This is a genomic window from Bacillus sp. FSL R5-0439, assembly GCF_038008805.1.
GTDB lineage: Bacteria > Bacillota > Bacilli > Bacillales > Bacillaceae > Bacillus > Bacillus safensis.
In genome coordinates, this window is sequence record NZ_JBBOZW010000001.1 from 3396426 (window position 1) to 3454096 (window position 57671).

Genomic DNA, 57671 nt, shown 5'->3' on the forward strand with positions numbered 1-57671 from the left:
GGTGTCAAAGCGGTGAAAACTCAGCCTGTCACCACTTTAGCTGATTTCCAGCAAGCTATTGAACATATCGGGACACCGCTTATTTTAAAGCCTACATATTTAGCAAGCTCGATTGGCGTGACCCTTTTTCATGACAGAGCCGGCAGTGATGATCTCTTTTTAAACGTACAGTCCTATTTGCAAACCATTCCCGTCCCAAACGCTGTGACATATGAAGCACCATTTGTCGCTGAAACGTACTTAGAGGGGGCTTACGAGGATTGGTATCAAGAGGGTGGCTATTCTGATTATGTCAGTGTAGAAGGGTTCGTAGTGGAGGGAGAATATATCCCTTTTGTCATACATGACAAGACCCCTCAAATCGGTTTTACAGAAACGGCTCATATTACTCCCTCGATCCTAGACAATGAAGCACAGCAAATCATCATTGAGGCAGCTAAGAAGGCAAATGAAGGGCTGGGACTTGAAAACTGTGCGACCCATACAGAGATCAAGCTCATGAAAAATCGAGAAACAGGACTGATCGAATCCGCAGCTAGATTTGCTGGCTGGAATATGATTCCGAATATCAAAAAAGTGTTTGGTGTGGATATGGCCAAGCTGCTGATCGATGTATTAGTCGATGGAAAAAAAGCGAATCTGCCAAAAGAGCTGCTTTCTGGACATACGCATTATATAGCAGACTGCCATTTATACCCTCAGCATTTCAAAGAAAGCGGACACATACCGGCAGAGGCCACACATATCACCATTGATCATGTCCATATTCCGCAGGATGCTTTAGTTGGAGATACTGTGATCGTCAGTGAATCCGTCCCATCTAAAGGCACCTTTGTGGATCTCTCTTTATTTGAAGCCTTTAATGGCATCGTGTCGCTTGAATTAAAAGGGTCATCCTCACAGGATGTTGCCGCATCCATCCGCAACTTACAGAAGCAAGCTGCCATTCAGTTAATGGATGAATTAGTGAAGGGATAGAAAGAGAGGGTAATGTGGTGAAGATCTTACCATCTAACGTGATTGAACGGCTGCCAGAACAGAAATTTGGAACCGTCTTTGAGAAAATTGCGCATAAAGCACAAAACGGGGCGAACATCATCAACCTTGGGCAGGGAAATCCTGATCTTCCGACTCCTGCACATATCGTAAGCGCGCTTCAAGAGGCAGCAGGCACTTTAGAGTTTCAGCAGTATGCACCTTTTAGAGGCTTCGACTTTTTCAAGCAAGCCATTGCAGATTTCTACAAAAAAGAATTCGAGACTGAGATAGACCCACAGAAAGAAGTGGCCCTTTTCAATGGGGGGAAAACAGGCCTTTATGTCATGAGTCAGTGTCTGCTTGACCCAGGGGACATTGCCATCGTCCCCGATCCAGGATACCCAGAATATCATTCTGGGATCTTGATGGCAGACGCAAAGCCCTACTGCATCAAACTTGAAACGAAAAATGGCTATTTGCCGAATCTCTCTTCAATTGATCCGGAGGTGCTCAAAAAGGCAAAGGTTCTTTTCTTAAATTATCCGAATAACCCAACAGGTGCTGTGGCAAATGATGCATTTTTTGAAGAGGCTGCTGATTTTGCATCAGCTCACGGACTGCATGTCATTCATGATTTTGCCTATGGTTCATTTCATTATGAGCAAAAACCAGTAAGCTTTCTGAATGCTCCTCTTGGAAAAAGTGTAGGAGTAGAATTATATTCTCTATCCAAAACATTTAATATGGCAGGGTGGAGAGTCGCTTTTGCTGTAGGTAATGAGGACATCATCCAAGCCATTAACGCCTTCCAAGATCATGTGTTTGTTAGTATGTATGGCGGATTTCAACAAGCCGCAACCGTCGCCTTGCAAAGTGATGACCGTCACATTCAATCATTAAAAGAGGTCTACCTTGAACGAATTCACTTCTTCATCCGTCAGGCAGAAAAGCAGCTAGGATGGTCCATCGAACGTCCAGCTGGCGCCTTTTATTTATGGGCTCCAATCCCTGATGAGTTTGAACATTCTCATGCATTTGCAGACTATTTACTCGAACATACCGATGTCGTTGTCACGCCCGGGGGGGTGTTTGGAGCACATGGAAAACGTCATGTCCGCATCTCAATGGTTGCTCCAATTGAACAGCTTGCCCTGTTTATCGACCGGCTTCGCATCCTTCCGATTCGCTTTAATCAAAAAACCCGCATCTAGCGGGTTTTTTTGACAAATGGCTAAAATGGGTCTTGATTTTAGCCATTTGTCTTCTTTTCAGCGTGATAGAAAACCTTTGCAGCCCTAGGAAGGACGAGTATCGGAGCGGAGCGAATTTGACATTCGTGAGCACCGGCACGCAGACCTGACACCGAATGCGAGGGTTTGTCTACACGCTGGATCAAAAAACCCGCATCTAGCGGGTTTTTTGATGCTATATACTTTTCATTGCTCCACCATCGACAGATATTTGTTGTCCTGTAAGATAGGAGGCTTCCTCTGATGCGATAAAAGCGGCCAATGAAGCCATTTCACTCGCTGAGCCCACTCGTTGCATTGGAATTCCTGATGCTACAGCCTGTACAGCTTCTTCCCGCGATAATGCCTGTTTACGCATCATGTTTCCGATAAATTGTTCATACCGATCTGTAGCAATAAATCCCGGGTTTAAACAATTCACTGTGATCCCTGAAGGTGCAAGCTGTGTGGCAGCATTTTTACTAGCATTGATAATCGCTGCATTCATCATGCTGTTCGTAAACATTTGGTCACCAGGTTCCTTCCATAGGTTCCCGACAATTTGAATGATCCGGCCATATTCATGTCGTTTCATCATCGCTGCTGCACGCTTCATCGTATCAATGTACGCAATGGCTTTTTGAGAAAATGCTGCCATCATCTGCTCGCTCTCACATGAATCAAAGGTATCTGGCTTTCCCCCCGGAATGTTATTAATCAACACATCCAGTCTGCCAAACTCTTTTTCTATTTCCTCAAAAGCCTCAGCCCGCACCCCTTCATCTGACATGTCGCCACAGAAAAGAGCCACCGGCTCCTTTGTTTCTGCCATACGCCCAATGTCCTGCTGCGCTTCTTCTAGTGAGGATTGATTTCTAGAATTGATGATGATCTTTACATTGTCTTGAGCGGCAAGCTTAATGGCGATGGCCTTTCCAATCCCTGTACTTGCTCCTGTTACAAATGCAATTCTTTTAGACAAACTCATCCACATCCCTTTTCTTATCAGCTTCGTACATATACATAAAATGACACATATAGAATGTATTTCAACAAAAAAAGACCTTTCTCCTGCGAAAGGCCCCTCGTTCTCTATTTAAATGTCGTTTCCCAATCAAACCCGATCATTTCGTCATTCCAGGCGATTCGCTTTTCATCTGGGTTTTTCGGGTCATACGATTCTGTTGTGAAATACACAATTTGCAGTGGCGTCTCACCTAATACACGGTAGCCATGCGCGACACCCTTTGGTATGAGAAGCAGCATCGGATTGTCTTCCCCCATATAATACACATCGGTTTGCCCCTTTGTGGGAGAGTCCTCACGCAAATCATATAACACGACCTGTGCATGACCTGCGGGGAAGAACCAAACGTCGTCTTGTTTTTCATGATAATGAAAGGCTTTGATCACGCCTGGAAAGCTTTTCGACCATGACGCCTGACCAAAGCGTTTCAGCATCGGTTCATCATCTCGAATGAGCTCTGCAAAAAAGCCGCGGTCATCACAATGTTTCATGAGTTTTTTCGTTTGAACACCATCAATCATGCTGATGCCATCTCCCTTCTTTCTGCAAGTATTCGTGAAGTGCATCCTTCCAATGCCTCGGCTGCCAGCCTGTGGCTTCAATCGCTTGAAGATCTAAGACAGAATAGGCCGGGCGTGGCGTTTGGAAGCCATACTCTTCCGTGGAAATCGGCTCAATTGTGGCGGACAAGCCGCTTTTCATCACAATTTCTGACGCAAAATCAAACCAGGAACAGCTTTCTCGGTTACTGACATGGTACACGCCTGCCTTCTGATCAAACAAATGAATCAGAGCCTCGGCTACATCCTTTGTATAAGTAGGAGACCCTATCTGATCGTTCACAATGCGTAAATGATCCTTCGTTTCAGCAAGCCGAAGAATGGTATTCACAAAATTATGCCCCTCATGTCCGTAAAGCCACGAGGTACGAATGATTTTCACTTCGTCTGATACAAGCTGAATCAATTCCTCACCAAGCTTTTTACTCTTTCCATAAATGGTTTGAGGATCTGCTTGTGCATCGACTTGGTAAGGGGTGTCCGCCTGCCCGTCAAACACATAATCTGTACTGACATGTAACACATCAGCCCCTGCGCGCTTTGCTTCTAATGCTGTATAGTAGGCGCCAATCCCATTCACAAGATACGCCTTTTCGGTTTCTGTTTCACATTGATCAACAGAAGTATAGGCTGCTGCACTGACAACAATATCAGGCTGATAGTGTCTCATCGCATGTCTGACTGCTTGCTGGTCTGCGATATTGAGCATGTTCCTCGTTAAGGCAATGACGGTCATGTCTTTTTCCTTGAGCTGCCTGCTCAATTCTTTCCCCAATTGGCCGCCTGCACCGGTGATTAAAACTTTCATCCGTCACCCTTCTTCGCTCTGATCGTATTTGGCTCGATACCAATTGATCGTTTTTTCGATACCTTCTTCAAATGACGTCTCCTGCGTCCAGCCGAGCTCGCCTTTTAGCTTACTGGCATCAATGGCATACCGTCTGTCATGTCCTTTTCGATCTTGAATAAACGCAATTTGATCATGACTGATTCCGAGCTGCGATAAAATCGTTTTGGTCAAATCGAGATTTGTTTTCTCATTGCCGCCGCCAATATTGTATACCTGCCCCGTTGTGCCATTTTCGAGCACCTGCTTCACAGCTCTCGCATGGTCCTCTACATACAGCCAATCGCGAATTTGCTGGCCGTCTCCATAAATCGGGATGTTCTCTCCATTGACTGCTTTTCTAATAATGGTCGGGATTAATTTTTCCTCATGCTGATACGGTCCGTAATTGTTGCTGCATCGTGTAATCATCGCGGGTAATTGGTGAGTGTGGATATAGGATTTCACAAGCAGGTCTGAACTCGCCTTGCTTGCTGAATAAGGATTATTCGGTGAAAGTGGTGTTTGTTCTGTGAAAGCAGGATCATCTGGCTCCAAATCTCCATATACTTCGTCTGTTGAAATATGAATGAGCTTTTTCGCCTTTCCTTTTAAGACCGCTTCAAGCATACGATACGTTCCGAGGACATTTGTTTGAATAAAAGGCTCTGCTGATTCAATGCTGCGATCAACATGCGATTCTGCCGCAAAATGAATGATGGCATCATAGACTTCGTCAAATGCTTGATCCAGCTCATGCTGAAGGGTGATATCCCCTTGAATAAAACGAAAATGAGACAACTTTAATAATTCATCCATCTCCTCTGGATGGCTGGCATAAGTTAATTTATCAAAAACGGTGAGCCGGACATCTGTATCCTGAAGCAACAGCTTCACAAAATTCAGTCCGATAAAACCCGCTCCGCCTGTAATTAAATAAGACTTCGTCATTCGGATCCCTCTTTTTTCTTCATCGTTTCAAACATTTTCGCAGATGCTTGGTGGAGAGATTCATGTGTTCCTGCATCAATCCACCACCCTTTTAACATATCATAGGTCAGCTGACTATTTGAGATATACAGATTGTTCACGTCTGTAATCTCTAATTCGCCTCGATCTGACGGTGAGATTCTCTCAATATATTGAAAGACTTCCTGGTCATAAAAATAGATACCCGTAACGCAGTAAGATGAGCGCGGATACTCCGGTTTTTCCTCTATTGATAAAATCCGTTGGCGCGTGGCATCAATTTCTGCAATGCCAAACCGCTTTGGATCTGCCACTTCTTTCAACAAAACCTTGGCTCCTCTTTCTTGCTGCTGAAAGGCTTCAACAAAAGAATTTAGTGAATCCTCAAATACATTATCACCAAGCATCAGCACAAACTTCTCCCCTTCTACAAAGGGCTTTGCATAGGATAAACCGTCTGATATTCCAGACGCTTCAGGCTGTACCTGATATACGATGTTCATCCCCAGTTCCTGATCGCTTTCAAGCAGCTTTTGAAACAGCGGGATTTGTTCTTCTTGTGATATGACCATCACATCTAAAATCCCTGCTTCCTTCAATTTGAACAATGACCAATAAATCATTGGATATGGACCAACCGGCAATAAATGTTTATTGAAAATCTTCGTTAAAGGCGCCAGTCGTGATCCCTTTCCTCCTGCTAAAATAACTCCCTTCACATCTACACATCCTTATGTTCTTTTTGGTGATGATTCATGAGGTGTATAAGAATGTTTTTCACTCGTTCAGTTCCTTTTCCATCTATGAGTGTCCGTCCATTGAGATGAATGCTTCTGCGGAGAAAATAGCTGCCGGACAGTCTTTCCACAGCACGCCGAATATCTTTTTCATCCACAAGTTCACCTAATCCAAGATGGTGACAGGCTCCCTTTTGCGCAAAACGAGCGGCTGTCACTGCTTGGTGGTCTACTTGTGAAAGGACAATGCTGGGCACTCCGATACAAACTGCCTCGTATAACGTCATCCCGCCAGCCACTATTGCCAGATCGGCTTCCGAGAGACGCGCAAGTAATTGATCTGTATGACGAATGAATTGTATATGCTCAGCCTCTATTTGTTCTTCAATGCGGGAGGCTTTTCCTGTAACCGCTAAAATGTGTAGGTGGTCAGCTTCGAGAAGTGCTGATACAGCCTTTGATGACAATCCACGCGGGTCACTGCCCCCAAGGCTGATGACCACCTTTTTGCATTCTTTTCGAACCTCATATGTGTCTTTTAACCGACTTATCTCTTGATCTAACATTAAATAAGGTGTTCCATCAAAATATGCTGTCCCATCTACTTGCATGTGATTTTCGTCCAGACCGCCATAAATGCCGTTCACGACAGCATCGGCAAGCTGACACGCTTCTGCTCTATTTTCTTCGAATAAAACCAGCCTTGCAGAGCCGGAGCACGCTTTGATCAATCGAAGAAATTGGAGGTCACATTCAAGTACATCAATCAGCAAAAGATCAGGATTCAGCTCTTTTATATCCTTTTCCATCTGAAGGAATGCCTTCGACTCCTGCACTAAATGAACGTGCCAATTTGGACCTGAGAGCATTTCTACACAGATCTGTTCATTTGTATAGAAATATAAGTCGTTTCCTTCTTGAAGCAGTTGATTTGCCAGCCGTTTCATTCTGACAACATGCCCCATTCCTCTTAAAAACCCGCCATACACAACAATCATGATTTTCTTGTTCATTCAGCATCCTTCTGTTTCACAAATTGATTCAATCGAACAATATCGGGATCTTGTTCGCAAATGGTGATGAGTTCAGCCGTAGGCACATTAATGGAGCCGCCAGCTTTCTCTAGTAAACGGGTCGCAAACTCATAATCTTCTTCTGTATCAATCGTGAATCGATAAGCAGGATATGCAAGTTCTTTGGGCGGTGTGAATAATTGCAGATGAAATTGCTCAGGATGCTTTCTGATATAGAGCGTGACATGCTCACGCTCTGGCTGCGTAAGGGGAAAATTGTCGATTTTACTTAAAATCTGTGCGTCGATCATTTCCCCGGAAATACCGAGTGGTGTGCCAGTCGTATATGTGTAATCAGCCTTCTCTTGTCTATGTTTTTCAAGCATTTTCGACAAAAGGGCCGGATCTATAAATGGGTTATCTCCTGTTAAACGCACAATGATTTGCGGTTCAAAATGACGGACAATCTGCGCAAATCGCTGCAATACATCTGTCTCACTGCCACGAAATACTTTATATCCCTTTGAGAGACAATAATGAGCCAGCAGATCATCTTCTGCCTCAACTGTTGTGGCAATCATGAGGTTCTGCGTTTTGTGATTGTAATGATCTGATTGCTTTACCCGTTCAACAATCAGGTCGATCAGCGCCATACCGCCGATCGGTTTCATCACCTTTTTTGGCAGCCTTGTTGAGCCCATTCTCGCCTGTATGACAAAGAGCACATCATTGATCATTTGGCGTCTCCTGCATGAGTACATCTTTCCACGAAACCCCTGTATGGGCTGGGATATCTCTGACAGCCTTTGCGCCAAGTAAAATCGCCATATAACGCGGATGCAGACCTTGGCTTTTTTGTCCTGGACGTAACACGGCTAGATTTTCTGTGGTTAATGTCTCGCCCTTCGCAATGCCTTTTGTCGTAAAAATGCCTCGATACGCAAATTCACGAATCTTGCCTTCAATAGCTGTTGTCGTTTTATAAGAACTGCCAAGGAGCTCTTCTGGCACTGAATGAGTGTCAGCTTCTTTTAGATTCCGCTGCTTTTCTGCCGCTCGAATATGCTGAACCATTTCCTTCAATTCATCAGGATCAAGAGCAAAGGAATGATCAGCCCCAGGTAACGTTTTATCCACTGTAAAATGCTTTTCAATGATTGCTGCCCCAAGCTTCACAGCGGCCACTGGCGCTTCAGTCGGATGCTCACTATGATCAGAAAAGCCAATGACTGCATCGGGAAATGCCGCAGCTAATGTTTGAAGCACTCGCAGATTCGTGTAAGCTCTAGGTGCTGGATACTTTGCTACGCAATGCATGATAGCGACCTGCTGATTTTGTTCGCTTGTAATCGCCTCATATGCTTCATGGACATCTGAAATGGTTGCCCCGGCTGTTGAGAAAATAATGGGCTTTTGAAAAGATGCCGTGTGACGCATAAGCGGCAAATGATTGATTTCATAGGATGCCAGTTTGAAAGCCGGCGGATCAGTCTGATTCAATAGATCCGCAGATTCTTCGTCACACACTGTGCTTAAAAAAATCAGCCCTTTTTCCGCGCAGCGTGACAATAACACCGGAAGCCATTCTGGCGGCAGCTCCATTTGTTCTACTAAAGAAAAAATGGACACCTCTTCTCCCTTGGCTGTTTCATACAAACCCGGTTCCTTTTGATACATCCGATCAGCTTGAAACATTTGAAACTTCACCGCATCGGCACCTGCTTCTTTTGCCGCATCAATTAAAGCAAGTGCCTGATCCAGCTTTCCATCATGGTTAATGCCTGCCTCTGCAATGATAAAGACAGGCGCACCATCCCCCACTTTGCGATCTCCGATATAGAAATGCGCCATCTTACCTCTCTCCTTTTTTCGGCCACACATGGTAATACAAGAAGGCATTTTTTGTTCTAAAGCCCAGCTTTTCGTACAGCTGAATCGCGGTTGTGTTATGCATCTGAGTTCCGGCAGACATAAACCGGTGCCCTCTCTCATACGAGGCTTTTATCATCGCCGTAACCAGCTTTTTTCCGATCCCTTTTCCTTGTGTATCTGGTCTAATGGACAATAAATCAAGGATCAGTTCATCGCCCTTTGTTACACCTTGAATCAATCCAATGACTTCACCGTTCACCTTTGCCGCGAGATTGATATCTGCACGTCCGAGCAAATTATTTCTCATCCATTCCTGAAAAAAATGCTGGACGACATTCTGATCAAGAAAAGGATCAAGTGCATACCGGCTTTTCCCAAAAGCCTGATGAGCAAGTGACACCGCCTCATCGTATTCCTTTTCATCCGGCAGACTGATGACCACATCTTCACCTGTTGATGGTATTTCCATTTGAACAGGGGGCGCCTCAAGACGAGTGAGCCCGCCCACATAGTACACATGTGACAGCCTTTGGACGATGCGGTTTTTTTCAAGATCAGACGCTTCAAGACGTAAAAAGAAAAAATCGCATTTTTCTGTTCTCATCCAATTGATGAAACGCTCCATCAATTCTTGAAAAGCTGACGCTGACTCCGCTTCTATAAACTTCACATGAAAAATATGCTGATCAAAAATGCCACTTTCCCATTTTGACCATTCATATAACAGGACCGCTTTGAGCTGGGCGCCATTAACAAGAGCAAACTGCTTGAAGGCGTTCATTTGTTCCGCTTGTTGTCCGTATTTCTTCAGCCAAGCCGCCAGCACCTGATCATCGATGGAATGAACGACCTTCATGATGATGCCTTCTGTTCTTTTAAAATAGACAGCACCGCTGTGATAACATCCTGCACATCTTCATCTGTCATACTTGGATAGAGCGGCAGTGAGAGCGTCTGCTTGTAGTATGCGAGTGACTCAGGGAAATCCTCTGGTGAATAGTGATACGTTTGTTGATAGTATGGGTGCAGGTGAACAGGGATAAAGTGAACACTCGTGCCGATTTTATATTCCTTTTGCAGCTGATCAATCAGTTCATCACGCGTGATGAATGCTTCTTTTGGATTCACTTGCAGTACATACAAATGCCATGCATGTCTCCCTTCTTGATGCACAGGCGGCAGGATCAGGCCCGCTTCTTTTTGAAAAGCCTGATTGTATTCTTTTGCAATCTGTTCTCTCCGTGCCTGCATATCATCTAGTCGGCTTAGCTGAACAAGCCCTAACGATGCCTGCACGTCAAACATATTCATTTTATAACCAGGTTCCTCGACCTCGTAATACCACGTTCCTTTTTCTCCATAACGATTCCACGCTCCCTTGCTCATCCCATGGAGCGCTAGTCGTCTAATTCGAGCCGCAAGCGCATCATCATTTGTTGTCAGCATGCCGCCTTCACCAGTCGCTAGGTTTTTCGTTGCATAAAAGCTAAAAGCGGTCGCATCCCCAATCGATCCAACGGGCTGACCATGGTACGTTGTGTAAAGAGCATGGGCAGCATCTTCAAGTACAAATAGATCATACTTTTTGGCAATCGCTAAAATCCGGTCCATATCGCACGATTGACCAGCAAAGTGAACAGGGACAATTGCTTTTGTATGTGGTGTTATGGCCGCTTCTATTTTCTCTGCATCCAGATTGAGTGTTGCTGGATCAATATCGACAAATACAGGCGCTGCTCCCGTATGGATGATTGTATTTGCTGTTGCGCAGAATGTCAGAGGTGTTGTAATCACCTCATCCCCAGAACCAATCCCTCTTGCCTTTAACGCTAAAAATAAAGCAGCCGTACATGAATTGACTGCGATCGCATGTTTTGCACCGGTCAGCTGCTGAAATTCTTCTTCAAACTGTCTTACTTTTGGTCCAGTTGACAGCCAGCCGGACTTTAATGTTCCGATGACTTCATCGATTTCTTCCTGTTCAATGAAAGGCAGAGCATAAGGAAGAAATTGTGCTCTCTTTTTTCCCATATCGCTTGCACACCCCTATCTTCATCTCTGAAAATCCACACCAGTTTTTGTTTTGAGCAGAGAAAGCAGAACATCGGTAGATCGCGCATGCGGATAGTGTTGTTTAATGAACTGAGCTCCTTGCTGCTTTGCCAGCTTCATCTCTTGTTCATCCGACAAAATACGAATGGCTTTCTCAGCTAGTTCTACAGGATTTTCCATATGATAGCTGCCAAGCGACTCGTAATATGGGTATCTTCTGCCTTCTGTCATTTTCCCGATCAGCACACTCTTTTCAAAAAGCATGGCTTCAAGACCAACTGTTGATGTGAGCGTAATCACGATATCCACATATGGCAGCAGGTCATACAGGTCAATTTCTTTTTTAATCAATTTCACATGATTTCCCGCTCGTTCAATAGACACATAGTCGTTTAATCGATTTCGAGCAATTTCCCAAGGATGCGGCTTCATGATCAGCTGAATGTCTTTCCGTTTGGCAATCGTTTTAAGAACATCACCATAGAAGGCTTCAGAAAACGGCTGCGTTGCCACAAGCACGGTCTTTTTAGCCGGACTGAAGTTCAATTTACGAAAAATGAGATCCTGTTGAAGCGGTGTTCGCTCCTTCACCAAATCAAACCTCGGATGACCTGTGATTTCCACCTGTTCCGGCTGACAGCCTTTGTCTACATACCAGTCCTTTTCATACTTTCCAAACACCCCATGACAAGTCGTGAAAATCGGTAAAAAGGCTTCGTCTCCCATAAGCGCGCCGTGCTGAAGACAGATACTCGTCAGCTGGCGTTTCACTGTTTGCAAAGCGAGTACACGGCTGTAAGCATCCTCCGTCGTTCCAACAATAACAGCTGCAATCGGCTGCATTTGAAACAGCACTTCAATCTGGTCAATGACATCAATAAATTGCACAATATCCTTCCGCAATTTTTCTCTAAAAAAGACATTGCCAAAGACAGGGTGGTGAGCGTAAGGTTTAAGGAGAGCATTTGCTTTTTCAATATATTCAGCGTGGGCTTCTTTATTAACCTCTCCGGTTAATTCCGGCTTACTGATAACAGGTAATCCGAAATAATCTGCCTTCTTCCAGCGAGCAAGCACCACCGTTTGGTTTGGATGGAACCGCTTGTAATTTTGTTCAGTAAAACGCAGGTGTTCAAAGTGAAGCAATACCTTTCCATTCGCCGGACGATAAGCGATACGCTTGATCTGCTGCTTATGCTGATCAAAAAATGGCTGAATCTCTTCCGGTAATGGACAATCGGTTGTCAGTTCTTGACCAAATGCTTCATCTTCCATGCGTTCCCTCACTTCAGGACTGATATATTGATAGAAATTGCTGATCAACCCAAGAGGAATTTCCTTGTAGGACAAATCTTTCATCAGATTCACATACTCAAAGTACACCTGCCAATAATGATGAATATAGTGCGACATTTCAGGTCACCTCCCATATTTTTGTTTTAATATACTGCGGAGATCCCAGCAGGTAGACTGCTCGGGAAGTGCATGAATAAAGGCACTTTTCTCTTCTGCTGCCAGCTGATAATGAATCGACTGTTCTGTGATGTAATTTGTATCTAATATTTCATCAAAGGGATAAAACGGATAAAAATGATTTAATCGAAAAAAGAAGCGGGCATCCCCTATTCGATAAAAATGCGGACTCTCGTCCCAGTAGGACCCAAATTCATCATGAATTTTTGATAAAATGGATGCACGATGCACGACAGAGCAATGATCTATGGCGCAGGGAGCATTCCATTGCACTGTTTGCGCCGGCCGAATCATTTCCTTCACTGGCTCTTTTTTGCTATTTAAATAGATAACTTTAGAACTAGAATAGACAATATCTTTATCTGGATGGGCATCTAGATAATGAGTGAGCTTCTCTAAACGGTCCGGGGCATAGACATTGTCATCTGTGGCATAGGAAATATACTCGCCCTTTGCCAGTTCTAATGCTTGATTAATCAGCACGGCATAGCGAGTTTTCGCTGTTCTCTCTTCCAATGTTTTGACACCGCTTTGGATAAAGTGAACGCGGGGATCTTTGCGAAACGGTTCAATAGCAGCAAGGGTTTTTTCGTTTGATCCATCATCCATGATAAAAAGTTCAAAGTCTGACAGCGTCTGCTGCAGGACCGCTTCAATCGATCTGCCGACGTAAGCCGCCTTGTTGTAGCTCGTCATAATGACAGTTACTTTTGTCAAAATTATCACCTCGGTCTCTTTCAAACTATGTTTATCATATGTGTCTCCTCTTAAAGAGACTGTAGAGTGACCTATTTTTTATAAAATTGTATTTTTTTATTGATCTTTCTTTGAAAAACGTGAACTTTTTGGTAATATAAGTAATCATTTATGTGTATTAAAGGAGTAAAGAACATTGGAAGCTATGAAGAATGATCACTCCCAAGAAGAGGAAGTAAAAGGATTTTTTCGATTTTTTAAAATTTTCGTCGCGACAAAAACGATTATTCGCTCATATCGACATTCCAATATACCAATTTGGCTGATGATGCTCCTTGCAAGTATCGCCGGTACGGGCTGGATCTACGAAGGGTATTTTAGCGAGTATATGGGCAATCATATTCCATTCCCTTTTATTCTGTTACAAGGAGCGGGATATGGTATTTTGGCAGGCAATATGATTCTATTTTTCGGTGCCCTCATCATCAAATGGTTAGGGCGTCTCTTTTTCGGCTGTCAAACGGCGTATCGAGATATACTCAAGGCCTGCACACTGACGGTCTTTTTCCCTTCTGCTTTATTTGCACTTACTTGGATTTCCACTGTTGGGATGCTCGGTCCGTATACGTTTGTTAAAATCACACCATATTTAGATCAGCATTATGAAGTATGGTATTATATCGATCTTTTGACTCTTACGGATGTATATGCAAAGACGTGGATATTTGGAATGGCTGTTTTAGGCATTGTCGCTGTGATGAAGCTCAGATTATGGCAAGCCTTCATCATTGTGATCACACCGCCCGCCGCGTTTTTTCTCATCGTGACACTTTTATTTGATGTTCAGCACGCTGTAAACTGGATCATGTAAAAAGGACGAGTACCGATAGAAGGCGAAGGTTTGTCTACACACTTAGGAATTGCGCAGCAGTTCCTTTTTTTCGTTCAATGTACATATTCTCCCCTCCTGTCTCATAGTGTGAAAGAGAGAAAGAATGCTATGGAAACAACAGGCGCCTAAACGCCTTCTGTTTAGAACACCATGAGGAAAGAGGAGGAACGTTATGAAATTGAAAAATCAATTTGGGCAAGGTTCGGGTTTCGAAGGTCAAGATTTCCGCCAGCAACAATATGGAGCAAATCCGTATCCTGCGCAGCAGATGGGTTATTCAGTCCCTCCCCAAACGCAGGGTCAAATGCAAGGACAAATGCAGCAGGGGTTTTCACCAATGCCGTCTACCGGCACTTCACAAGGAGGCCAAGGAACGCAAGGCGGCGGTCAGCCATATCAAATTCCTTCTGGACCGATTTATCAGCAAAATGTCACCGGACAGCTGCCTATTGAGCAGTCCTATATTGAAAATATTTTACGATTGAACCGCGGCAAGGTAGCCACGATTTATATGACGTTTGAGGCGAGTAAAGAATGGAATTCGAAGATTTTTAGAGGCGTCATTGAAGCTGCAGGACGTGACCACATTATCATTAGTGATAACAAAACAGGAACACGATACTTACTATTAACAATCTATCTTGATTACATTACGTTTGATGGAGAAATTCAGTACGACTATCCATATTCAATGTCAACATATTCTCCGAGATAACGACATACATGGCAAAAGCAAGGCTCAGGTTCCCTTGCTTTTTTCTTTTGTCTAGGTTTTTGTCACACCTCTGGGGCGCGGCTCATAAGATGCCTAGTAGTTTTTATCAAAAGCCTAGAGGTGACATCAATGACTGTTGAACTGGATTATACATCACCAAATGTGAAATTTTCATACGATCTGAATCAAAGCCCCCTTGTGAAATACGATCAGCATAACCTGATTAATGTGTTAGGAAAAAAACAATTAAACTCATTGGATCAAGTGTCCCTGCTGGATATATATTTGAGTAAAAGCAAAGTCGTAGAGCCTCATTATCATCAAAATGCCGCAGAGCTTGTTTATTGTATAGCCGGTTCTGCTGCCGTATCGATGCTGAATCCATTTACAAAAAAACTGCACACCTATACCATTACACCTGGACAGGTGGCAAACGTGCCTCAAGGCTGGTGGCACTATGAAGTCGCTCTCCAAGACAGAACTCATTTGTTAGCTATTTTTAACGCATCTACACCTGAAGTGATCCTAGGCTCAGACCTTCTTACCCTCACCCCTTCTCACATCATGGCCCATACTTATTGCATGAACGAAACACAATGGAAGCAGGCGACTAAGCCTGTGAAACCAAGCGTGTTTATCGGACCATTTTGCCACCGGGAGGAGGAGTCTCAAACGCACCCTGTCCCTCCTTCTCACTACGTCCCTTATTATCAAGCACCACCCAATTATACTCCTTACTGGAGTTAAGAAAAAAACCGATGCCCCTATGAGAGCATCGGTTTTTTACCTTATAAATTTTTTGCTGCTGCAATGACAAGCATGATCCAAGAGGCGATAAATGCTACTCCGCCAATTGGGGTAATGGCACCTAGAATCTTCACCTGAGTCAATGCCAGCACATAAAGGCTTCCTGAGAAGAAAAGGATGCCTGCAAGCATCACCCAGCCAGCGGCAGGAACCAAGGAGACACCTGACAGCTTATCTGCAAGAAAAGCGACAACAAATAAGCCAATGGCATGAAACATCTGATATTGAACACCTTTATTCCATATTTCTATATATTTTTCAGGGATTTTCCCTTCCAGACCGTGCGCACCGAAGGCTCCAAGGCCTACAGCAAGCATGGCGTTAATGGCACCTAAAATGAAAAATAGTTTCATTCGTCATTCTCCTTATCTCGTCAATTATGTTTATCATAGCGCGGGTGAAGGGCGACATTCAACTTTCCCTTTACGTTGACACGAGATTGTCGGATTTCTTTTTCTTTCGTAACAAGACCTGATCGACAACAATTGCAATGAGCGTGCCTAGAACAAGACCGTTGCTTAATAATGAAATGAGCACAGGATGCATTCCTTTCAAGGCCCCCTGAGGCACAAACATCGCCCCTACGCCTGCTAAAACGGCAATCCCAAGAACAAAGCGAATCCGCGGAATTTCTTCTTTCTCATATTGATCAAACTCCGACATCGCAATCCCAATCATAGAAGAGAAGACCACAAAGTTTACAGCAAGCCCCACAGGTGATGGCAATGCAGAGAAAAAGCTCATGAGCAGTGGAAACAAACTAATGAGAACAACAAGCAGACTTCCTATGAAAAAAGGCTTTCTCGAAGGAATTTTGGTTGTCTGGATAAATCCTGCTGCCCCCGAAATAGGTACAGGCGCAATCGCACCGATCAGCCCGCTTAGTAAATGACCAAATGCTGCGACAAAACCGGCAGGACGTGCTCTCTTCCGCTCACGCAGTTCACCAAATGCCTTCACTGAGCTTTCCACAATTCGGATACTTGCCAGCATGTTCACAATGAGTAAAATCGTTATAAAAAAGGACGTGACAAGCAATCCACTGTCAAAGACCGGCATACCGAATGGAAACAGCTTCGGAAACTCAATGATTTGCTCTGGAATTCGAACTGGCTTCGCCAATCCGAGTAGAGCGAATAACAGCCATCCGCCTGCAAGTGCGAATAACACAGAAAACTGCCTCAAGTAATGCCATTTTGAGCGGCTGATCATGAAGGTGAGGATAATAATCAAGATCGATAAGCAAAAGACAAGCCCGTCTACTTGATTTCCTCGATACCCGATGCCCATCAGCCCTTTCATGATTGGCTGACTTAGCTGCACAACAAGCAGCAGCAGGTAAATGCCTGTGACGACTGGCGTAAATAAAGACGCGAGCCAATTGATGATTTTAAATAGACTAAAAATAAAAAAGAAAATAGCACTAAAAATTAAAGCCCCTTGTAATGCTTGCAAGGTTTCAGGATACGTCGCAAAGATTGTTCCTGTCATGCCGGCATAAAGGGTATACACACCCCACCAAAGCCCTGCTGGACTTTCATTGATTGGCAGCATATGGCCGCATAAACACTGCACCATCGCCACAAGACCAAGTGAAAAGAAAGTACTTTGAATCAGCTCTGCCGATTGTACTTGGTTCAATTCAAATGCTTGTGCAATCGCAATTGGTACGGCAATAGAAGCTGCGATAAAAAATGCCATCCACTGAATGGCGCCCAAAAATAGTTTCAAACCGATCACCTTCCCTTTGTCGTGACAAGACCATTAAAAATCAAAAATAGAGTCGCCGTTCCCGTCCTTCTCTTTTTGACCCTCATCATTTTGCTGAAATTTCTTCGCGCCACTTGTGCCCATGAGTTTCTCCAGCATGGCTTGATCTGTAGACACAGATGGCGCTGATGGTGTATGTATCGATGGAGGTGGTGAGATGACTGGCGACTGCGGCATTTGCGCCTGTGATGGTGCGTCGAGAATGACATCACATAGTGAAGAAATCGCTGCCACTTGACGTTTCACCTCTTCATCATTTCCACTTTGTTTTGCTTTTTGAACCGCTTCCTCCATTTTTTGAAGCAGGCTTGATATATGAATATTCAAGGGTAGACCCTCCAATCTAAAAAAATCTCTTTTCAACATTATTTTACCAAATGAACAAACCAAATGGGTTCATTTTTTCAAAGCAGTGCGCTCACGACTCTCTTAATTGACCCGTCACCTTTATTCACACATAATAAAAGAAACAAAATCGTCTATGAAAGGATTAAATCATGAACAAGCTCACCGCTCTATTTCAGAAACAAAAAGTCTTTCAGAAGCCGGCAGTTAAAGAACGCATCCGCATTCTTCAAGACTTAAAAGCAGCAATCAAACAGCATGAGAAGGATATTTTACAGGCCTTAGCCCATGATTTACATAAATCCGAACAGGAAGCCTATACAACGGAGATCGGGATGGTGTATGAAGAAATCAATCATACCATCAAACACCTTCACAAATGGGCGAAGCCAACACGCGCGAAAACACCGCTGACTCATATCGGATCGAAAAGCATGATCATCAAGGAGCCCTATGGAAGTGTGCTCATCATTGCCCCTTGGAACTATCCTTTCCAATTGGCCCTTTCTCCATTAGTCGGCGCGATTTCTGCGGGAAATGCCGTGATTTTAAAACCGTCTGAGCTGACCCCGGCAGTCTCACAATTGATCAGCACTATCATGAAACGTGTATTTCAAGAAGACCATGCGGCTGTCGTAGAGGGCGGTGTCGATGTCAGTACAGAGCTGCTGAAGCTGCCCTTTGATTATATCTTCTTTACTGGAAGTGTGGCAGTCGGCAAAGTCGTCATGGAAGCCGCCGCAAAGCATTTGACCCCTGTCACACTTGAGCTTGGCGGAAAAAGTCCTTGCATCGTCATGCCCGATGCCGACATCAAGCTGGCAGCGAAGCGGATCACCTTTGGAAAATTCACCAATGCAGGGCAAACTTGCATTGCACCAGACTATTTGCTCGTTCATGAATCCATCAAAGAGAAACTTTTGCTAGAAATGACGGCCTGTATCCGTGACTTTTATGGTGAACATCCCGAAACGCATCCGCACTTCGGAAAAAATGTCAGTCAGCGTCATTTTGACAGGCTTTCACAATTTCTCTCAAATGGAACGATCGTCACAGGTGGACAGCGCAATGAACACGAGCTTAAAATCGCTCCGACCATTTTAGACGACATCACTTGGGAGGATCCCGTCATGCAGGAGGAAATTTTCGGGCCGATCCTGCCTGTCATGACCTTTGATTCTCTGCATGAGGCAGCGCATATGATCAAAGCAAGGCCAAAGCCGCTGGCGCTTTACTTATTTACAACAAATAAAGACACAGAATCGTATATTCTAGAAAACCTCTCATTTGGCGGAGGATGTATCAATGACACGCTTATGCATGTCGCTACCCCTTACCTGCCATTCGGAGGCGTCGGCGAAAGCGGCATGGGACGATATCACGGGAAGGAAAGCTTCTTTACTTTTACGCATGAAAAAAGCGTCCTGCGCCAAACGAACCGCTTCGATTTTTCCTTCCGTTACCCAAATGCGAAAAACGGACTCGACTTGGTCCGCAAATTTTTAAAATAAACAGGACGAAGGGGCCCTCCCCTCGTCCTATTTTCATTCAATATCCTTGATACACCAATTGATTTCTTCGAATCCCATTTGCTTTAAATACGTGTTTACCTTTGAAAACGGCCGGCTGCCAAAAAAGCCGTTTCTTGCAGAAAAAGGACTTGGATGAGGTGACTCAATGATGTAATGCTTGTTTTGATCAATGCGTTCTTTCTTGTTTTGAGCATGTCTTCCCCATAACACAAAAACGACGGGCTGATCACGTTCATTCAGCACATCAATCACGCGGTCTGTCACACGTTCCCAGCCCTTGCTTTTATGCGAATTCGCCTCTCCCTTTCTCACAGTCAGCACAGTGTTTAAGAGCAGCACACCCTGCTCTGCCCAGCTGACAAGTGAGCCGTGGTTTGGAACAGGACAGCCAAGATCATCCTTTAGCTCTTGAAAAATATTTCTCAAAGATGGCGGGTGTTTGACGCCCGGCTGAACAGAAAAGCTTAATCCATGTGCCTGTCCTGGGCCATGATAAGGGTCTTGTCCTAAAATCACCACTTTGACCTTTTCATATGACGTCAAATGAAGGGCACGATACACGTCATCTGGTTTTGGAAAAACGGTCTGCGTGCGATATTCTTCCTTCATCCATTCACGTAATTCCTGATAATACGGCTGTTCAAATTCACTTTTCATCACAGCCCACCAGCTATCATTTAAAAATGGCTTCATTGTGGTTTTCCTCCTTCTACTTGCTGCGCTAGTCTGGAGATCATCGGTTTTCCATCCCACACAATCTCACTCTCTGATTCTCGCTTTTTCATCGCTGGTTCTTCTAATAATATAGCAAAGTTCGCTGTTGGCAGGTCGCCTAAATCATGCTTTTCACTTAAATCATCTAGGTAGTTCTTCCTTGTTTCACCAAGATCACTAGACTGATTTCCACCGCCGTCAAAAAACGCATAGATCACGCTGGCAGCTGGTACTCGTTTGACTCGGGCATGCTGTGATACACGCAAAAAGAAGTCCCAGTCCCAATAATGATGCATCGCTGGATCAAAATAGCCAATCTCATCGTGTATAGAGCGTTTGTACATACTGCCGGAAGGAACATATGTAGAAAAGACACGCATATCCTCAATGTCCGCTGTATAAGCAAACAAACGTCTCGACAACGGGAAACGGGTCGCGCCTTTTTCTTCAAACGACACAATTTCTGCATCAGAAAAGACAAAATCGGCATCTTCCAACGCCTTGCTCATGCGTTCGATATGACAAGGTGTGAAGTAATCATCGTCGTCACTCAGCATGATGACGTCGCCTGTCAGCTCCCGCACCCCCACATTTCTGGCATTCACATGCTGAACATTCTCATCTAAATGAATCAAACGGATCGGAAGCTCAGGGTAAAGTTCCTGTATGATGTCGACTCGCTCTCCTGCATCATTGACGACGACAATTTCAAAAGGCTGTACGGTTTGTCTTGTAATGGATTCAAGCAGCTCACACAGTGCACTGAGCCGGTTATGTGTCACAATTAATAAGGAAATCTTCATATGCAGCTTACTCCTTTAATAGATTCGTCTTTTTCCATTAAAACATAAATTGGCTTTCTTCTCATGATATAAAAGGCGGTTTGATTTGATGAAAAAATGGGAATTTTTGATGAAAAGGAGTGATGATCATGGAATATATCACGGTTGAGAATAGTAAAGAAGCGAAACAGGCCATCGACCACTTTCATTCATCGGGTTCAACAAAGGACGCTGTATTTGTTTTTGCGTACGACCCAGAACGCTCTGATACCGTAACGGAGTATACAGACGCCAAAAGCATGACTGCGGTCGATCAAGGGATTTTGGATCAAGTTGCCAATGTCATTCGCACCCGGGATGATGAACTGATGGCCAAAATGATGTCAGTTGGCGCCGATCAAGAGTTAGCTTTAACCCTTTTAGACGAACTGAAAAAAGGGAAATTGGTGATTTGTAAAAGGTAAAAAAGAAAGGCGTTCCGAAGAGAGGAACGCTTTTTTATGCCGTTTCATTGTGATAAATGGAAAAGCTGATTATAATAAGGGATAGAACAATAACTGTTACACATCACATTGGAGGTTCAGCAACTATGTCTATGAATAAAGCACTCACCATCGCAGGTTCGGATTCAAGCGGCGGTGCAGGTATCCAAGCAGATTTAAAAACGTTTCAAGAAAAAAACGTCTACGGGATGACAGCTTTAACCGTTGTCGTTGCAATGGACCCTCATAATCATTGGGATCATCAGGTGTTTCCAATTGATACGGCGACGATTCGCGCGCAGCTCTCTACCATTGTTGAAGGCATTGGTGTAGATGCACTGAAAACGGGTATGCTCCCAACCGTCGACGTGATCGAGCTTGCAGCTGACACCATCAAAACATACGACCTAAAAAATGTCGTCATTGATCCTGTTATGGTTTGTAAGGGTGCGAACGAAGTCCTTTACCCAGAGCACGCGGAAGCATTGCGCGAGAAGCTCACGCCACTGGCAACCGTTATTACACCTAACCTTTTCGAAGCAGGTCAATTAAGCGGAATCGGCGAGATCAAAACGATTGAACAAATGGAAGAAGCAGCAAAACGCATTCACGAACTTGGTGCAAAATATGTGGTCATCACTGGAGGCGGTAAGCTAAGCGAGGACAAAGCCATCGATTTGCTTTATGATGGACAAACCTTCGAACGCCTTGAAACAGATAAAATCGACACAGAATACACACACGGCGCAGGCTGCACATTCTCAGCAGCAGTCACAGCTGAACTAGCGAATGGATCAGACGTGAAAGAAGCCATTTATGCAGCAAAAGAATTCATCACTGCTGCTATCAAAGGCTCTTTCCAGCTAAACGAATACATCGGACCAACAAAGCATTCTGCTCATCGTTTTGATAAATAAAACAGAAAAAAACCGATTCGCCGTTTAGGTGAATCGGTTTTTTGTTTATCGAAAGCTGCGTCTCTGTGCAAACAGCCAATCGGTTAAGCCTGGCGTCTCATAAGCAGGCGTCCATGATGCATGGTCATATTCATACTTGCTTGCGTACTCCGTATAAAGCGGCTGGCCGCCTGCTTTTTGAATAGCTTGAATTGTATTTCTCGCATAGCTGATAGGGATAATGGAATCATCTTCTGCATGAAATGCCCATATCGGCTTGTGTGCTAAAATTCCTGCCTTGCTTGGATCTGCACCCCCCGCAATAGGAATCATCGCTGCAAACAAACGAGGATATGTGATGTTCAACTGGTACGTGCCAAATCCACCTTGTGATAAACCCGTCGCATAAATCCTTTTCTGATCAATCTGATAAGAAGTTAACACATGCTGAAGGACATCATAAGCTTTGTGTAAATCCGGTGAAAATTGAAACACGTTTGTCAGATCGATTTCATTTTGCAAATTTCTTGTTAATGCAAAGCCTCCATCCACAGCATTTCGCGCTTGAGGGGCTAATACGTACGAAGGATGTTTCTTTTGGATTTCAGGGGAAGCCCATAAAACTGCACCATCATTCGCAAGTAACTGCTTTTGATTGTCTGTTCCCCTCTCACCGCCTCCATGTAAGAACAGGACGAGAGGATAGGCTTTACCCCTCTTACGATTTTTTGGAATATACAGCCGATAAGGCATTCCTTTGTATTCGAAAGATAAAAAAGATGATGCAATGTCCTCTCGTGTGACAAACTTATAATTGTATGTAGACGTGGAAAGGCGGTGGTTTTTCTTGTAAACGCTTACTTTTAAAGTCGTATCTTTTTCGATATGAATGGGCTTTTTGTATAACTGACTTTGAGTTGTCGGCTGGCTGCCATCTGTTGTGTAATAAAGAGAAGCTTTTTGAACGTGAGAATGCAGAGCCACCTCTTGTGAACGATAATATTGACCAGACGGGACTGAAGCAGTTGATGCAGCATACGACGTATGATTTCGGGCAGAAGAAATGGAAGGAAAAAGAAAACTCATAGAAAATAGGACAATCATAAAGGTGATCAGGCATTTCTTGGTTGTATGGTTCATATCGTTCCTCCTGTACATGCTCAGATGAATTTTTATTTATTATTTATCATGACAATAAGAATGTCAACGCTTTCATTTAAATTTCTGAATAATCTGACCGAAACAAAAAAGCATACCCGCAACCGAGTACACTCTTTTATCCATACATGAATGCCTATTTTTGCTGATCGGACTCTTTCGCCATTTTTCGAATAAAGGCTTCGATGGATTCAACAAATAAAGCATATTCTTTCATTTGTTTATACGTATCTGACAGCTTCTCTTTCACTTCTTCCTGCTCTAAAGAAGGTTCACCGAGAATAGATTGAACTTGAATGAGCAATTCTTTATATTCTTCACGTTTATCTTCAACATGATCTGCCATTGTCTCCAAGCGTTTTCTAGTCGTCGGCTGCTGTTTTGAATTCAAGTAAACAACCCCTTTTTTGTCCTACCGCATTTGGATAAACGTCAGCCTCAGCTGTATATATTTTAAAATGATACCATAATTCCACCTGTTATCATATATGTAAAACGTCATCAAACCGCTTTAGGCCAACCTTGTATATACACGATATAGACCTTAAGATACAGGCTGATTTCACTAGAAAAAAGCAGATCATTGATCTGCTCAGATTGTAGACAAATTATTTTTCAAGCCGGATTTCCCCTATTTCCTTCTGACTCTTGAAGGCAGTTCTTTTTTGCTCAAATTTCATAGCTAATACTAATATGAAAGCTATTATTAAAATAATACTTAAGAAAATCAAACCGGCTTGCATTTTTCCTGTAGCATCTTTTAACCATCCAACTGCATAAGGGCCAACAAAACCTCCTAGACTTCCAATTGAATTAATGACTGCAATTCCAACAGCTACTGTGGCTGGACTCAATATCATAGTGGGTAATGACCAAAAAGGACCTTTAAAACAACACATGGCTGCCAATGATATGGTGATGAAAATCATTGCAATAAATGGATTGGATACCATTCCTACACTGAGTAACGTTAAACCAGCTACGAGTAACGGTAAAGCTGTGTGCATACGTCTTTCACCAGTGCGATCTGAGCGTCTTGACCAGTAATTCATGACGATTGAAGCAATAATGTAAGGGATTGTAGCAATGAAGCCGATCTGGGTGTTTGATAAATAGCCAGATAATCCTTTAATAATTTGGGGCATCCAATATCCAACACCCAGTGTACCTGCAGTATATACAAAGTAAATTAAGGCGAGGTACCACAGTTTAGGATCAGTCAAGGCCGTCTTATGACTAGAGGTTTGTTGGCCTTTCTTTTCTCGTAGCTCCTCGTCCTTTCTTAATTCTGAAATCAACCAATTTTTTTCTTCGGCTGTTAGCCACTTTGCTTGTTCTGGCCGGTCTGTTAAGTAGAAATATGTAACAAATCCTAAAATAACAGCAGGGGCGCCTTCGATAATAAACATCCAACGCCATCCAGGCACATTCATCCAATGAATATGATCAATAATTAAAGTAGAAACGGGAGCTCCTATAATATAAGAAACGGCGATTGCTGTCATAAACATCGCAATTGTACTTGCTCTTTCTTTAGCTCGGAACCAATAAGTAAGGTATAGAATAATACCTGGAAATAGACCTGCCTCTGCTATTCCAAGAAGGAATCTAATGATATAGAGCTGGGTAGCATTCTGAGCAAACCCAGTTGCCATAGAAATAATTCCCCAAGTAAAGAGTATCCTAGTAATCCAAACTCTTGCCCCAAATTTTTGCATTAAAATATTACTTGGTACTTCAAACAGAAAATAACCAATAAAAAAAATACCTGTCACAAGACCAAACATTTTACTTGTTAGTCCTAGTGCTTCATTCATTTCCAATGCAGCATATCCCACATTTGCCCTGTCTAGATAAGAAATAATATAGAGTAAAAATAGTAACGGGATAATTCTTCGTGTCACCTTTCGAATCGTCTTCTTTTCGAAATTCAATTGAGAATTTTCCAATCAAATTCCTCCTTTTAAAAAGAAATTTTGATAACGCTTACATTTATCTAAAAAATAAAGAGATACTCTTACGCTTCTGTAAGATGTCTAAGAGTATCTCCATTTACCCTTCTGTTGTTTCCTCAAGACAGCGAACAAAATGAAATATATCTTCTTTCATCGTGTCAAAACGTTTATTTCCAACTAGAAACGCTCTCAATATCTGGTATACCGTTAAATATTAAGTGTTTCGGTTGATAATTAATGTTACCTAACACCGTTTCTCCATCTACATCAGGAAAAGCAGTCTCAGTAGAAGTAGAATCCAGCACCACAAGGTTATTTGGAGTAAAAGTAAAATCGTCAATTCCTAACAATTTAGGAGCTGTTACCAGAACGGTTCTAAAAGCTTCATCTAGAGACAGTCCACCTACAATCATTTTAGAAATGATGTAGCTCATGTTATAAACGGGGTATTTTCTCCATGACGCGCTTGTTAAATCTGAACTGATCGTATCTGGTTTAATTCCTTCAGCTAAGCATTTATAAAAAACATTCCAATTAAAGTGTTTTCTACCGTGACCGATATCTAATACTATCCCTCTTTCTACTGCATCTAGAAATTCTTTTTTTACCTTCCCGGCAGTATTTAACACGTTTCCATCCCTTCCTTGAAATGGATGAGTGAGAATGTCCCCTTTATTAAAATATTGTGTTACCTCTTCAATATCTAGTTTAGTTTCAGTTAAATGAACCATCATTCGTAAATCAGTTCGATCGGCTGCTTCTCTTGCTAAGCGTAATAAAGACCGGTCAGTCATTATATCCACCTGACCTAAGCGAATCTTAATTCCTAATAAACGATCATCAGCTAAAGATGCAACTTCAACTATTCGATCCAACGAAATACTTTCTGGCTTGGTTGGGTTAGGGTTGGGATGATTGGTTAGCCCTTCTGGTAAGGCTGATAACCAAGAACGAACTGTTAATGGGCTCTTTTCCCAATAACGATTTGCTTCCTCCCATCCGTCATAGCCAAAAGTACCTGCGTCCCCAACTGTCGTTACTCCTGAGGAGAGATATTGTTTATCTGTCACACCAATCTCCGCTCCAGGTGCCCATAAATGACAATGAAAATCGACTAGTCCTGGTACAATTACGCTAGATTCAGATAAATGAATCTCCCTATCATCCTCATGAGTAACTGTTATTCTTGTAGACTTATTTGGGATGAATCCCTTTTCTGACCAAATAGAACCGCCTTTAAAATTCCATACTCCCATGCAAATACACCCCTTAACTTCATATTGATATAATAGATTCGTTTATTTAATTGTTAACAATAGCATCTTTTTTACATGCCTTGATAACATCCAACCACTGTGCTAAATCACTGACAAACATACACTCCTCTTCTTTTTGGATAGTAGAAACAATCAACTAAGAGATTCATTTCCATACACAAATCAATAAGATAGCGCTTTCAAAAAATATAATGAATGATGCAACCCCTATCCCCAAAGGATTATCACGCACCTCAAAAAAATTTTTATGATTTATCTTATGTAATAAAAATTACTATTTTTTATACAAAAGTAATGTTTATTACCAATAATTTAAATGTATGTTATCACTCATGCTTAATAAAGTAAACATTTTTTATAAAGAACAGCAGATAAAGTAAAACGAACAGTGAAGCAAATGGGAAACGATCGTTTTCCGGAAAATATAATGGAATTGATGGCGAGGGATATATAGACGTTGTGATTACCATTGGTCCAAAAGCAAAAAAACAATGAAAATAAAAATTCCACTTATGACAGTGGAATAAAATGAGGATGCGGTATTGGGGTACCCAATTTTCCGCACCTCGCTTATCTGATAGAGAAATGTATTCATCAAACCTTTCTATCAATCGTGCAGACGGCTCTGAATCTCCCTTTTTTATATGCCGTGCTGTTTTTGGTTACTTTTAATTTCACATCATATTAATCATCACATGTAGGGTTCGGATCAACGACCTGCTTCTTTTTGTAAATGCCATGTCTTCAATGTCAGCTTTGTTTCATTTCTTCCACTGATGGAGATTGATTTATTTCCCGGGGAAGGAAAGTAACGTGCAGTAAAAACTTCTCGGCCTCCGTTTACAAAAATCTCAATCGACGATGCATCAATAAAGATATGCAGGTCGTGTAATTCCTCTATGACCGCTTCACGAACTTCTTTTGATCGATCTTCAAATCGATCCCGTTCTAATGTCAGCTTCCCTTCCTCTTTATCATAGATGATCCGTGCAGCTGCACGGATACAGCATTCAAACCCTTTCTGTGTGTCAATTTGATCAATGAATACCTCTGCGCTCGTAATATCATCTACAGGGATAGAATGAACAGAACGTTTAATATGAAAAACATGCTCTTGTTCATTGGTCCGCATGGATTGAAGTTCACTTACTGGTTTTTGAATGAGATGTCCGTCATCATCTAAACGGAGCTCTCTCGGGATCGTGAGGCAGTGTATCCATTGATAAGAAATCGTCGGATGATGCTCTTCTCCTTGATCAGGCACCCCCATCCACCCGATTAAAAGACGTCTGCCTGATTCGTCTAGAAAGGTTTGCTGGGCGTAGAAGTCAAAGCCGCGATCCAGCTCCTCAAACGCTCCATGCGTATATTGATAGGTATGATCATCCAATCTCCCAACAAAATAACCTGATTGATGGGTATTGTGATATTTTAAACCATCTGGCTTGAGCCCTTGCGGTGACACAATCAATACATCCCGGCCGTCTAATTCAAACAGGTCTGGACATTCCCACATATAGCCGAAATTGTCTAAACCATTCTTTCCACTGCCTGCAATCGTGCCTTGAAACGTCCACTTCTCTAACGTATCAGAGGTAAACAAAACAAGGTGTCCTTTCAGGTCTAAACTTTGTGCACCAAGAACCATGTACCACTGTCCATTCCTCTTCCATACCTTTGGATCTCTAAAATGGGCAGTGAAACCTTCCGGCAGCGTTGCCACGACACCTTTTTTCTGAAAGTGAATGCCATCCTCTGAAACAGCTAAACATTGATACGTCTCACGGTTCCCTTGTTCATCCCGAACGTTTCCAGTGTACATCACATGCATCTGCCCATCGTCTATAAATGCACTGCCAGAATAACAGCCGTTTTGATCAAACCAATCACTTGGGGCAAGAGCGGCTTCTTCGTGATGCCAATTCACTAGATCTGTCGATGTGTAATGACCCCAGAATTTTGCTCCATGTCCCGTTTTGAATGGCTGCCACTGATAAAAAACATGATAAATTCCTTTCCACTGAATCAGCCCATTCGGATCATTTAAAAGACCGACTGGCGGCATTAAATGAAATTGCTGCCGGTACACATCCTTTTTAACCAAATGCTCATAGTTTCGAATACGTTCTGCTATCTTTTGACGAAGTGCTGCGTCAGTTGTTGTCATGTCTGTGACCACCCCTTGATTATTTTTCGACTTCTTTAACTTTAAAAATGATGGTGAGAATAAATGAAACAGCAACAGCGATTAACATACCAATTACATAATTGACCACATTTTGAACACCGAATGGTGCTGCAATCGCAATCATCGGAATGCCTGTTAAACCATAAGCATTGGCGGCTACCTTCGTGAAAACGACAAATGCCCCGCCCAATGCACCCCCGATCATCGCCGCAATAAATGGTTTACGGTAGCGGAGGTTTACACCGAATATGACAGGCTCGGTAATTCCTAAAAAAGCAGAGAAGGCAGCAGGAAGGGCAATTTCTTTTGTTTTTGCACGCTTGGCTAAGAAAAAGACAGCCAATCCTGCCCCGCCTTGCGCGACATTGGACATTGCCCAAATTGGCAGCAAATAGTTACGTCCAATATCATTCAGCAATCCTGCCTCTATCGCATGGAAGCTATGGTGAACCCCTGTGAGCACAATTAAAGAGTAAGCACCGCCGAAAATGAGTCCTGCTAAGAACCCTGCATGGTCATAAATAAACGTCAGCGCATTCGAAATTCCTGTACCAAGCATTCTTCCAAGCGGTCCAACTGCAATAAACGTCACAAATCCAGTTACAATCACCGTCACAAATGGGGTCACAAGTAAATCAATACTGTTCGGAACCACTTTTCTTAAATTCTTCTCAACAAGACACATGATATATACGGTCAATAACACTGGAATGACCGTCCCTTGGTAACCAAGAAGAGCAATATCAACATTGAATAAATGCATATATTCTGGTTTTGCTTCCGTCAATCCCCACGGATTAAGCAGATTCGGGTGAATCATAATTCCCCCAATGACGGCTCCTAAATACGGATTTCCGCCAAACTCTTTCGCTGCACTGACCCCAATTAAAATCGGCAAAATGATAAAGGCTGCACTCGAGAACATATCAAGCATTTGGAAGACCGCAGAGCTTGGGTCAGCCCATTTGAAGGCTTTCATCATACCTAAGAGACCCATTAATAAACCGCTTGCCACAATTGCTGGAATGATCGGTACAAAAATATTCGATAACGTCTTTGCAAAACGCGCAAGTGGATTCATTTTTTGTTTCACTGCTTCATCATGGCTGACAGGCTTTTGTTTCTCGTCGCCTGTCTCGAGACCAGTCTCACGAGCAAATGGTTCATACACTTTGTTGACAGATCCAGTTCCAAAAATCACCTGAAATTGCCCTGAACTTGAGAAAGCCCCCTTCACTCCTTCAAGTTCTTCAATGGCCTCTTTGTCAATCAAATCCTCATTTTTCACCACCAATCTGAGTCTTGTTGCACAATGTGTGGCACTGATGACATTTTCCTTGCCGCCTAACAGACTTGTTAATTCTTTGGCTGTTTTTTGATAATCCATGATGTCTCCTCCTTTTTTAAAGCAAAAAAGACCTAAAATTCACCAACGAGCAAAGGACATACACGTCCCCTCGTTACGCAAATTTTAGGTCTTGCCTGCCTGACAGTCACAATCCCGCGATATCAAATTTTGATGACGCTTTCATCATAGTATAAGACTGTGACATGCGTCAACCTCTTTTTTCAAATCCAATGACCCATATACACTAATAAGAGTAGTGTGCATAAAAAAAGCCTGCATGCAGGCACGATCATTTTAAACCAATTCGGCTTCCTGCAGACGCTGGACATGCAGCGTGATGTAGCCGATCTCCGATTCAGGGAGATGAAGTCCATATTCATCTTTTAACAAATCAGCGAGTCCAAGTGCACACCGGTAAGCTGTATCATACTTTGTTTGGATAAAAATCAGCATGTCATCGTCCATGATTTGAAATGCCTCATTCGATTCCAACCTGCCTAATGCATACCTCAAATGTGTCACAAGCCGCTGATAGGAAATACTATCCTCATCAATTGAATGCTGAAAATAGCTTTCAATATGCTCGATCATTTCTTTGATCATCGTTGTATATTTCACGGTCTTTTTCATGGACTCCGTATTCATTTTGGCCGTATGAATATGAAGTGCCACATATCCTGCCTCATCGTCCGGCAGTTCGACCCCAAGCCGCTCCTTTACATAACGAATGGCATACTTTCCAATCTCATATTCCTGCTTATATAAGACTTTGATCTCACCAAGCAATTTATTATATAACACAATGCCTTTTTGAAGGCGTTCAATGGCGAAGGACAAATGATCAGTCAGTGATATGTGGATGTGATCACTGAGCGGCATCATGAGTTTACCTTCTGCATAACTGATGATATGCTCTGCCACCTCAATATGCGCTTCTGGCAATGTGGCAAGAATTTGTTTGAATTTCTCATTTTCTTCACGCACAACAAAGATTTTCTCTATTTTTTGAAGAGGAACGACGTCATTTTTCCCCTTCTGAAAAGCAATTCCGGGTCCCATCACAATTTTCTCCTGATCGCCCTCCTTTACAACCACTGCGTTGTTATTCAATATTTTATATATCTTCAAGGGGTATCCTCTCCCAGCAGATAACATTTCTTATGTGGGATTTTACCCTGTTTCACTTTTTCTGTAAAGGTAAGAGCGGACCAGCACGCGCCTCTCGCATCGTCTTCTCTTCAAGCATCATCAGACTTTGAGTCAATCGCTTCTCTGCCCTGCGTTTCTTCTTATGTTCTTCTGCCAGCTTTTCCAGCTCTCTCTCTTTCACTACTTGAAAGAATCCGGCATCCGCCGCGGCCGCCTGAACCCCTTGCTGCTTCATCATCACACCAGGGTTCACAAGCACATTCATCATGAAACCAAACCATACGCTCAACCAGCTTTTTAATTTCTTCACTGAACATCCCTCCGCTTTTCTTAGAATCTAGCAACTCTATCAAAACAACTGCTCCTATCATATCCCGAGAAAAAAGAGAGGTTTGTCACAATCTGGGTGAAAAAACAAACTAGTTTTCAGAAGTTTTGTTGAAAAGTGCAGAAGATCATCATGTGCCTAGATGTTTCATTGAAAATTTTATGCACACGCTATCCCAAAGTTAAGCACACCTTATCAACAGGGTTTATCCACATATCAACACCCTCTCACTAGATTTTGTGTATGTAAATTTTTTATTTTCCATATATGTATCTTAATAATCGAGTTATCAACAGACATTTGTGAATAAGTGCGACTTTATAAACAAAATAGTTCTTTGTAACTATGTAAAATAAGACCATTTTAGTAAAGGAATTGTTTTCAACATATTGAATACTTAATAACGGGCAGTGAATCTTTCCTATTTATCCACAAAAAGAAAGGCTATCTCCCTAAAAACACAGCTAGAAAGGGGAAAATTAATGAAAAAGGTCATATCTCGTTCTTCTGTTCTATTGTTCTCCACTATTTTTATTTTATCCACATTCTTTACCGGTCAACAGGCTGCTGCTGCTCCATCTAACAAAAAGGTGGAACTAGAAAAAGCAGAAATCTTCGGTGAAATCAATGTCAACTCGAAAAAACAAACCACCGTCATTGTTGAATTAAAGGAAAAATCCCTAGTTGAAGCCAAGCAAGACGGCGAAGCACAAACAAAAGCCTCCCTCAAAAAAACTCGAACAAAAGTAAAGAACGCAGCACTCAAAGAGGTAGATAAAGCGAGTGTTCGTCAAGAATATGAAAAAGTCTTCTCTGGTTTCTCTATGAAACTTCCTGCAAACGAAATCCCGAAGCTGCTCGCAGTTGATGGAGTAAAAGCTGTTTATCCGGATGTTACATATAAAACCGATGAAGTGAAAAAGGAAAGCATCCAGCTTCCAAACGAAGATGTCTCCCCGCTTATGGATAAGAGCGCTCCATTTATCGGTGCACCAAAAGCATGGGATGCCGGCTATTCTGGAAAAGGGGTCAAAGTCGCAGTCATTGATACTGGAGTAGACTATACCCACCCTGATTTAAAAGGAAACTTCGGTTTATACAAAGGCTATGATTTTGTTGATAATGATTATTCTCCGCAAGAGACTCCTAAAGGAGATCCTAGAGGCGAATCCACAGATCACGGCACACACGTCGCAGGAACGATCGCGGCAAATGGACAAATTAAAGGTGTCGCAAAGGATGCCACACTTCTTGCATACCGTGTACTTGGACCAGGTGGATCTGGAACAACTGAGAACGTTCTTGCAGGCATCGACCGGGCGGTTACTGACGGAGCAGATGTCATGAACCTCTCTCTTGGAAACAGTGTCAATAACCCTGATTATGCAACGAGCATCGCTCTCGATTGGGCCATGTCTGAAGACGTTGTCGCTGTTACATCCAATGGAAACAGCGGTCCGAACAACTGGACAGTCGGTTCACCTGGCACATCAAGAGATGCTATTTCTGTCGGAGCAACTCAGCTTCCGTACAGCCTTTACAATGTGAAATTCCCGAACTATTCAACTGCAAAAGTCATGGGCTACTACCAAGAGAGTGATTTAAAAGCGCTTGACCAAAAACAAGTCACACTCGTCCAAGCTGGAATCGGTGATGAAAAGGCATTTGAAGACATCGATGTTAAAGGAAAGGTGGCCGTGATTGAACGTGGTGCCATTGCTTTTGTGGATAAAGTCGACAATGCAAAAGCAGCTGGTGCAATCGGCGTTGTGATGTATAACAATACCGATGGAGAAATCCCAGTCGATGTACCAGGTCTCGCACTCCCTACAATTAAGCTGTCAAAAGCTGAAGGAACAGCGCTTATCAAAGCCATTGAGGCTGGAAACAATACAACGGCTTTCTCCATTCAATTTGTCAAAGAACTTAGTGAGCAAGTCGCTGACTTCTCGTCCCGCGGACCTGTTGTGGATACGTGGATGATTAAGCCTGATCTATCAGCCCCCGGCGTCAGCATTGTGAGTACGATCCCAACGCATGATCCTTCTCAGCCTTACGGATATGGTTCTAAGCAAGGAACAAGTATGGCTTCTCCGCATGTGGCAGGAGTAGCAGCGATCATCAAACAAGCAAAACCATCGTACTCAACTGGACAAATCAAAGCATTACTGATGAATACAGCAGAAAAACTGTTTGACGCAAATGGCAGCCCATTCCCTCATAACACACAAGGAACAGGCAGTGTTCGAATCATGGAATCACTTCAAGCGTCTTCTATCGTTTCTGATGCGAGCTATTCTTACGGCACTTTCTTAAAGGAAAAAGGCGTTCAAATCAAAACGAAGAAATTCAAGGTAGAAAACCTTTCAAAAGCACCGAAAACGTATACCATTGATTACAAATTCAATGGCAGCGGCATTAGTACAAACGGAACGAAAAAAATCACCGTCAAAGGGAATTCCACTGGATCCTTTACTTCCGCAGTACAGGTGAATTACGGAAAAACCAAGAAAGGGACGTACCAAGGTAGCATAACCATTCGCGAAAATGGCAGAAAGGTCACGGAAATCCCCACTTTATTGATTGTGAAAGAGCCAGATTATCCGCGCGTCACTTCTGTTTCCGTAGAGCCTGACAACCGTGCTGGAAGCTATGTCATCAGCAGCTACCTGCCTGGCGGTGCTGAGAACCTTGCATTCCTTGTCTACTCAACAGATGGAGAGTATTTAGGTGAAGCTGGTGTTTATCAACATGTTGATAAAGGAGAGCACCGCGTAAAATGGAATGGCACAATCAATCAAGGCCAGAAGCTTGAAGCTGGTGAGTATACAATGCTTGCGTATGCGAGTTTGAAAGGAAAATCAGATACCGTACAAACGAAGGAACCTTTCGAAATTTACCCTGAATAAATGTGAATCACAAGAAAAGCCTTGTATGAGCGGATAAGCTCATCAAGGCTTTTCGATCATATATGGAGGAAAGAGAAACTCATGTTGATATGGCTATGGATCGTTTCTTTTTTTACTGCTTTTTTTCTGACGATCACCTTGGTTTATTTACTAACTTTTTTACATACGAAGCAGCCTCGTCCTTTTCATCAAGCATGCGAGCTGACTGTTTATGCTTCCTGTATCTACCCGCTCAGCCTGCTGGTGTCAGCCGCCTTCTTCCTCACTATGATGCTGCTTTTCCCCTTTTACTGGCTGCGTGGACGATAAATATACATACGTTATGCATCAAAGGCTTCTTTTAATAAACGATACGATGTGAGCCGGTCTTGCATGTGATGTGTGATGGTCACAGCGATCAATTCATCTGTCCGATAAGCCTTGGCGAGTGTGGTCAGCTGCTTTTTCACAGATGCTGGTGTTCCAACGACCATCCTTTGACGATTGGCAGCCACTCGTTTTTGTTCATATGGACTGTAAGAATACGCCTGTGCCTCTTCATATGAAGGAAAGCCTTCAAGCTTCAGCCCCTGTTCATTGGCAAGTAAAGATAAATCTAAGCTGACAGCTAGTTTTTCTGCCTGCTCCTCTGTTTCAGCACATAAAACAAAGACTGCCAGACTGACACGTGGCTTATCACCGAATACTGAAGGTTCAAACCGATTGATATATTGCTCTACAGAATCTTCTCCGCCTTCACCATTAATAAAAAGAGCAAACGTGTAGCCTGCACCTGCTTTCGCCGCAAGCCTTGCACTCCCTCCAGAGGAACCGAGCATCCAAACTTCTGGCGCGGTCTCTACCTTCGGAGAAGCAGTCAAATGAGGCAGCGGGTAAAATTCATCCGCTAAATCGTGTAAATACACCTTCAATTCTTCTACTTGCTCAGGATATTGATCACCTAAACGCTTTCGCTCCCCATGATGAAGGGCAATAGATGAAATGGGCATACCACCAGGGGCACGTCCAATCCCAAGATCAATTCTGCCAGGAGCCAGCGCTTCGAGAACCCTGAAGTTCTCTGCTACTTTATAGGCGCTATAGTGGGGAAGCATGACGCCGCCCGAGCCAATGCGTATATGCGACGTAACGGCTGATAAATGGCCGAGAAGCACCTCTGGACTTGATCCTGCAAGCCGATTTGAAAAATGATGCTCTGATACCCAAAAACGGTGATAACCCCACTTTTCCGCCTGCTTCGCTAGTTCAACCGTCTGCTTCAAAGCCTCAGCAGGCGTAGCACCTCCTATCAAAGGAGATTGATCCAGTATACTTAATTTCATCATGCTGCACCTCTTACAGAAATCCCCCTCTCTCAAGCGAAAGGGGGTTGTCTTATTTATTTTCGATTAAAGCCCTTCTCTTTCACAAATTCTCCAAGGAAGGCACGCTTTGGCTGGCTAAAGCCTCGCAGCATCTGCTCAGACCAAGTATCTTTTCTCTCACCGTTTGTTCGTGTTTCATAATATGCGGAAATACGATCGTCGTATTCTTTTAAATAACGATCCACATGCGCTTCATCTTGCTGATATGAATTTTCATGATATATGAGTTCAACTGGCAGTCGTTCCTTTTGAGACGACTGATTAGCTGGATGCCCAACAGCTAGACCGAATAACGGCAGCACATAAGATGGCGTTTCAAGCACTTCAGAGACTTCTCTCAGCTGATTACGCAGTCCGCCAATATAGCAGATTCCAAGTCCCATTGATTCTGCGGCAACACTGACATTTTGTGCAGCCAATGCCGCATCAATGACGCTAATGAGAAAGGCTTCTGTATTCTCAAGCGCCTCCTGATGATTCTTCCCTGCTTTTTTTGCAATATGATCATGGCGTTTCAAGTCTGCACAGAAGACAAAGAAATGCCCATTCTTCTCAACGTAAGGCTGATTCCCAGCCAGTTCAGCAAGCTTGGCCTTCTTCTCCTGATCTGTTACACCAATAATACTATACGCCTGTACGTAGCTTGATGTTGAAGCAGCCTGTGCACTTTTGATCAGTGTCAGCACCTCTTCTTCTGTCAAACGCTCGTCTGTAAACGAACGAATGGATCGATGATTTAATATGGTTTCTATCGTTTTGTTCAACTCGAAGACCTCCTTGACTTCTTCTATCATAAAACAAAGACATAGGGCTTTTCAAAAATTAAAACTCGCAATAAAAAAAGACAGCCTATAATTAGACTGCCCTTACCCGTTTTATTTAAATAAATAACTTTGATATTTAGTTAATTGAACGCTTGCGTTATAGGCGATCCCGAATCCAATCAGAACGGACAAGACAGAGCTTCCTCCAAAGCTGATAAATAAGAGCGGAATCCCTGTTACAGGCATCACGCCTATGTTCATTCCAATGTTCTGGAACGTATGGATCACAATCAAGGCTGTATATCCGACGCAGAAGAATGACGCAAATCGGCTATAAGGATGTATTCGGTCAATCAGTACGACCAGCCGGTAAATCAAGAAGAAGAACATGATCACAACAAACGCACAGCCGATAAAGCCAAAGGCTTCACCTATAATGGAGAAAATCATATCCGTTTGTGCTTCAGGAACATAGACCTTTAAGTTTTTAATGCCGTTCCCAAAAATCTGCCCTGCCCCAATGGCCATAATCGCCTGCTCTACTTGATATTTATCAGATCCAGATGCATCCTGCGTCTGTGCTTGGTTGGCTGCCGAAGAACTATCAGGCAGCCAAGCGGTAATACGGTTGATCTGGTACTGCTGAATGCCTATTGTTTTCGCAAAATCAGGGAATAAGATGATTACGGCTAAAATAGAGGCAACTAAAAGCACAACCACTGAGCCGATGAGTGAGATCAGTTTCCAATTGACCCCTGATAAAAATACCATCACCACAACAATAAACATACAAACAGCCGCAGTCCCTGCATCCTGCAAGAAGATTAGTCCAACTGGTACAGCCGCCACTCCGGCAATTTTTAATAGAAGGAAAATATCATCCTCTAATGTCCGCTTTCCTCTAGGTGTAGACTTTCCAATGACAGATGCGAGCATCATAATCAAACCAATTTTCATGAACTCTGAAGGCTGAAATGTCCCTATTCCTGGCAACACAAACCAGCTTTTTGCACCATTTTTGATTGGAGCAAAATCATGACCCCCGATTTGTGCAGGAGCGACTTTAAGAAGAATTAACAGCATAATGCCGCCTATAAATATATATAAGCTCAGTTTCTCTAATTGCTCTAAGTCAAAATAATTAATAGCAACAATACATATAACTCCGACCATATAGTATATGATCTGCCTCGTCCATGCATTAGATCCATACTGCCCAAATTGACCCGCAGCATAAATCGCAATGACACTGATGGCAAAGAAGGCTAAAAATATAAAAATCAAATCTCCTTGATAGTAAGGAGATGTATTCTGCTTGTTCATGAACTAACCACCCTTATTACAAAACATAAAAGCCCTTGTTTATATTAGATTGAAATTTTCACAAAATCAACTCACCTTAAATATGACGGAAGATACATCCGAAAGGTTCCATTCAATTTTCAAAAAATGAAATACTTTTCATCCTAACAATAGGAAAAAATTCCTCTATACACTTTTCATTCAACCGATCTCAAGTCCTTTAAAAAGTTTATTTTACAGATTTTAAGGGGAAAATTCAATGACCTATGTGGCGATATGACAAGTAAACATCAGATGAGATAGCTGCACTGAGGAATGAGGAATAAAACCATTTTGTATGGAATAAGGCCCATTTTCCAATTATTACGTTTACTTCAAAGTCAATTGTGGTATAATACCTGTAACAAAATGTTCACAATATCTCCTAAAAACAGACACAATTGCATCCTGACCTCTCATTTGATTTGAACATCAACTTACAAAGGAGTTGGATACGATGGATATGTTCTTTGCGTACCTATGTATTGCAACGGCTACACCCCTGTTTTTATGGCTGGAAAACAGAAAGATTGCATTAGCATCTATTCCACCCATTATGATTATGTGGATTTTCTTCGGTCTTTACATGACAAGCAGTTTATCTCCAGCAGGACATACCTTCATGATCGCATTCTTTGCCATTAACGTGATTTTGGCTCACATTGCAGCGTTCCTCATCTATGGACTTCCATTCATTCGCAAAAGATTCAGCAGCAGATAGATATCGCCCAACTATTGGAAGCGTTATCACCATTATGATAAAAACCACTCACCTTTAAGAGATGAGTGGTTTTTTTATTATTTCTCTGAATGCTCAGACTGCTTTGGTGCAGACGGTGAATAACCGTCTTTACTGTTCTCTCCGTGGCTGTAGTGAGCCGCAAAGATCCAAACAGATCCGATGACGAAGATAATCGCACAGAACAGACCAAACAAAGTATTTCCGACTTGAACAGTTCCGTTCTCGCTCTCTGTCATGTGCATAAACATGAACAGCTGCAAGAATGCTTGAATGAACGCAAAACCAAAGATAATCCATAGTTTTGCGGAACTGCCAATTTCAGCTCCAATGGCAATCCAGAATGCTAAAATTGTCAGCACAATGGATAGAATGAAGCCAACTACGTGTTTCCAAGGGAAGTGTTCGTGCTCTGCTGAGGAATGTGTTTTTCCAGCCATATCACAAAAGCCCCCCTAATCCGATCAAGTAAACAGCTGTGAAGATGAAAATCCATACAACATCAAGGAAATGCCAGTATAGACTTGAGATGAAAATCTTCGCTGCTGTTTGTGGAGTTAATCCACGTTTTTTAATTTGGAACAAGATTCCGGTAATCCAGAAGATACCGATCGATACGTGTAGTCCGTGAGTTCCTAAGAGTACAAAGAATGCAGACCAGTACGCACTTGTATGGATGCTCGCACCCTCATGTACATAATGGAAGAACTCAAAAATCTCAAATCCAACGAAGCCTGCACCTAGAAGCAGTGTGAGAATCGTCCAGATGACAACCCCTTTTGTACTTCCACGGCGCATTTCATGAACGGCAATCCCGCATGTAAATGAACTAACCAATAGCAGGAATGTCATGATCAATACAAGTTTCATATCAAACAGCTCAGCTGGTAAAACGCCACCAGCTGTTCTGCCATGTAGAACAAAGTAGGTCGCAAAAAGTGTTGAGAATAACACGATTTCCGCGCCAAGGAATATCCAGAAACCAAGAATGTTTAAACGTCCGGTTTCAGAGCGATATTCAAGCGGTGCATTTGCATAGCTGCTATCATTATGTCCCATTACTTCTGCGCCTCCTTATTCTTTTTCTCTGTTTCGATTACTTCTTCAACAGGAATATAGTAGCCATCGTCATATTCGAATGAACGTAAAATCATCGTTGCGAATACACCGATTAAGCCAATAACGCCAATCCAGTACCATTCAAATACAAGACCGAATGCACCAAGTCCAAAGAATGCAGACATGATCAACGGTCTGCCTGAATTGTGCGGCATGTGAATTTTCTTGAATTCTTTTTCAGGATGAACGTCTACATTGTTTTGCTTCCAATGATGGAATGCATCTGGTGTTGTCACTTCTGGAAGTGCTGCAAAGTTATAATGCGGCGGAATTGCAGAAGATGTCGCCCAGTCAAGTGTACGTCCTTCTCCCCAGCTGTCTCCAGACACTTCACGTTTTGCGTGTCTCCAGCTGTAGTAAATGTTGTAGCAAAGGATGATGAATCCGATACCCATCATAAATGCACCAATTGTTGAAATAAAGTTTAGTGCAGTCCAGCCATCTTCTGGTCCATACGTATAAATACGTCTTGGCATTCCTTGCAGTCCTAAGAAGTACTGCGGGAAGAAACAGATGTTAAATCCGATCATGAATACCCAGAAGAACCATTTGCCGATTCTTTCGTTTAACTTGTAACCAAACATTTTTGGATACCAGAAAACAAGACCAGCAAAACAAGCAAATACAGTACCTGCGATTAATACATAGTGGAAGTGGGATACAAGGAAGTACGTGTTATGGTACTGGTAATCCGCAGCTGCCATCGCAAGCATAACCCCAGTTACACCACCGATTACGAAGTTCGGGATGAAACCAAGTGCCCAAAGCATTGGTGATGTAAAGCTGATACGGCCTCGATACATCGTAAAGAGCCAGTTAAAGATTTTCACACCTGTTGGTACAGAAATCGCCATTGTTGTAATCGAGAAGAATGAGTTAACCGCTGCACTGTTCCCCATTGTAAAGAAGTGGTGAACCCACACAAGGAAACTAAGAACAGAGATTGCCACAATCGAGACAACCATCGCTTTGTAACCAAACAACTGCTTTCTTGAGAACGTCGCAAAAATTTCTGAGAAAATACCGAAAGCCGGCAGGATAACAATATATACCTCAGGATGTCCCCAAATCCAGAATAGGTTCGCCCAAAGCATCGGCATACCGCCTGCTTCGAGTGTAAAGAATGCAGAACCGAATAAACGATCAAATGTCATAAGTGCTAAAGCAACTGTTAGTACAGGGAATGCAAAAACGATGATGACAGACGTAATCAATGTTGTCCATGTAAACATTGGCATACGCATAAGTGTCATACCTTTTGTACGCATTTTTAAGATGGTCACCATGAAGTTAATACCTGTCATAAGTGTACCAATACCTGCAATTTGGAGCCCGAGCAAGTAGTAGTTCTGTCCAGGTCCTGGTGAGAAATCATTTCCGGCGAGCGGCATGTAACTCGTCCAGCCTGCACTTGGTGATCCTCCAATAACGAAGGAAATGTTGAACAGCATTGCTCCGACCATGAATGTCCAGAAGCTAAGGTTGTTCAAATAAGGGAATGCAACGTCACGTGCACCAATTTGAAGAGGAACAACGACGTTGATTAAACCAATTAAAAATGGCATCGCCATGAACAAAATCATGATCGTACCATGCGTTGTAAAGATTTCATTATAGTGGTTTGAATCTAAAAACGTATTATTAGGAAGCGCCAGCTGCGCGCGCATCATCAGTCCGTCTACCCCACCGCGGAAGAACATAATCACAGCAGCAAGGATATACATGATTCCAAGCTTTTTATGATCAACTGATGTCAGCCATTCTTTCCAGAGCCATTTCCACTTTTTAAAGTAGGTTAAAACAAACACGATGGCAATGGAGGTAAGAGCGATAGAAATTTGCGCACCAAGAATTAATGGGTCTCCAGTTACAAAAAACTCATCCCATTTTAAATGCATAACGGCCTCCTCCTTTCCTTAGTCAGTTTATTCTGTTTCTAATTTTCTTTTATAGTTCTTCACATTCTCGAAAGGATCTGTCTTGGAATGCGGAGAAACTGCTTGGTAACCTAAACGTTTGCGTGCTTGGAGTGCATATTCAGAATCCTCTCCGTGCTTCGCAAAGGATAAATGTGTTGATGAGAATGTCTGCACATCTGCAGCATCAGGAAGCATCAAGTAGTCATACGTTTTCTTCGTTAACTTCGGTGCTTCTTTCTTTGTTTTATTTACCCATTTATCATAGTCAGACTGCGTCATCGCATTGACTTTGAATTTTTGCTGAGCAAAGCCCTCGCCTGTGAAGTTGGCGTTTCTTCCTTGATATGTGCCAACTTGATCAGCTTGAAGGTATTGTTCCATCTCCATTCCAGCCATCGCATACTTCTCCCCGCCTAGCTGAGGAATCCATAGTGATGCCATTGTATCAGCGGAAGTGATTTTGAATAAAACCGGCTGATCTTTTGGAATGTTTAAGTAGTTCACTGTCTCAATATTTTCCTCTGGATAGCTAAAGATCCATTTCCAATCAACAGCTGTCGCATAAACGACAAGAGGATCTTTATGGCTTGTTGCTTGAGGTGCCTCTTCCAAAGAGTAAATTGTTTTTACAGTTGGAACTGAAAGGGCAGCAACGATTAATATTGGGATCACTGTCCAGACAACTTCTAGAAGCGTGTTCCCGTGTAGTTCTGGGTTATAAGAGGCGTTTCCAACGTCCTTACGCTCACGGTATTTAACCAAAATGATGGTAAACATTACAAATACCGCACCAACGATAAAGAGCATAAATCCGATCGATAAAAGGATTAAGTCTTTTTGTTGTGCTGCGACTGGTCCTTTAGGATCTAAAACAGCGATATTGCTGCAACCTCCTAATACAAAAACACTCACGAGCATCGCTAATAAAAGCATAGGTTTAATGGCTCTGAACAAGAAGATCACCATCCTTCCTTAGATAATGTATAAATTGCTGAATAATTGTGAAAAGCCATCTGCCTTCGAAAACTTTTCTTCCCTTTGTAATGCTATCAAAATCTGTTAGAGTTAGCTTCCCTTTTTTCAAAAGTTCATTTATTTTTCAACAGATTTCTTTTAAAATGTCATAAATTCGACATAAATTTATATTATTGCACACACAATAAATTTCTAGGATTTTGAAAAGTTGAGAGTTGAAGGCAAAGGACAAACAATCAAGAACTTTGTCAAATTTAGGTTTACCACAATAAAAAAGTTTGGTCAAATTTCAATTTAACTTAATGAAATTTTATCTAGGTAAACAATTTCAAAATAGGTATCCCCACATTTAACAAAAACCTTACTTATTTTAACGCAAGTTGATAAGAAAAGAAAGTATCGATCCTCTGACTATACGCTGTAAGAATTGGTAATCATGTTGAATATGTGGAATCCCACTTAATGACTTCCAGCAAAAAACCGGCTCAGCGCCGGCATTCTGCAATTATTCATCTCTTACTAAAATATCAGGGCGTCTATAGATGTCCCCTTCATGTTCAACGTCAATGTATGTCCACTTGCCTGTATAGGTTAAAAAGCGGTTCCCCTCTTTCTCTACGACCATCGTATCCTCTGATTTCAATCCAGGCAATGAAGGGTTCCATGTAAACACTTGCTGCAGCTGAATTTCTTCCTTAGATGAAGGAACTGCAATCATTTCTCTAGATACAAAGCCCGTTTTTCCTCCTTGATGAAGCTTTTTCCAGCTATCAGGGAAGCCTTCTTTTTCATACTGAGCGATACCTGCTTTCATCACGTCTCCCAAAGTCTTACCGGGGCGCGTAGCGGCATTCATGACCGTGTCAATTCGTGCCAGCCGCTCTTTGTTCTCTTCAAGCTCCTGTGGAAGCTGACCGAAGTAAACAGACCTTGTGACATTGGCCACGAGTCCATGCCGTTCAGCGCAAAGGACAACAAGCGCATGCTTTTGAAGTTTTTTGTCTGTTGGAATTGGATGACGGTATTGATGAATCCGGTCATCTGTTGCTACAAGCAGCACTTCAATCGTCATTCCCTGCGCGATCGCTTTTTGAGCCGCAAGCGAAGCGATTTCGTACTCCGTCTGTCCTGGAACGATTTCTTTACAGACACTCTCTACAATGACCGCTGTTTCATGACAAAGCGTTTCATACTGGCGGAGCTGTGATGCAGAAAGAATGGATCGAACTTGCGACAAATCCGGCTCAACCGATTCGAATCCATCCATTTGAATGTCTGATCCGATTCGTTTGTCTTTTGTGAGTGTTTGAATGTGTGCCGTATCATCCTCAAACCAATCCATCGTCACCACTTGAAATGGGTGATCGATATACGCCATCTCTTCTTCAATGATCCGCTTTTCTTCCATTTGATTCACAATGAGGACGATGTCGTCTTTTAACACAAGCAGCTTGCACACGCCCTCTGGTGTATTTAACACGATATGATTTCTTCTTCCTCCTGTCAGCCAGGAGAAGTTATTTCGCTTTTGAATTAAGACACCGTCGAGCTGTTTTTCTTCCATTATTGTTCTTACTTGTTCAATCATCTAATCACCTGCCTATATGAGTGTATGAATGAAACGTTTAAAAGCTGTTTTCCCTTGCTTGGTTCTTTTAAACACACCCGCCTGTGAGAGAATTCGAGAAAAAATGATGCCGACTTCTTTTTGTAAAATGGCTTCTGTATTCTCCTCTGTAAAGGTGTTCTCTTCAAGCAGACGCTTTGCCCATGCTTCGTGTTTCGTGATAGTAGGACGGGCTTTGATTTCTTCAAGGGGGTTTGGGGATAACAGCGCTTCTTTTAATTGGCTTAATTCCTCTGCTAATCTACCAGGAAGAACTGCAAGACCCATCACTTCAATTAATCCGATATTCTCTTTTTTAATATGATGGACTTCTTCGTGCGGATGGAAAATTCCGTCCGGGTGCTGCTTGTTTGTACGATTATTACGCAGCACTAGATCTAATTCATAGTCATCTCCATGTCGGCGTGCAATTGGTGTAATGGTATTATGCGGCGTCTCTCCTGTATGAGCTAGCAGCTCCACTTCTTCATCTGAATACATTTTCCACTCGTTTAAGATAAAGTCAGCGGCGTCTGCAAGCGTCTGCCTATCGCTGCTTCGAAGGCGGATCACAGACATCGGCCATTTCACAATCCCGGCCCTCACATTCGGAAAGGCACTCAGAGTAAAAACATCTTCAAGCTTCGCTTTCGCCATCGGAAATTCATGCGCACCGCCCTGAAAATGGTCATGGCTTAATATACTGCCCCCGACAATCGGAAGGTCAGCGTTCGATCCGATGAAATAATGCGGGTATATATATATGAAAGAAAGCAATCGTTCAAAGGTCTTTTTGGTGATATTCATCGGCTCATGTTCGCCTTTGAACACAATGCAGTGCTCGTTGTAGTACACATAAGGTGAAAATTGTAGAAACCAAGATTCATCTGTGAGTGTCACAGGAATAATCCGGTGATTCTGTCTCGCTGGATGGTTGATCCGTCCCCCAAACCCAACGTTTTCTTTACAAAGCAGACAAAGAGGATATTGCTTTTGACTAAGTTTTTTGGCTTCAGCGATTGCTTTTGGGTCCTTTTCCGGCTTCGATAGATTAATTGTGATCTCCAACTCGCCATCATCTGTTGGTGTAAACCACTGCACATTTTTGGCGATTCTGCCAGTATGAATATAGTGTGCGTGCTGCTGCATTTCATAGAACCAGCTTGTAGCCGCCTCTGGTCCTTCATGCTGGCGTTTCTCTTCAAACTTCGCGTAGATGACACTTGGAGGCGCCACCAAGCATCCCATGATTTTCGCATCTAGTAAATCGCGATACGTATCCGTCCCCTCAGGGATAAGGCCAGTCTCTACTGCCCAATCCAGCATTGGCATTAAGATGTCTTCAAGTTCCGCATCCCCTGAGACTGTTCTTGCCTCAGCTTCATCCAGCCCAAGCACCTCAAGCAGCCGATTTCTCGTATAATCGATATCTAGTGGTGTAATCAGCTCTTGATTAACTCCGTATTGAATCAGCTGTTCCAGTTTTTCAAAAATATCTACCGCCATTCTCTCTGTCCCCTCTCTTGCCTGCCTGTTACGCGTTATTTACTCTGGTAACCGTCTGGATGCTTCTGAAACCAATCCCACGCACTTTGAATAATGGTGTGAAGGTCAGCATATTGAGGTGTCCATCCTAATTCCTGCAGCGCTTTTTCAGAAGAAGCAATCAGCTTTGCTGGATCTCCCGCGCGTCTGTCAGCCACCTGTGCTGGAATCGCATGCCCCGTGACGTTTCTTACAGCATCTACTACCTGCTTCACGGAGAAACCTGTGCCATTCCCTAAGTTATATGTTGCACTTCCTTTTCCAGCACGCAGACGATCAACTGCTAAGATGTGCGCCTCTACTAAATCCATGACATGAATGTAATCTCTAATACACGTGCCGTCCTCTGTCTCATAATCATCACCGTAAATCATGATCTGATCTCGTTTTCCTAAAGCCACTTGCAGAATGATCGGAATGAGGTGTGTCTCAGGCTGATGATCCTCTCCGACAAGTCCATCTGTATGAGCGCCAGCTACATTAAAGTAGCGAAGCACGACGTATTTCATTCCATATGCCTGCTCAGACCACTTCAGCATTTTTTCAATCGCAAGTTTTGTTTCTCCATAAGGATTAGTTGGGTTCGTCTCATCCGTTTCAACGATCGGCACACGCTTTGGTTCACCATACGCAGCTGCGGTTGAAGAGAAAACGATGTGTTTCACATCAAATTCATTCATCACCTGAAGTAAAGCTGTTGCTCCCCCAACGTTGTTGTCATAGTACTTTAGCGGGTTTGTTACACTCTCACCTACAAGTGAATCTGCGGCAAAGTGCATAACCGCTTCTATTTGATGCGTTTTGAAAACCTGTCTTAAAAAATCTTGATCTCGTAAATCTCCCTCTTCTAAAACAGCTCCCTCCAAAACAGCTTCTTTGTGGCCTGTCTGCAAATTATCCACTACTACTACTTGTTCACCTTTCGCTAATAGAGCCGCTACAGCATGACTGCCAATGTACCCTGCTCCCCCGCACACTAAAATCGTCATTACACTTCCTCCTTCGTGAGTTCTCTTGCGCCGCCTCCAATTCCAGCTGTGTAAAAAGAGGCTTCAATACCTGTCTTCTCTTGATAAATCGCACCCGTTTCTTCTATAAATGATGCCAGCTGCTTTTCTTTCACAATACTGATCGTGCAGCCGCCAAAACCCGCGCCCGTCATACGGGAGCCAATCGTTCCAGGATGGAGCCAAGCGGCTTCTGCCAGAGTATCCAGTTCAAATCCAGTCACTTCATAATCATTCTTTAAAGAGAGATGAGATGCCTTCATAAGCGCACCTATTTCTTCCATTTTATCATCTTTCAGAAATTTGACTGCTTTTATGGTTCGGTCGTTTTCTGTCACCACGTGCCTTGCACGTTTGCGGCATGTTTCATCCTGAATCAAGTGGGCATGCTCGGCAAATTCATCAGCCGTGAGCTCACATAAGTGGACTAGATCGATTTCTTTTCGCAAATCGTTTAAGGCTGATTGACACTCTGACCGGCGTTCATTGTATTTGGAGTCTGCCAGTGTCCGCTTTTTGTTTGTATTGGCAATGACAAGCGCCAGCCCCTCTTGCCGAAACGGACTGTATTCAAAATCAAGGGTATCGCAATTAAGCAAGATGGCGTGATCTTCTTTTCCAAGAGCGATTGAAAACTGATCCATAATGCCGCAATTGACGCCAATAAATTCATTTTCTGCACGCTGCGAAAGGAGGGCAAGACGGGCACTTGAAACGCCGAATGAATGCCATTCATTGATAAAGACAGCGGTGACAAGCTCGATGGAGGCAGAGGAAGACAGCCCTGCGCCATTGGGAATATTGCCGCCGTATACAATGTCAAAGCCTTCTTCTATCTTCATCCCTGCTTCGATAAACTGATGGAACACGCCCTTCGGATAATTCGCCCAGCCGTCTGACTCCAAGTAAGCGATTTCAAAAAGGTCGAATTCTTTCACACCATCGCCATCAAAGTTCAAGGAATACATTCTCACGCGGCCATCTGACCGCTTTGCACATGCTGCATATGTACCGAGAGTGAGCGCACAAGGGAATACATGACCTCCATTGTAATCTGTATGTTCACCAATCAGGTTCACTCTTCCCGGGGCAAAAAAATAGCGAAGTTCTTCTTCTCTATCCCCAAATTGCTGGTGAAATGCCGTGCGTAACATATCGATCATATCCATTCCCCTTTTCTCTTCTGATACTCTTATTTTAGTTGCCTGAACTGCGTAAGTTCAATGGTAAAAAAATCGTTAAAAAATACCCTTTTTTTGCTGTGAATGGTACGATGTGATATGAGGTGTACTATGATTCAAAATAGAAAAAGGTTGTTTTTTGCTGTGAAGGAGGTTTTCCAATTTGAAGAAGGAAGCATTTGCATTTCGTTTTCACCATTCTGATGTTACATTGCCGGCACAAATATGGTCTGTTGGCTGGGAGGTTCAATCATCTTCGTTATACAGCTGGAATGGCGTGGAGCGGAAGGATCAGGGCAAGTGCATCTTTCAGCTCACACTGTCTGGACACGGCATGATTGAAATCGGACAGAAGCGGTTCAAAGTCTTGCCAGGGCAGGCCTTTCTTGTGAAAAGCCCAAGTGCCTATCAATATTATTTTCCAGAAGACAGTGAGCATTGGGAATTTCTCTATTTGACGCTTTATGGGGACGCCTGCGATCTTTGCTTTGACCAATTTATAGATCAAGGAAAGCAGGTCATGCGTTTTCATCCTAATTCCAAACCGATCCGCCTGCTGAAGAAAATTTATGATGAAGCCAGTGAAAGACGGATTACCAATCCATTTGAGGGGTCTAGCCTTGCTTATCAATTTGTCATGGAACTGTATTCATATTTGCCAAAGCTTGAGGGACAAATGGAGAAATGGCCTGAGCCCATCGTTCAAGCGGCCTTGTTTGCCAGCCATCATTTTCACGAGGAAATTGGCCCAGACGATATGGCAGCTGCGGCACGTTTATCCAAAAGTCATTTTACGAGGGAATTCAAAAAGGCCACTGGCTTCACACCTATTCACTACTTAACCAATATCCGGTTAGAGAAGGCGGAAACATTACTAAAAACAACGAAATACTCGATTGAAGAAATTGCCATACAGTGCGGCTACCGAAATGCGAATTACTTGAATAAAGTCTTTCGAAAGAAAATTGGCATGTCTCCAAAGCAAATGCGGGAAACAAGCGATGCATAATAAAAAGCAGCCGCTTTATCATTGGCTGCTTCTTTTACGCTTTTGACAGGTCAACATGAATTCTCCCTTGTCTTAAAACAATGGTCATTTGCGTATCAGGGGTCATTAAGTTTTCTAAAATGTCCGTTGCCGTTTGAAGCGCAATGTCCATTCGGTTGATCTTTTCCTTTTCTTGTTCCGAAAACGCTTCAGGATGTGCGGTCATTTCTTTGACTAGCCTCAGCACTTGTTCATGCTGCTTTTCTGTTTGTTGATATATGGCATCATATAAGTCGTCTGACCTGCTGCTCATTTCACATCACCTATCTTTTTTTATGTGTTAAATCGCATCTTCTTTTGTTTTCTTGAAGACGAACCATTTACTGGCGACATAATTGACCACCACAATCACAAAGTTGACGAGAATTTTTGCGACGGTTTCATTGAGCGCCATTTGGCTCACAAATAAAATCATCAGCCCCAGATCTACACCTAGAGACATGAGACGAACACTAAAAAATGAAGAAAGCTCACGCATGAGGCTTTTTGTGTCACGAGCCTTTTGCTTGAAGACATACTTCTTATTGGTGATATAAGCAAAGAGAACAGCAAATACCCATGAAACAACCGTAGCTGTTTTGTAATCCATGGAAAACATCTCAACGAATAAATAGAAGCTGACGATATTGACAATGGTTGTACACACACCCATCACAAGATACATGACAACTTCTCGATACTTTTGAAAAAGGCTATACATGTCTTTCTTCATTCCTTCTTGGTGGTTTCTGTTTCTTTTAGAATACCATCTTAAGAAGAACTTCCCAAACGAACAATATGTACGTCCTGCAAAGATGAAATTTGTTCTACTCGATGGCAAATGTCAATACAATTGGTTTATATGAGTCAAATGTTTTAGGTCTTTTTCATTATTTTAATTTATAATCTTTCAACTGACATAACAATTGTTTATTATTAGAAGTAAGATTTCAATATTTATGGGTTTTTTAGTCATTTTTTTAGGGACGTGGTAGGTGATAGATTTTACAAAATAGGTTAAATGTCATCATTTTTCGACAAAATTTATTTTGTGCTGTTTTCAACCACACGTACAGTTACTAGACGGTTTGTTCAAGTCATTGGTTGCAGTGAATATGTCTTATTGAACTGGAGGATATTATGGATACGCAAGTGAAAAGAAGAGTTGACGAAGAGTGGGTTTATTTGATTCAGGAAGCGAAAAAAATTGGACTAGGCATCGAAGAAATACAAGCCTTTTTAACATCCAACGGTGATCAGAAGATGATAAACAAACCGTAAATCAACGCCGTTATCCTTTGTCTTTCAGACTGCTTTGGCTAAAAGTTCTGACCTGTCAATTGACCTTTTGAAAATCCTTTCATGACGATACGCTACAATAATTGAACACCTCTCCATACCAATCCCTTCACTCAATGGGGTTCTGTCTTTCTATATTAGGAGGACAGTCCACTTCCCGTTCTCTATATGATCCCTTTTTAGTTGCATTCATGAAAATTGTCCTTCTCTCGTTATAAAACCAAGCTGCCCACCCATATATTAACCATGAAAACAACGAGAAAGCAGAAAGGTGGGTAGAGCGTGAGTTCAGATTCCCTTTCGTATTATCACCAAAAAAAGGATCAGTATTATCATGGGGTAAACCCGGTCATCGTCAGTCGTATTCGCGCGGAATGGACGTCTTTATTGGATATCGGATGCGGCACAGGCAAGCTTGGAAAAGTCCTGAAACAAAAGGGCCGAACCATCTATGGCATTGAGTCATTTGAGGACGCAGCAAAAGAGGCTGAGCAAGAGCTAAATCATGTTCTCTGCGGAAATATTGAACAGATGGCTCTCCCTTATGACCATGAACAATTTGACTGCATTATTTTCGGAGATGTCCTCGAGCACTTATTGGACCCTTGGGCCGTTTTAAAAAAGGTGAAACCCTTCCTTAAAAAAGAGGGTGCCATCTTGTCATCTATTCCAAATATCGGCCACATTTCAACGGTTTTAGAATTACTAGCCGGCAGATTTACTTATACAGATGCAGGGTTAATGGATCAAACCCATTTACGCTTCTTCACGCTTCACGAAATACATGCACTCTTTCATTCAGCGGGTTTTCGCATTCGCGAATTCGAGGCTATTCGCGTACAGCATCCTTCCTATGCAGGCGTGTTGAATGACCTACATGAATTACTCATGAAACACGGCATTCGTTCTGATTTTCACGAGGCTGCTACAGCCTATCAATATGTAGTCGAGGCGGTTCCATTTCATGAGTAATCCGACCATCCTGTTTGTTTTATGTGTAAATGATGAATCGATGTTTCAGGCTTGTTTCCGGCAGCTCGCTTCGCTTCCGGCTCCTCATGGATACCATGTGGAGGTCTTACCAATCAGACAGGCATCAAGTATGACCTCTGCCTACAATGAAGCCATCACTCATCCAGCTCAGTTTAAAATTTATCTTCATCAGGATACCTTGATTGTCAAACAGCATATGCTGCTTGAGCTCATCCCCCTTTTTTTACAAAATCCATCACTTGGCATGATTGGCGTGATTGGAGCAGAAAACGTGCCTGACAATGGAATTTGGTGGGAGAGTGCTGATTGTAGGGGAAAAGTCATTGAATATCGCCACGACACCTATCAGCTGCTTTCCTTTGAAAGAGGCCGTCAGCAGCCCGAAGTACAAGATTATATTAAAGCTTCGGCTATTGATGGTCTATTCATGGCAACACAATACGATGTAAGATGGCGTGAGGACCTCTTTGACGGCTTTCATTTTTATGATGTCTCGCAGTCCTTCGAATTCACTCAGCAGGGCTATGAAGTTGGAATTGCAAAACAAGAAGAGCCTTGGTGTATTCATAAATGCGGAGATCATTTTGACGCAGAAGCATATGAAAAAGCGAGAGAACAATTTCTTGCAAATTATCGATAGAAAGCACCCTTTTCGGGTGCCTTTTTTATGATATACTGTCATAAACAGCCAGATCGTCTCATATGCATTGGAGTACCTTGTCCCTAATTCGTACAAAGGAGGAAACAATGGCAGACAAAAAAGTTCATTATAAGAAGGTTGCCGCTTCAGAGGATTTTCGAAAACTTCTTGAGGAAAAACGCAGATTTATCGTACCGATGACGATTTTCTTTTTTCTCTTTTACTTTTCACTTCCGGTCGCTACATCCTACTTCACCTTTTTGAACACGCCGGCAATTGGCGCGATCTCATGGGCTTGGTTATTCGCCCTCACACAATTTGTCATGACCTGGGTTTTATGTGGACTTTACGCAAAAAAAGCAGCTAAGTTCGACAATTATGTAAGCGCTTTAAAAACTGAATCAAGAGGTGATGACGAATGAGCATGACCGCGTTTATTTTGTTCGTAGCGATCGTAGGTCTCACATTGGTCATCACATATTTTGCTGCGAAAAAAACAAGCAATGCGAGTGATTTTTACACAGCAGGCGGAGGTTTGACCGGGTTTCAAAACGGTCTTGCCATTGCTGGCGACTATATGTCTGCTGCATCCTTTTTAGGGATTGCTGGAATGATCGCGTTAAACGGATTTGACGGCTTTTTCTATAGCATTGGTTTTCTAGTAGCGTATCTTGTCGTTCTTTACGTTGTGGCTGAACCGCTACGAAATCTAGGGAAATATACGATGGCAGACATGATCGCTGCACGATTTAAGCGCCCTGCCATTCGAGGGGTTGCCGCCTTTAATACCATTACAGTCTCCACTTTTTATATGATTGCACAGCTTGTTGGAGCAGGTGCGTTAATCAAGTTGCTTCTTGGCATTGATTACTGGATCGCAGTGCTGATCGTGGGTGTTCTGATGACCATTTATGTCGTGTTTGGCGGCATGATTGCGACCAGCTGGGTACAGATCACAAAGGCTGTGCTTCTCATGCTTGGGACGCTCATTATTTCTCTGCTTGTGTTTGCAAAGTTTGATTTTAGTCTGCTAAAGATGTTTGAACAGATGAAAACTGCAACCCCGCTTGGTGAATCGTTTCTTCACCCGGGAAATAAATATGATGTGCCTTTAGAAACCTTGTCTCTTAACCTCGCCTTAGTGCTTGGGACAGCAGGTCTGCCGCACATTTTGATTCGTTTTTATACAGTAAAGGATGCGATTTCTGCGCGAAAATCGGTTCTTTCTGCTACTTGGATCATCGGGATTTTTTATTTAATGACGGTTTTCCTTGGCTTTGGTGCTGCTGCCTTTGTTGGAACAGAAGCGATCACAGCAGCAGATGCAGCAGGAAATATGGCCGCACCTCTTCTGGCACAAGCCCTTGGAGGAGATTTATTATTTGCCTTTGTTTCCGCTATCGCCTTTGCGACCATATTAGCAGTGGTGACTGGTCTTGTTTTATCCGCCGCGTCAGCTTTTGCCCATGACTTTTATAGTCAGATTATCCGCAAAGGAAAAGCGAGTGAGCGGGAGCAGGTGAAGGCGGCACGCTTTGCTTCAATCGGCGTGGCGATCCTCTCCATCATTCTTGCATTATTTGCCCAGTCCTTAAACGTCGCTTTTCTTGTGTCTCTTGCCTTCGCAGTCGCAGCGAGTGCGAATTTACCTTTGATTATCTTCACTGTTTTTTGGAAACGATTTAACTCTACAGGTGCCATCGCCGGAAGCTTAACAGGCCTTCTGAGCGCACTGATTATCGTCTCGCTCAGCCCAAGCGTCTGGGACCCATCAGGAGCAGCCATCTTCACAGGAGAGCCGCTCATCCCGCTGTCGAACCCTGGGATTATCTCGATTCCACTCGGATTCCTTGCCGCATACTTAGGCACGATATTCTCGTCTGAAAAAGCAGATGAAGACACCTTTACGGAAATTCAAGTAAAGGCACATACAGGCATGCATATGGATACTGATTCATAAGGAAAAGCCGGCTGCTCAGCCGGCTTTTTTTGTGTTCTTCTGTTCAAATCTCAGTAAGGTATAAATTGGCTTTTCAACTTATTTTTATACTTCTCTAATCTGGCAACCCTTCTAAACGTGATGAGAGAGCAGCATGTAATGAGGATTAACAGAATTTCATGAACTTCCCCTCTGTTATCAACCACACTCTTCATTCCTATCCCTCTCCGTAATGAATCTATTTATCGTTATGAATTCCCTGCAAGATGTCATTCCTATGTTATCATGTTATACACATACTGGAAATTATTTAAATCGACACGAAAGAAGTGGGATGACGTATGCAAAGGATTTATTCCGCAAAATTATTATTCGAATCCATCTCATCACCAAGCAATATACCCGATAAAATCTTTGAAGAACGAATCGTCTTGGTAAAAGCTAAGAACCAACTGCAAGTGAAGGAAATAGTCAAACAAGGCTTCCCAGAGGAAACCTATGATAATGCAGAAGGTGGCCAAACTAACATAAAATTAGCAGCCATTCTAGATATTTTTGAGCTTGTCGATCACTTAGAGCAAAAATCACTACACTTGAGTGAAGTGTATAGCCGCCACCTTATTTTTGATGAAGAAACTTCTGTTCAAGAAGCCATCGAGGCCTATTCTTTAGACAAATAAAAAAGCCGGCTGCTCAGCCGGCTTTTTAATAGCGCTGGAATAACTCTGGGTTTTTCGGAACGTTTTCTAAATAAACGATCTTCCCTTGGTCGTCCAGCTCTGCGATATCAATTCCTTCTGCTGTATAGACACGGCCATCTGAAAGCTTTCCGCACACGGCCCAGTTTGTTTCATACTTTCCATCTTCTCTTTTAATCCATCCATCCCACATATGCTTAATGTCATCATGTACGTGGAAAAATGTGTTCAAAAATTGTGTGAATGCTTGGATTCCAGGCCTCCGGGCGCCATTTAAGACAATCATGACATCGTCAGAAAACAATGCCAGCAATTCATCCAGTTGCTCCTGCCCTTTTCCTGCTTCATCGTATCGGCGAAAATACGTATCGAGCACTTCCATGTTCATTCTCCTTTATTTACCTGTCATTTCGAAAACAATCGAACTATATAATTGTACACAATTGTTTCTCGCCTGTCTATTTTCCCCTACATAAGAAAAGACATGAATTGATTCAATCCATGTCTCCCTCAGATCAAAGAGATGCTTTTTCTGCTTCAACAAGTGATTTCAGCTTTTCTGCTGCTTTTTTTGGATCGGCGCTCTGGCTAATAGCACTAATGATGCTTACACCATCTGCTCCAGCTTGTATGACTGGTGCAGCGTTGTCGTATGTGATCCCTCCGATACCCACAATCGGAATTTGAAGGCCATGACGGCGGACTTCAGTAATCAAAGACACCCCCTGGACACTGCGTGTATCCTTTTTCGTTTCCGTTGGATAGACTGGGCCCATCCCGACATAATCTGCTCCGTCTTTCATGGCTTGTTTCACTTCATCTAGGTTATGCGTCGACACGCCTAATATTTTATTCCCGATCCTTTGTCTGACGTCTTGTGCGTTTGCGTCTTCCTGTCCAACATGCACGCCATCTGCATCAAGATCAATCGCTAGCTGTACATCATCATTCACAATAAAAAGAACATTTGCTTCTTGGCAAAGCGCTTGAATTTGACGAGCCAATTGTTTCTTCTCTTCAGCCTGCAAGGCGTTTTCACCCTTTTCACGAAATTGAAACATGGTGATTCCGCCTTGAATGGCCTCGTTCACAACATCAAGCGGCTGTCTCGTTGAATTTGCTGTTCCCATAATAAAATAAACCGATAATTGCTGTTTGATTTGCTCTTGGTCAGCCTTTGTCATGTGAAATTCCCCCTAATTTCCCTAATGTCAGAACATCATCGCCGGTTGTGTGTTCTAGTGCGTTTAACAATTCCATTTGAAAGGTCCCCGGTCCTTTATCCTTTGTGTGCAGAGCTGCCTTTTCAGCTGCCACACCATAAAACAGCAATGCAGCGGCCGACGCATGAAGCAGCCTTTCACCTGCTGCACAAAATGCTCCAATGATAGATGTCAGCAAACAGCCGGTTCCTGTCACCTTGGTGAGCCATTCATGTCCATTATGAATGGACAGCACCTCATTTCCATCTGACACCACATCGACTTTTCCTGTGATCACCACTATTGTCTGAAGTACAATGGACGCTTGTTTGGCTAATGCCGATACATCTCCATTCGCCGCTTTCGCATCAACGCCTTTTGACTCCCAGCCGTCCACTCCAAGTAAATGAGCCACCTCAGCAGCATTTCCTCTGACCACGGTCATTTTCACATTCTCTAACAGCTGTTTAGCTGCATTCGCTCGAAACGTTGTCGCACCGACGCCGACAGGATCTAACAAAACAGGTACACCTTTTTCATTGGCGGCTTGTCCAGCGAGAATCATGGCTTCCACCGTCTCCTTGGTCAGTGTGCCAATATTAAGCACAAGTGCATCCGCTAATTGCGCCATTTCAGCCACTTCTTCTTTGGCGTTTGCCATGACTGGCGAAGCACCTAAAGCAAGCAGTCCATTCGCTGTGAAATTCGTCACGACTTGATTCGTGATATTATGAACGAGTGGATTTTCCTCTCGAACCTTCTCCAATAAATGAGACGCGCGGCTTGTTTTCATCTGTATCATCCTCCCTTTTACTCTGCATCCCACACGTAAGATTTCGTATGCTTTAACCATTCTCTTGCCGCAAACGACAAATAACGGTCTTTTCGCCAAATGACACCTAAATGCCACGGGATTGATGGGTTTAGGGAAATGACCTTTACCTTTTCAGGATCAAGATCACGGCAGATTCGTTCTGGCAGAAGTCCAATCCCTAAGTTTTCAGCTACCATTTCACTAATGAAATCCCACTGAGACGTTTCATAAATGACATTTGGCCGGAATCCCGCATTCATACATTCATTTAAAATCCGGCTGTGCAGAACAAAATCTTCTCTAAAGAAAATAAACGACTCTTCCCTTAAATCAGCTAAATGTACCTCCTCACGACCGGCCATCGGATGAGATGGATGCGTCACGAGCTTCATGTTCTCTTTAATAATGGTGTACGTATGAAAAATTTTATCATTTGCAGGCAGAACAATGACACCAATATCTAACGACCCATCCTCGACCCCTTCCTCTACTTTAATGGAGCCGTGCTCGACCAATTGAAATGTGACATCTGGATATTGCTGGCGGAATTCTCCCATGACATTCGGGAAGAAACTTGACCCAATCATCGGGGGCAATCCGATTCGGATATGACCTTTTTTCACATTCATTAAATCATTTAATTCGCTCGTTAAATTCTGAAATGACTGCGTGATTTCACTCGCCTGTGTATACATGGTTTGGCCGGCATCTGTCATTTCAACCTGCCGTCCATTTCGGTAAAACAACTGCACCCCCAGCTCATCCTCCAGGTTTTTGACCATCTTGGAAATGGTCGGCTGTGATACGTAAAGGGACTGCG

At 42.9% G+C, this 57671-nt stretch carries 59 protein-coding genes (2 of these 59 cut by a window edge); 17 read left to right on the forward strand and 42 right to left on the reverse strand.

What is annotated here, in order from left to right:
• Both NST59_RS17535 and NST59_RS17540 read left to right on the forward strand, forming a co-directional pair.
• On the forward strand, nucleotides 1–978 hold the 3' portion of the coding sequence (locus tag NST59_RS17535; RefSeq protein WP_058838506.1) for an ATP-grasp domain-containing protein. 444 nt of this gene lie to the left of the window's left edge; only the last 978 of its 1422 coding nucleotides appear in the window; the start codon falls outside the window, past its left edge; its stop codon occupies nucleotides 976–978.
• 17 nt (nucleotides 979–995) lie between these two features.
• Nucleotides 996–2189 carry an aminotransferase class I/II-fold pyridoxal phosphate-dependent enzyme gene (locus NST59_RS17540; protein ID WP_185847167.1) on the forward strand — a complete coding sequence of 398 codons (1194 nt, stop codon included), beginning with the start codon at nucleotides 996–998 and terminating at the stop codon, nucleotides 2187–2189.
• Nucleotides 2190–2403: 214 nt separating this feature from the next.
• Here NST59_RS17540 and NST59_RS17545 read toward each other — a convergent pair whose 3' ends face one another.
• The 12 genes from NST59_RS17545 to NST59_RS17600 all read right to left on the reverse strand — a co-directional run bounded on the left by NST59_RS17545 (nucleotide 2404) and on the right by NST59_RS17600 (nucleotide 13453).
• Nucleotides 2404–3195, reverse strand: a complete 792-nt coding sequence (locus tag NST59_RS17545) for an SDR family oxidoreductase (protein ID WP_326848357.1) — start codon at nucleotides 3193–3195, stop codon at nucleotides 2404–2406.
• Nucleotides 3196–3299: 104 nt separating this feature from the next.
• Nucleotides 3300–3755: a dTDP-4-dehydrorhamnose 3,5-epimerase family protein gene (locus NST59_RS17550; protein WP_058838504.1), complete on the reverse strand. Its 456-nt coding sequence runs from the start codon at nucleotides 3753–3755 to the stop codon at nucleotides 3300–3302.
• Nucleotides 3748–4602 (reverse strand): dTDP-4-dehydrorhamnose reductase, encoded by an 855-nt coding sequence (gene rfbD, locus NST59_RS17555; RefSeq protein ID WP_041087734.1) that lies wholly within the window; start codon nucleotides 4600–4602, stop codon nucleotides 3748–3750. The genes NST59_RS17550 and rfbD overlap by 8 nt, the downstream gene beginning before the upstream one ends.
• Nucleotides 4603–4605: 3 nt before the next feature.
• On the reverse strand, nucleotides 4606–5571 hold the full coding sequence (gene rfbB / locus NST59_RS17560; RefSeq protein WP_341040871.1) for a dTDP-glucose 4,6-dehydratase: 966 nt from the start codon (nucleotides 5569–5571) through the stop codon (nucleotides 4606–4608).
• Nucleotides 5568–6308, reverse strand: coding sequence for a sugar phosphate nucleotidyltransferase (locus tag NST59_RS17565; RefSeq protein ID WP_058838502.1), 741 nt, complete (start codon nucleotides 6306–6308; stop codon nucleotides 5568–5570). Before NST59_RS17565 ends, rfbB begins: the two co-directional genes overlap by 4 nt.
• A gap of 2 nt (nucleotides 6309–6310) precedes the next feature.
• On the reverse strand, nucleotides 6311–7339 hold the full coding sequence (locus NST59_RS17570; RefSeq protein WP_341040872.1) for a PseG/SpsG family protein: 1029 nt from the start codon (nucleotides 7337–7339) through the stop codon (nucleotides 6311–6313).
• A complete protein-coding gene (locus NST59_RS17575) occupies nucleotides 7336–8076 on the reverse strand; it encodes a glycosyltransferase family protein (protein ID WP_341040873.1) in 741 nt (246 codons plus the stop codon). The genes NST59_RS17570 and NST59_RS17575 overlap by 4 nt, the downstream gene beginning before the upstream one ends.
• On the reverse strand, nucleotides 8066–9190 hold the full coding sequence (locus NST59_RS17580; RefSeq protein WP_341040874.1) for an N-acetylneuraminate synthase family protein: 1125 nt from the start codon (nucleotides 9188–9190) through the stop codon (nucleotides 8066–8068). The genes NST59_RS17575 and NST59_RS17580 overlap by 11 nt, the downstream gene beginning before the upstream one ends.
• Nucleotide 9191: 1 nt before the next feature.
• The gene (locus NST59_RS17585; RefSeq protein ID WP_058838498.1) at nucleotides 9192–10067 is read right to left on the reverse strand and encodes a GNAT family N-acetyltransferase; all 876 of its coding nucleotides are present in this window, start codon (nucleotides 10065–10067) and stop codon (nucleotides 9192–9194) included.
• Nucleotides 10064–11242: a DegT/DnrJ/EryC1/StrS family aminotransferase gene (locus tag NST59_RS17590; protein WP_058838497.1), complete on the reverse strand. Its 1179-nt coding sequence runs from the start codon at nucleotides 11240–11242 to the stop codon at nucleotides 10064–10066. Before NST59_RS17590 ends, NST59_RS17585 begins: the two co-directional genes overlap by 4 nt.
• A 21-nt stretch (nucleotides 11243–11263) precedes the next feature.
• Nucleotides 11264–12676, reverse strand: coding sequence for a capsular polysaccharide export protein, LipB/KpsS family (locus NST59_RS17595; protein WP_059377872.1), 1413 nt, complete (start codon nucleotides 12674–12676; stop codon nucleotides 11264–11266).
• A gap of 6 nt (nucleotides 12677–12682) precedes the next feature.
• Complete coding sequence (locus tag NST59_RS17600) at nucleotides 12683–13453, reverse strand: glycosyltransferase family 2 protein (protein WP_064498861.1); 771 nt, start codon at nucleotides 13451–13453, stop codon at nucleotides 12683–12685.
• 184 nt (nucleotides 13454–13637) lie between these two features.
• On the opposite strand from NST59_RS17600, the gene NST59_RS17605 reads away from it, so the two are divergent.
• From NST59_RS17605 to NST59_RS17615, 3 genes are all read left to right on the forward strand, one after another.
• Complete coding sequence (locus tag NST59_RS17605) at nucleotides 13638–14303, forward strand: YIP1 family protein (protein WP_228280201.1); 666 nt, start codon at nucleotides 13638–13640, stop codon at nucleotides 14301–14303.
• A 193-nt stretch (nucleotides 14304–14496) separates the two neighbouring features.
• Nucleotides 14497–15039 (forward strand): spore coat protein GerQ, encoded by a 543-nt coding sequence (gene gerQ, locus NST59_RS17610; protein ID WP_034660388.1) that lies wholly within the window; start codon nucleotides 14497–14499, stop codon nucleotides 15037–15039.
• A 129-nt stretch (nucleotides 15040–15168) separates the two neighbouring features.
• Nucleotides 15169–15786: a cupin domain-containing protein gene (locus NST59_RS17615; protein ID WP_039182316.1), complete on the forward strand. Its 618-nt coding sequence runs from the start codon at nucleotides 15169–15171 to the stop codon at nucleotides 15784–15786.
• A 41-nt stretch (nucleotides 15787–15827) separates the two neighbouring features.
• Here the strand turns inward: NST59_RS17615 and NST59_RS17620 are convergent, their stop codons facing one another.
• The 3 genes from NST59_RS17620 to NST59_RS17630 all read right to left on the reverse strand — a co-directional run bounded on the left by NST59_RS17620 (nucleotide 15828) and on the right by NST59_RS17630 (nucleotide 17943).
• Entirely contained in the window at nucleotides 15828–16199 is a 372-nt protein-coding gene (locus NST59_RS17620) for a DUF423 domain-containing protein (protein ID WP_025093833.1), read from the reverse strand.
• Nucleotides 16200–16269: 70 nt separating this feature from the next.
• Nucleotides 16270–17577: a purine/pyrimidine permease gene (locus NST59_RS17625; protein ID WP_041087711.1), complete on the reverse strand. Its 1308-nt coding sequence runs from the start codon at nucleotides 17575–17577 to the stop codon at nucleotides 16270–16272.
• Between the two features lie 33 nt (nucleotides 17578–17610).
• Entirely contained in the window at nucleotides 17611–17943 is a 333-nt protein-coding gene (locus NST59_RS17630) for a YwdI family protein (RefSeq protein WP_047203643.1), read from the reverse strand.
• A gap of 170 nt (nucleotides 17944–18113) precedes the next feature.
• Between NST59_RS17630 and NST59_RS17635 the strand changes: the two genes are divergently transcribed.
• Complete coding sequence (locus NST59_RS17635; RefSeq protein ID WP_144468056.1) at nucleotides 18114–19472, forward strand: aldehyde dehydrogenase; 1359 nt, start codon at nucleotides 18114–18116, stop codon at nucleotides 19470–19472.
• A gap of 33 nt (nucleotides 19473–19505) precedes the next feature.
• Here NST59_RS17635 and NST59_RS17640 read toward each other — a convergent pair whose 3' ends face one another.
• Together NST59_RS17640 and NST59_RS17645 are read right to left on the reverse strand one after the other, a co-directional pair.
• Nucleotides 19506–20186 carry a uracil-DNA glycosylase gene (locus tag NST59_RS17640; protein ID WP_268424371.1) on the reverse strand — a complete coding sequence of 227 codons (681 nt, stop codon included), beginning with the start codon at nucleotides 20184–20186 and terminating at the stop codon, nucleotides 19506–19508.
• Nucleotides 20183–21010 carry a glycosyltransferase family 2 protein gene (locus NST59_RS17645; RefSeq protein ID WP_041087706.1) on the reverse strand — a complete coding sequence of 276 codons (828 nt, stop codon included), beginning with the start codon at nucleotides 21008–21010 and terminating at the stop codon, nucleotides 20183–20185. The genes NST59_RS17640 and NST59_RS17645 overlap by 4 nt, the downstream gene beginning before the upstream one ends.
• A gap of 128 nt (nucleotides 21011–21138) precedes the next feature.
• On the opposite strand from NST59_RS17645, the gene NST59_RS17650 reads away from it, so the two are divergent.
• Both NST59_RS17650 and NST59_RS17655 read left to right on the forward strand, forming a co-directional pair.
• Nucleotides 21139–21453, forward strand: a complete 315-nt coding sequence (locus tag NST59_RS17650) for a general stress protein (protein WP_126682464.1) — start codon at nucleotides 21139–21141, stop codon at nucleotides 21451–21453.
• A gap of 125 nt (nucleotides 21454–21578) precedes the next feature.
• Nucleotides 21579–22388 (forward strand): bifunctional hydroxymethylpyrimidine kinase/phosphomethylpyrimidine kinase, encoded by an 810-nt coding sequence (locus NST59_RS17655; RefSeq protein WP_024426411.1) that lies wholly within the window; start codon nucleotides 21579–21581, stop codon nucleotides 22386–22388.
• Between the two features lie 45 nt (nucleotides 22389–22433).
• On the opposite strand, the gene NST59_RS17660 is transcribed toward NST59_RS17655, so the two are convergent.
• The 8 genes from NST59_RS17660 to NST59_RS17695 all read right to left on the reverse strand — a co-directional run bounded on the left by NST59_RS17660 (nucleotide 22434) and on the right by NST59_RS17695 (nucleotide 31752).
• Nucleotides 22434–23507 (reverse strand): chitobiase/beta-hexosaminidase C-terminal domain-containing protein, encoded by a 1074-nt coding sequence (locus tag NST59_RS17660; RefSeq protein WP_144489868.1) that lies wholly within the window; start codon nucleotides 23505–23507, stop codon nucleotides 22434–22436.
• 154 nt (nucleotides 23508–23661) lie between these two features.
• A complete protein-coding gene (locus NST59_RS17665) occupies nucleotides 23662–23916 on the reverse strand; it encodes a hypothetical protein (RefSeq protein WP_024423823.1) in 255 nt (84 codons plus the stop codon).
• Nucleotides 23917–24133: 217 nt separating this feature from the next.
• The gene (locus tag NST59_RS17670) at nucleotides 24134–25474 is read right to left on the reverse strand and encodes an MFS transporter (protein ID WP_341040875.1); all 1341 of its coding nucleotides are present in this window, start codon (nucleotides 25472–25474) and stop codon (nucleotides 24134–24136) included.
• Between the two features lie 173 nt (nucleotides 25475–25647).
• Complete coding sequence (locus tag NST59_RS17675; RefSeq protein WP_144489866.1) at nucleotides 25648–26736, reverse strand: amidohydrolase family protein; 1089 nt, start codon at nucleotides 26734–26736, stop codon at nucleotides 25648–25650.
• A gap of 730 nt (nucleotides 26737–27466) precedes the next feature.
• Complete coding sequence (locus tag NST59_RS17680) at nucleotides 27467–28924, reverse strand: glycoside hydrolase family 32 protein (RefSeq protein WP_064498916.1); 1458 nt, start codon at nucleotides 28922–28924, stop codon at nucleotides 27467–27469.
• A 19-nt stretch (nucleotides 28925–28943) separates the two neighbouring features.
• Nucleotides 28944–30332, reverse strand: coding sequence for a sucrose-specific PTS transporter subunit IIBC (locus NST59_RS17685; RefSeq protein ID WP_039182351.1), 1389 nt, complete (start codon nucleotides 30330–30332; stop codon nucleotides 28944–28946).
• A 255-nt stretch (nucleotides 30333–30587) separates the two neighbouring features.
• Complete coding sequence (locus NST59_RS17690) at nucleotides 30588–31421, reverse strand: PRD domain-containing protein (RefSeq protein ID WP_039182354.1); 834 nt, start codon at nucleotides 31419–31421, stop codon at nucleotides 30588–30590.
• A gap of 52 nt (nucleotides 31422–31473) precedes the next feature.
• Nucleotides 31474–31752, reverse strand: coding sequence for a hypothetical protein (locus NST59_RS17695; RefSeq protein ID WP_144468064.1), 279 nt, complete (start codon nucleotides 31750–31752; stop codon nucleotides 31474–31476).
• Nucleotides 31753–32252: 500 nt separating this feature from the next.
• Between NST59_RS17695 and NST59_RS17700 the strand changes: the two genes are divergently transcribed.
• The gene (locus NST59_RS17700) at nucleotides 32253–34679 is read left to right on the forward strand and encodes a S8 family peptidase (protein ID WP_144489864.1); all 2427 of its coding nucleotides are present in this window, start codon (nucleotides 32253–32255) and stop codon (nucleotides 34677–34679) included.
• A gap of 320 nt (nucleotides 34680–34999) precedes the next feature.
• Here NST59_RS17700 and NST59_RS17705 read toward each other — a convergent pair whose 3' ends face one another.
• From NST59_RS17705 to NST59_RS17715, 3 genes are all read right to left on the reverse strand, one after another.
• Nucleotides 35000–36004 carry an LLM class flavin-dependent oxidoreductase gene (locus tag NST59_RS17705; protein WP_253293394.1) on the reverse strand — a complete coding sequence of 335 codons (1005 nt, stop codon included), beginning with the start codon at nucleotides 36002–36004 and terminating at the stop codon, nucleotides 35000–35002.
• A 53-nt stretch (nucleotides 36005–36057) separates the two neighbouring features.
• On the reverse strand, nucleotides 36058–36807 hold the full coding sequence (gene nfsA, locus NST59_RS17710) for an oxygen-insensitive NADPH nitroreductase (protein ID WP_126682470.1): 750 nt from the start codon (nucleotides 36805–36807) through the stop codon (nucleotides 36058–36060).
• Nucleotides 36808–36918: 111 nt separating this feature from the next.
• On the reverse strand, nucleotides 36919–38130 hold the full coding sequence (locus tag NST59_RS17715; RefSeq protein WP_144516247.1) for an FtsW/RodA/SpoVE family cell cycle protein: 1212 nt from the start codon (nucleotides 38128–38130) through the stop codon (nucleotides 36919–36921).
• 475 nt (nucleotides 38131–38605) lie between these two features.
• Here NST59_RS17715 and NST59_RS17720 point away from each other — a divergent pair, with 475 nt between their 5' ends.
• Complete coding sequence (locus NST59_RS17720; RefSeq protein ID WP_008345491.1) at nucleotides 38606–38869, forward strand: spore morphogenesis/germination protein YwcE; 264 nt, start codon at nucleotides 38606–38608, stop codon at nucleotides 38867–38869.
• A 77-nt stretch (nucleotides 38870–38946) separates the two neighbouring features.
• Here NST59_RS17720 and qoxD read toward each other — a convergent pair whose 3' ends face one another.
• The 8 genes from qoxD to NST59_RS17760 all read right to left on the reverse strand — a co-directional run bounded on the left by qoxD (nucleotide 38947) and on the right by NST59_RS17760 (nucleotide 48221).
• A complete protein-coding gene (qoxD, locus tag NST59_RS17725; RefSeq protein ID WP_007497818.1) occupies nucleotides 38947–39327 on the reverse strand; it encodes a cytochrome aa3 quinol oxidase subunit IV in 381 nt (126 codons plus the stop codon).
• Nucleotide 39328: 1 nt separating this feature from the next.
• Nucleotides 39329–39946: a cytochrome aa3 quinol oxidase subunit III gene (gene qoxC / locus NST59_RS17730; RefSeq protein WP_039182371.1), complete on the reverse strand. Its 618-nt coding sequence runs from the start codon at nucleotides 39944–39946 to the stop codon at nucleotides 39329–39331.
• On the reverse strand, nucleotides 39946–41904 hold the full coding sequence (gene qoxB, locus NST59_RS17735) for a cytochrome aa3 quinol oxidase subunit I (RefSeq protein ID WP_007497822.1): 1959 nt from the start codon (nucleotides 41902–41904) through the stop codon (nucleotides 39946–39948). The genes qoxC and qoxB overlap by 1 nt, the downstream gene beginning before the upstream one ends.
• A gap of 27 nt (nucleotides 41905–41931) precedes the next feature.
• Nucleotides 41932–42888, reverse strand: a complete 957-nt coding sequence (gene qoxA, locus NST59_RS17740; RefSeq protein ID WP_099663814.1) for a cytochrome aa3 quinol oxidase subunit II — start codon at nucleotides 42886–42888, stop codon at nucleotides 41932–41934.
• 517 nt (nucleotides 42889–43405) lie between these two features.
• Nucleotides 43406–44488 (reverse strand): M24 family metallopeptidase, encoded by a 1083-nt coding sequence (locus NST59_RS17745; protein WP_144489858.1) that lies wholly within the window; start codon nucleotides 44486–44488, stop codon nucleotides 43406–43408.
• Nucleotides 44489–44500: 12 nt separating this feature from the next.
• Nucleotides 44501–46012 (reverse strand): UDP-glucose--hexose-1-phosphate uridylyltransferase, encoded by a 1512-nt coding sequence (galT, locus tag NST59_RS17750; protein ID WP_144489856.1) that lies wholly within the window; start codon nucleotides 46010–46012, stop codon nucleotides 44501–44503.
• 35 nt (nucleotides 46013–46047) lie between these two features.
• Nucleotides 46048–47040 (reverse strand): UDP-glucose 4-epimerase GalE, encoded by a 993-nt coding sequence (galE, locus tag NST59_RS17755; protein WP_039182383.1) that lies wholly within the window; start codon nucleotides 47038–47040, stop codon nucleotides 46048–46050.
• Nucleotides 47040–48221: a galactokinase gene (locus tag NST59_RS17760; protein ID WP_059377294.1), complete on the reverse strand. Its 1182-nt coding sequence runs from the start codon at nucleotides 48219–48221 to the stop codon at nucleotides 47040–47042. The genes galE and NST59_RS17760 overlap by 1 nt, the downstream gene beginning before the upstream one ends.
• Before the next feature lie 181 nt (nucleotides 48222–48402).
• On the opposite strand from NST59_RS17760, the gene NST59_RS17765 reads away from it, so the two are divergent.
• Nucleotides 48403–49248: an AraC family transcriptional regulator gene (locus tag NST59_RS17765; protein WP_039182386.1), complete on the forward strand. Its 846-nt coding sequence runs from the start codon at nucleotides 48403–48405 to the stop codon at nucleotides 49246–49248.
• 34 nt (nucleotides 49249–49282) lie between these two features.
• On the opposite strand, the gene NST59_RS17770 is transcribed toward NST59_RS17765, so the two are convergent.
• Together NST59_RS17770 and NST59_RS17775 are read right to left on the reverse strand one after the other, a co-directional pair.
• On the reverse strand, nucleotides 49283–49540 hold the full coding sequence (locus NST59_RS17770; RefSeq protein WP_039182389.1) for a hypothetical protein: 258 nt from the start codon (nucleotides 49538–49540) through the stop codon (nucleotides 49283–49285).
• Nucleotides 49541–49567: 27 nt separating this feature from the next.
• The gene (locus NST59_RS17775; protein ID WP_039182392.1) at nucleotides 49568–49999 is read right to left on the reverse strand and encodes a GtrA family protein; all 432 of its coding nucleotides are present in this window, start codon (nucleotides 49997–49999) and stop codon (nucleotides 49568–49570) included.
• 407 nt (nucleotides 50000–50406) lie between these two features.
• On the opposite strand from NST59_RS17775, the gene NST59_RS17780 reads away from it, so the two are divergent.
• From NST59_RS17780 to NST59_RS17805, 6 genes are all read left to right on the forward strand, one after another.
• A complete protein-coding gene (locus NST59_RS17780) occupies nucleotides 50407–50547 on the forward strand; it encodes an anti-repressor SinI family protein (RefSeq protein ID WP_008345506.1) in 141 nt (46 codons plus the stop codon).
• Between the two features lie 300 nt (nucleotides 50548–50847).
• Nucleotides 50848–51537 (forward strand): class I SAM-dependent methyltransferase, encoded by a 690-nt coding sequence (locus NST59_RS17785; protein ID WP_144489854.1) that lies wholly within the window; start codon nucleotides 50848–50850, stop codon nucleotides 51535–51537.
• Nucleotides 51530–52198, forward strand: coding sequence for a glycosyltransferase family protein (locus NST59_RS17790; protein ID WP_059377220.1), 669 nt, complete (start codon nucleotides 51530–51532; stop codon nucleotides 52196–52198). The genes NST59_RS17785 and NST59_RS17790 overlap by 8 nt, the downstream gene beginning before the upstream one ends.
• 107 nt (nucleotides 52199–52305) lie before the next feature.
• Entirely contained in the window at nucleotides 52306–52620 is a 315-nt protein-coding gene (locus NST59_RS17795) for a DUF485 domain-containing protein (protein ID WP_024423845.1), read from the forward strand.
• Entirely contained in the window at nucleotides 52617–54158 is a 1542-nt protein-coding gene (locus NST59_RS17800; protein WP_024423846.1) for a solute symporter family protein, read from the forward strand. The genes NST59_RS17795 and NST59_RS17800 overlap by 4 nt, the downstream gene beginning before the upstream one ends.
• Before the next feature lie 320 nt (nucleotides 54159–54478).
• Complete coding sequence (locus tag NST59_RS17805; protein ID WP_129193191.1) at nucleotides 54479–54817, forward strand: DUF4288 domain-containing protein; 339 nt, start codon at nucleotides 54479–54481, stop codon at nucleotides 54815–54817.
• A gap of 25 nt (nucleotides 54818–54842) precedes the next feature.
• On the opposite strand, the gene NST59_RS17810 is transcribed toward NST59_RS17805, so the two are convergent.
• The 4 genes from NST59_RS17810 to cidR all read right to left on the reverse strand — a co-directional run.
• Nucleotides 54843–55217: a nuclear transport factor 2 family protein gene (locus NST59_RS17810; RefSeq protein WP_047203665.1), complete on the reverse strand. Its 375-nt coding sequence runs from the start codon at nucleotides 55215–55217 to the stop codon at nucleotides 54843–54845.
• Between the two features lie 133 nt (nucleotides 55218–55350).
• On the reverse strand, nucleotides 55351–56019 hold the full coding sequence (gene thiE, locus NST59_RS17815) for a thiamine phosphate synthase (protein ID WP_064498818.1): 669 nt from the start codon (nucleotides 56017–56019) through the stop codon (nucleotides 55351–55353).
• Entirely contained in the window at nucleotides 56006–56830 is an 825-nt protein-coding gene (thiM, locus tag NST59_RS17820) for a hydroxyethylthiazole kinase (protein WP_341040877.1), read from the reverse strand. Before thiM ends, thiE begins: the two co-directional genes overlap by 14 nt.
• A gap of 17 nt (nucleotides 56831–56847) precedes the next feature.
• Nucleotides 56848–57671 carry the 3' portion of a cidABC operon transcriptional activator CidR gene (cidR, locus tag NST59_RS17825; RefSeq protein WP_039182411.1) on the reverse strand. It continues 64 nt past the right edge of the window, so only the last 824 of its 888 coding nucleotides appear in the window; the start codon falls outside the window, past its right edge — the gene reads right to left on this strand; the stop codon is at nucleotides 56848–56850.

What these genes read in the sequence shown, in the direction of transcription:
- NST59_RS17575 (WP_341040873.1), bottom strand. Translation starts at nt 8,076, where the DNA reads ATGATCAATGATGTGCTCTTTGTCATACAGGCGAGAATGGGCTCAACA.
- NST59_RS17720 (WP_008345491.1), top strand. Translation starts at nt 38,606, where the DNA reads ATGGATATGTTCTTTGCGTACCTATGTATTGCAACGGCTACACCCCTG.
- NST59_RS17810 (WP_047203665.1), bottom strand. Translation starts at nt 55,217, where the DNA reads ATGGAAGTGCTCGATACGTATTTTCGCCGATACGATGAAGCAGGAAAA.
- galE (WP_039182383.1), bottom strand. Translation starts at nt 47,040, where the DNA reads ATGACGATTTTAGTGTGCGGGGGAGCAGGGTACATTGGCAGTCATGCT.
- NST59_RS17640 (WP_268424371.1), bottom strand. Translation starts at nt 20,186, where the DNA reads ATGAAGCCATTTTTAAATGATAGCTGGTGGGCTGTGATGAAAAGTGAA.
- NST59_RS17655 (WP_024426411.1), top strand. Translation starts at nt 21,579, where the DNA reads ATGTCTATGAATAAAGCACTCACCATCGCAGGTTCGGATTCAAGCGGC.
- NST59_RS17680 (WP_064498916.1), bottom strand. Translation starts at nt 28,924, where the DNA reads ATGACAACAACTGACGCAGCACTTCGTCAAAAGATAGCAGAACGTATT.
- NST59_RS17800 (WP_024423846.1), top strand. Translation starts at nt 52,617, where the DNA reads ATGAGCATGACCGCGTTTATTTTGTTCGTAGCGATCGTAGGTCTCACA.
- NST59_RS17580 (WP_341040874.1), bottom strand. Translation starts at nt 9,190, where the DNA reads ATGGCGCATTTCTATATCGGAGATCGCAAAGTGGGGGATGGTGCGCCT.
- thiM (WP_341040877.1), bottom strand. Translation starts at nt 56,830, where the DNA reads ATGAAAACAAGCCGCGCGTCTCATTTATTGGAGAAGGTTCGAGAGGAA.
- NST59_RS17545 (WP_326848357.1), bottom strand. Translation starts at nt 3,195, where the DNA reads ATGAGTTTGTCTAAAAGAATTGCATTTGTAACAGGAGCAAGTACAGGG.
- thiE (WP_064498818.1), bottom strand. Translation starts at nt 56,019, where the DNA reads ATGACAAAGGCTGACCAAGAGCAAATCAAACAGCAATTATCGGTTTAT.
- rfbD (WP_041087734.1), bottom strand. Translation starts at nt 4,602, where the DNA reads ATGAAAGTTTTAATCACCGGTGCAGGCGGCCAATTGGGGAAAGAATTG.
- qoxC (WP_039182371.1), bottom strand. Translation starts at nt 39,946, where the DNA reads ATGGGACATAATGATAGCAGCTATGCAAATGCACCGCTTGAATATCGC.
- NST59_RS17775 (WP_039182392.1), bottom strand. Translation starts at nt 49,999, where the DNA reads ATGAAGAAAGACATGTATAGCCTTTTTCAAAAGTATCGAGAAGTTGTC.
- NST59_RS17780 (WP_008345506.1), top strand. Translation starts at nt 50,407, where the DNA reads ATGGATACGCAAGTGAAAAGAAGAGTTGACGAAGAGTGGGTTTATTTG.
- NST59_RS17585 (WP_058838498.1), bottom strand. Translation starts at nt 10,067, where the DNA reads ATGAAGGTCGTTCATTCCATCGATGATCAGGTGCTGGCGGCTTGGCTG.
- NST59_RS17675 (WP_144489866.1), bottom strand. Translation starts at nt 26,736, where the DNA reads ATGGGAGTATGGAATTTTAAAGGCGGTTCTATTTGGTCAGAAAAGGGA.
- NST59_RS17745 (WP_144489858.1), bottom strand. Translation starts at nt 44,488, where the DNA reads ATGATTGAACAAGTAAGAACAATAATGGAAGAAAAACAGCTCGACGGT.
- NST59_RS17650 (WP_126682464.1), top strand. Translation starts at nt 21,139, where the DNA reads ATGGAATATATCACGGTTGAGAATAGTAAAGAAGCGAAACAGGCCATC.
- NST59_RS17795 (WP_024423845.1), top strand. Translation starts at nt 52,306, where the DNA reads ATGGCAGACAAAAAAGTTCATTATAAGAAGGTTGCCGCTTCAGAGGAT.
- NST59_RS17660 (WP_144489868.1), bottom strand. Translation starts at nt 23,507, where the DNA reads ATGAACCATACAACCAAGAAATGCCTGATCACCTTTATGATTGTCCTA.
- NST59_RS17595 (WP_059377872.1), bottom strand. Translation starts at nt 12,676, where the DNA reads ATGTCGCACTATATTCATCATTATTGGCAGGTGTACTTTGAGTATGTG.
- gerQ (WP_034660388.1), top strand. Translation starts at nt 14,497, where the DNA reads ATGAAATTGAAAAATCAATTTGGGCAAGGTTCGGGTTTCGAAGGTCAA.
- NST59_RS17770 (WP_039182389.1), bottom strand. Translation starts at nt 49,540, where the DNA reads ATGAGCAGCAGGTCAGACGACTTATATGATGCCATATATCAACAAACA.
- NST59_RS17550 (WP_058838504.1), bottom strand. Translation starts at nt 3,755, where the DNA reads ATGATTGATGGTGTTCAAACGAAAAAACTCATGAAACATTGTGATGAC.
- NST59_RS17645 (WP_041087706.1), bottom strand. Translation starts at nt 21,010, where the DNA reads ATGAAGATTTCCTTATTAATTGTGACACATAACCGGCTCAGTGCACTG.
- NST59_RS17590 (WP_058838497.1), bottom strand. Translation starts at nt 11,242, where the DNA reads ATGGGAAAAAAGAGAGCACAATTTCTTCCTTATGCTCTGCCTTTCATT.
- NST59_RS17760 (WP_059377294.1), bottom strand. Translation starts at nt 48,221, where the DNA reads ATGATCGATATGTTACGCACGGCATTTCACCAGCAATTTGGGGATAGA.
- qoxB (WP_007497822.1), bottom strand. Translation starts at nt 41,904, where the DNA reads ATGCATTTAAAATGGGATGAGTTTTTTGTAACTGGAGACCCATTAATT.
- NST59_RS17615 (WP_039182316.1), top strand. Translation starts at nt 15,169, where the DNA reads ATGACTGTTGAACTGGATTATACATCACCAAATGTGAAATTTTCATAC.
- NST59_RS17685 (WP_039182351.1), bottom strand. Translation starts at nt 30,332, where the DNA reads ATGGATTATCAAAAAACAGCCAAAGAATTAACAAGTCTGTTAGGCGGC.
- NST59_RS17635 (WP_144468056.1), top strand. Translation starts at nt 18,114, where the DNA reads ATGAACAAGCTCACCGCTCTATTTCAGAAACAAAAAGTCTTTCAGAAG.
- NST59_RS17605 (WP_228280201.1), top strand. Translation starts at nt 13,638, where the DNA reads ATGAAGAATGATCACTCCCAAGAAGAGGAAGTAAAAGGATTTTTTCGA.
- rfbB (WP_341040871.1), bottom strand. Translation starts at nt 5,571, where the DNA reads ATGACGAAGTCTTATTTAATTACAGGCGGAGCGGGTTTTATCGGACTG.
- NST59_RS17570 (WP_341040872.1), bottom strand. Translation starts at nt 7,339, where the DNA reads ATGAACAAGAAAATCATGATTGTTGTGTATGGCGGGTTTTTAAGAGGA.
- NST59_RS17805 (WP_129193191.1), top strand. Translation starts at nt 54,479, where the DNA reads ATGCAAAGGATTTATTCCGCAAAATTATTATTCGAATCCATCTCATCA.
- NST59_RS17620 (WP_025093833.1), bottom strand. Translation starts at nt 16,199, where the DNA reads ATGAAACTATTTTTCATTTTAGGTGCCATTAACGCCATGCTTGCTGTA.
- NST59_RS17790 (WP_059377220.1), top strand. Translation starts at nt 51,530, where the DNA reads ATGAGTAATCCGACCATCCTGTTTGTTTTATGTGTAAATGATGAATCG.
- qoxD (WP_007497818.1), bottom strand. Translation starts at nt 39,327, where the DNA reads ATGGCTGGAAAAACACATTCCTCAGCAGAGCACGAACACTTCCCTTGG.
- galT (WP_144489856.1), bottom strand. Translation starts at nt 46,012, where the DNA reads ATGGCGGTAGATATTTTTGAAAAACTGGAACAGCTGATTCAATACGGA.
- NST59_RS17700 (WP_144489864.1), top strand. Translation starts at nt 32,253, where the DNA reads ATGAAAAAGGTCATATCTCGTTCTTCTGTTCTATTGTTCTCCACTATT.
- NST59_RS17715 (WP_144516247.1), bottom strand. Translation starts at nt 38,130, where the DNA reads ATGAACAAGCAGAATACATCTCCTTACTATCAAGGAGATTTGATTTTT.
- NST59_RS17705 (WP_253293394.1), bottom strand. Translation starts at nt 36,004, where the DNA reads ATGATGAAATTAAGTATACTGGATCAATCTCCTTTGATAGGAGGTGCT.